The organism is Enterobacter cloacae complex sp. 394F7 (assembly GCF_057320385.1).
Window position 1 is genome coordinate 1 of sequence record NZ_JBXWCS010000012.1, and the last position, 57671, is coordinate 57671.

A 57671-nucleotide genomic window follows, 5' to 3' on the forward strand; every position below is an offset into this window, starting at 1 on the left:
GGCTTGTGAAAGTTCCATTTAAAAAAGGGTCCATGATGAACATGAACCCTTTTTACACCAGCCACCGGATCGGTCAACCGATCCTTAAACGATCGGCATTAGGATATTTCCCGGCTTTTTTTTACTCTTCAGTTTTCGCTTCTGACGCAGTACCGCTTGGCTTACGGCGTTTACCAATATTCTTGGTATCGCGATGACGCTGCTTCACGCGCGGCTTCTCTTTTTCTTTCTCTTTTCTCTCCGCACGTTTCGCCAGTGCTTTTTTAGACGGTTTGCCCGTCATTTTTTCACTCGGTGCACGCGTGGTTGGGCGCAGGCCATCGACAACGCGGGACTTGAGCGGCTCGTCGATATAGCGACCAATTTTCTGCAGCAGCAGATGGTCGTGCGCTTCAACCAGGGAGATCGCGGTACCTTTGCGCCCGGCGCGGCCGGTACGGCCGATGCGGTGCAGATAGGTATCACCGCTGCGCGGCATATCGAAGTTGATCACGTGGCTGACGTCCGGAATGTCAATCCCGCGTGCAGCAACATCTGTTGCCACCAGCACGTTAACGCGGCCATCGGTCAGACGCTTAATGCCTTCGGTACGTTTGATCTGTGCCATCTCGCCTTCGAGGTAGCAGTTGTTAATCCCGGCATTACGCAGCATTTCAGCCAGCTCATGCACACGCTCGCGCTTACGCACAAAGACGATAGTGCGGGTGGCCTCTTCCTGCTTCAGCAGGTGCTTGAGCAATTCAACCTTGTGCTCAAGGTTGTCCGCGCGATAGTACCACTGATGGATCTTCTTGCGTTCACGGGTAGAAGGCGTTGCCGACACTTCCACCGGATCTTCCAGCAGGCGCTCTGCGAAGTCTTTGATCGCGTCCCCTTCGAGGGTGGCAGAGAAGAGCATTGTCTGGTTGCGCCAGCGCGTTTCACCGGCGATGTGTTCGATATCCTGCGCGAAGCCCATGTCCAGCATACGGTCGGCTTCGTCCAGAATCAGGGTTTCTACCGCGCGGCAGTCAAAGTTCTCTTCTTTAATGTATTGCAGCAGACGGCCTGTCGTCGCAACGACGATATCCTGGTTTTCGCTGAACACTTCGGCGTGGTTCATATACGCAACGCCGCCGGTGATTGTTGCGATATCCAGATGGGTATTCGCTGCCAGCTCGCGTGCGTGATCGGCAACCTGCATAGCCAGTTCACGGGTAGGCGTCAGGATCAAAATACGCGGCGGGCCTGATTTTTTACGAGGAAAATCGAGCAGGTGCTGCAACACAGGCAGCAAGTAGGCTGCTGTTTTCCCCGTGCCGGTTGGCGCAGAACCGAGCACATCGCGGCCCTCAAGCGCAGGCGGAATGGCCGCTGCCTGAATGGCGGTCGGGCGTGTAAAGCCTTTGCTCTCAAGTGCATTGAGCAGGCTTTCATCGAGTTCAAGTTCGGAAAAAGTCGTTACAGTCATGTTCTACCTCTGTGTGGGGCGCTGATTATAGACGTTACGGCTGTAATCTTCATCTGTTTGTATGGATATCGCTTTTCGGCCACTTCGCTTTCCCCTATGCTACTCCAGTTTCACTTAGAAGGTTGCTCTGACATGTCTCAACTCAAAGCGCAATTGCGCCGCGATGGTTTTACGTTTAAACAATTTTTTGTTGCTCACGATCGCTGTGCCATGAAAGTCGGTACAGACGGTATTCTACTGGGAGCGTGGGCGCCTGTCGCAGGGGTTAAGCGCATTCTGGATATTGGCACCGGCAGTGGTCTGCTGGCATTAATGCTGGCTCAGCGCACGGATGAACATGTCACCATTGATGCGGTTGAACTGGATGCACAGGCAGCAGGGCAGGCGAGTGAAAATGCGCTCGAATCCCCCTGGGCAACCCGAATAAAAGTTGAATGCGCGGACGTACTGGCCTGGGCACCAGAGCAAACGGCGCGTTATGATTTGATTGTCAGTAACCCTCCCTACTACGCGCCCGGCGTGGAGTGCGGTACGCCTGAGCGCGAACAGGCTCGCTATACCGGTTCGCTCGATCATAAAGCCCTGTTAACCAGCGCAGCGAATTTAATTTCCGAAGAAGGGTTCTTCTGCGTGGTACTTCCCGAAAGCACCGGTAATACCTTTATTGAGATCGCACGTGAGATGGGCTGGAACTTACGGCTGCGAACCGATATCTCGGATACGGAAGGGCGGTTACCACACCGGGTCTTGCTGGCGCTTTCGCCAAAAGAGGGTGAATGTTTTAACGACAGGATGGTTATCCGTGGGCCAGACCAGCGTTACTCCGAAGATTACACTGCGCTGACCCAGGCATTTTATCTGTTTATGTGACGCTGCGGGGAGAGAACCGACGGGCCGGATTCAGGCAGCGTGTCGGGATAATCCAGGGTGTAGTGTAAACCCCGACTCTCTTTACGCATCATCGCGCAGCGAACAATCAACTCGGCAACCTGCACCAGGTTACGCAGCTCCAGCAGATTGTTGGAAACGCGGAAATTGGCATAATACTCATCAATTTCCTGCTGTAGCATGGTGATACGGCGTAAGGCTCGCTCAAGACGCTTCGTCGTGCGTACAATGCCAACGTAGTCCCACATAAATAGCCGAAGCTCATGCCAGTTATGCTGGATCACAACCAGCTCATCCGGGTTTTCCACGCGGCTCTCATCCCAGGCTGGTAAGTGCTCAGCGTGGCGGGCATACGGCATGCGTTTGGTTATATCCACCGCTGCGGACCAGCCGTAAACCAGACACTCCAGCAACGAGTTGGATGCCATGCGGTTCGCGCCATGCAGCCCGGTATAGCTCACCTCGCCGATGGCATACAGACCATCCACGTCCGTACGGCCATGATCGTCAACCATGACGCCACCACAGGTATAGTGAGCGGCTGGCACAATCGGTACCGGGTCGCGCGTCAGATCAATCCCAAGGCTGAGCAGCTTTTCATAAATCATCGGGAAATGCTGACGGACAAACTCAGCCGGTTTGTGGCTGATATCCAGATACATGCAATCCACGCCAAGACGTTTCATCTCGTGATCGATAGCGCGGGCGACGATATCACGCGGCGCGAGCTCGCCTCGCGGGTCAAAGTCCGGCATAAAACGTGAGCCGTCCGGGCGCTTCAGATACGCGCCTTCACCGCGCAGGGCTTCCGTCAGCAGGAAATTGCGCGCCTGCGGATGAAACAGCGCGGTCGGGTGAAACTGGTTGAACTCAAGATTGGCAACACGACACCCGGCGCGCCAGGCCATGGCGATACCATCACCAGAGGCAATGTCCGGGTTGGTGGTGTATTGATATACTTTGGAGGCGCCACCTGTTGCCAGCACCACGGCTTTCGCCTGACAGGTTTCGACCTTTTCTTTGTTACGATTCCAGACCCAGGCTCCCACCACCCGGCGCGTGCCTGGCAGGCCGATTTTGTCAGAAATAATCAGGTCAACGGCATTACTGCGCTCAAGCACCCGAATGTTAGGATGGCTGAGCGCCTTGCTGACCAGGGTGGTTTCCACCGCTTTACCGGTGGCATCTGCAGCGTGCAGGATCCGGCGGTGGCTGTGTCCGCCTTCGCGGGTAAGGTGGTAACTCTCTTCGCCGTTTGGCTGAACCTGAGTATCAAACAGTACACCCTGGTCAATAAGCCACTGGACGCAGTGACGCGCATTGCTGGCGACAAATTCCGCAGCATGTTCATCGACGATCCCGGCTCCGGCAATCAACGTATCTTCGACGTGTGACGCAATGCTGTCTGTTTCATCAAACACGGCGGCAATTCCGCCCTGGGCATAAAATGTGGAGCCTTCGCTCATCGGTCCTTTACTCAGAACAATTACGCTCTGATGCTCAGCCAGACGCAGCGCCAGCGAGAGTCCTGCCGCACCGCTACCGATGATCAGTACATCACAATGTAGTTCAGGTGTTGTGTTCATGATTTTTGTTTAATTTACTAAACAGTGTTTGGGCAGAATAGCACTCCGGTGCGAGATATCGCACGTTTTTTTTATTCTCAGTTGCAGTGACTAAACGCGCATGCGCGGATTTCCGGCATGTAAAAGAAGGAAAATATTTTGCGAAGCAGGTCGTTAGCGTCAGATTTTGTGGTGAAATAAAGCCTGGGTTGCGTTACTCTTCTGACCGGATAAGAGATGTTTGAAGTCAGAAAGTGGGTATGTATCGTGAACAGACTTATAATGAGAGAAAATAAACAGTCTGTGACGCGATGAACAAAAACAAAGGCGTTACGGAACTTATTGAAGAATAGACACTCCAACTCGGTGCTTGCTCAAAAGTGCGGGATTTGTAGAGTGGCGTTTCGATAACGCGTGGAATTTTGGTTTGGGGAGACATTACCTCGGATGAGCGAGCAGTTAACGGACCAGGTCCTGGTTGAACGGGTCCAGAAGGGAGATCAGAAAGCCTTTAACCTACTGGTGGTGCGCTACCAGCATAAGGTGGCGAGTCTGGTTTCCCGCTATGTACCGTCAGGTGATGTGCCTGATGTTGTACAAGAGTCTTTTATTAAGGCCTATCGCGCGCTGGACTCGTTCCGGGGAGATAGTGCTTTTTATACCTGGCTGTACCGTATTGCGGTCAATACGGCAAAGAATTATCTGGTCGCTCAGGGCCGTCGTCCGCCTTCAAGTGATGTGGACGCAATCGACGCCGAAAACTTCGAAAGTGGCGGTGCGCTGAAAGAAATTTCGAACCCTGAGAACTTAATGTTGTCAGAAGAACTGAGACAAATTGTTTTTCGCACGATCGAGTCGCTCCCGGAAGATTTACGCATGGCAATTACGTTACGGGAGCTTGATGGTCTGAGCTATGAAGAGATAGCCGCTATCATGGATTGTCCGGTCGGCACGGTACGTTCACGAATTTTCCGTGCGCGAGAAGCTATTGATAATAAAGTTCAACCGCTTATCAGGCGTTGACGATAGCGGGATACTGGAAAAGGTATTAGGCATGCAGAAAGAAAAACTTTCCGCTTTAATGGATGGTGAAACGCTGGATAGTGAGCTGCTCAACGAGTTGTCTCATTCTCCCGAAATGCAAGAGACCTGGGAGAGTTACCATCTCATCCGTGACACCCTTCGTGGTGACACCAGCGAGGTTATCCATTTCGATATCTCAGCCCGCGTGATGGCGGCTATTGAGAATGAGCCTGTTCATCAGACCACTCCGCTGATTCCTGAAGCTCAACCTGCACCACACCAGTGGCAGAAAATGCCATTCTGGCAGAAGGTGCGTCCGTGGGCCAGTCAACTTACCCAAATGGGTGTGGCGGCATGCGTATCGCTTGCAGTTATCGTTGGCGTCCAGCACTATAATACTCAGTCTGAAACTAATCAGCAGCCAGAAGCGCCAGTGTTCAATACACTGCCGATGATGGGCAAAGCCAGCCCGGTAAGTTTGGGTGTACCGGCTGATGCCTCCGCCAGTGGCGGTCAGCAACAGCAGGTTCAGGAGCAGCGCCGTCGCATTAATGCGATGTTGCAGGATTATGAGTTGCAGCGTCGTCTGCACTCAGAACAGCTTCAGTTTGAGCAGGCACAAACCCAGCAGGCTGCTGTGCAGGTGCCAGGAAACCAAACTTTAGGAACGCAATCGCAGTAATGAAGCAACTTTGGTTCGCCATGTCTCTGATGGCGGGTAGCCTGTTCTTCTCTGCCAACGCCTCGGCTGATGTTTCATCCGGGGCGTTGTTGCAGCAAATGAATCTGGCCAGCCAGTCACTCAATTACGAGTTGGCATTTATCAGCATCAATAAGCAGGGCGTCGAGTCGTTACGCTATCGCCATGCCCGTCTTGATAATCAGCCGCTCGCGCAACTTTTACAGATGGATGGCCCGCGTCGGGAAGTGGTTCAGCGTGGTAACGAAATCAGCTATTTCGAGCCAGGCCTGGAGCCTTTTACCCTCAATGGCGACTATATCGTTGATTCTCTGCCATCGCTCATCTACACCGACTTCAAGCGCCTTGCCCCTTACTACGATTTTATTTCGGTAGGGCGTACGCGCATCGCTGACAGATTGTGTGAAGTGATCCGCGTTGTCGCCCGCGACGGGACGCGTTACAGCTACATTGTCTGGATTGATGCCGAAACCAAGCTCCCTATGCGTGTAGACCTGCTTGATCGCGATGGCGAAACGCTGGAACAGTTCCGCGTTATCTCCTTTAGCGTCAATAATCAGGTGGGTAATAGCATGCAGAATCTGGCGAAAGCCAGCCTGCCGCCGCTGCTTTCCGTTCCGGCGGGAGATTCCGTGAATTTCAACTGGGTTCCTTCCTGGATCCCGCAAGGCTTTACGGAAGTATCAAGCAGCCGCCGACAACTGCCTACCATTGAAACGCCGGTTGAATCGCGCCTTTACTCCGATGGCTTGTTCAGCTTCTCGGTGAACATCAATCGCGCGACGGCAAACAGTGCCGAACAAATGCTGCGTACCGGACGTCGAACAGTCAGTACCACGGTACGCGACAACGCGGAGATCACCATCGTCGGCGAATTACCCCCTCAAACGGCGAAGCGTATTTCTGACAGCATCAAATTCAGGGCTGCACAATGATTAAAGAGTGGGCTACGGTTGTATCATGGCAGGACGGTGTTGCGCTGGTAAGCTGTGATGTAAAGGCCTCCTGTAACAGTTGTGCATCCCGGGCGGGTTGCGGCAGCCGCGTGCTAAATAAGCTCGGGCCGCAAACCTCGCACACGCTTTCCGTGCCAAGTGAGCAACCGCTGGTGGCAGGACAGAAGGTGGAACTGGGCATTGCCGAAGGCAGCCTGCTGGGTTCCGCAATGCTGGTTTATCTCTCCCCGCTGGTGGGGCTCTTTGTGATGGGCGGCGTGTTTCAGATGCTGTTTGGTACCGATGCGGCGGCCATGTGCGGCGCAGCATTGGGAGGTGTGGGTGGTTTCTGGCTTGCCAAAGGTTTCTCCCCAAGGCTCGCAGCCCGCGAAGCGTGGCAGCCTGTTATTCTCAGCGTAGGGCTGGCACCAGACCAACTTCGTGTTGAGACGCTCTCCTCTGAGGCCCGGTGATCCATCGGGCTTTATCATCATTTACATCTTAAAAAAGAAAACACCATTTCTTCACGCTATACCTGGCGCTAAGTGCATTTCCAGGTAACGGAGATGTAGTGTAGAATGCTGCGTTTTCGCACTGAAAAACGTCAGGCTAAGAACAGCGGCCTCCAGGAATTCGTAAGGCATAATTATTTAACTATATGAAGAACATACGTAACTTTTCGATCATTGCTCACATTGACCACGGTAAGTCGACGCTGTCTGACCGTATTATCCAGATTTGCGGTGGCCTGTCTGATCGTGAAATGGAAGCCCAGGTTCTGGACTCCATGGACCTGGAACGCGAACGTGGTATCACCATTAAAGCGCAGAGCGTCACGCTCGATTACAAGGCGGCTGATGGTGAAACCTACCAACTGAACTTTATCGACACCCCAGGCCACGTTGACTTCTCCTATGAAGTTTCTCGCTCGCTGGCAGCCTGTGAAGGCGCGCTGCTGGTGGTGGATGCGGGGCAGGGCGTAGAAGCCCAGACCCTGGCAAACTGCTACACGGCGATGGAAATGGATCTCGAGGTGGTGCCGGTTCTGAACAAGATCGACCTGCCAGCCGCTGACCCTGAGCGCGTAGCGGAAGAGATTGAAGATATCGTCGGAATTGACGCGACCGATGCCGTGCGTTGCTCGGCCAAAACCGGCGTGGGCGTTACCGATGTGCTGGAACGTCTGGTGCGTGATATTCCGCCACCAGAAGGTGACCCGGATGCCCCACTGCAGGCGCTGATTATCGACTCATGGTTCGATAACTATCTGGGCGTTGTCTCGCTGGTGCGTATTAAAAATGGCACCATGCGTAAAGGCGACAAAATTAAGGTGATGAGTACCGGCCAGGTCTATAACGCAGACCGTCTCGGGATCTTCACACCAAAACAGGTTGACCGTACCGAGCTGAAATGCGGCGAGGTGGGTTGGCTGGTTTGTGCCATTAAAGACATTCTCGGTGCGCCAGTGGGCGATACCCTGACCGGCGCGCGTAACCCGGCAGAAAAAGCGCTGCCAGGCTTTAAAAAGGTGAAACCACAGGTTTATGCCGGCCTGTTCCCGGTCAGCTCTGACGACTACGAGAACTTCCGTGATGCGCTCGGCAAGCTGAGCCTGAACGATGCCTCGCTGTTCTACGAGCCAGAAAGCTCCACGGCGCTCGGCTTCGGCTTCCGCTGCGGCTTCCTTGGTCTGCTGCACATGGAGATCATTCAGGAACGTCTGGAGCGTGAATACGATCTGGATCTGATCACCACCGCGCCGACCGTAGTGTACGAAGTGCAGACCACCAACAAAGAGATCGTCTACGTCGACAGCCCGTCCAAGCTGCCGCCGCTGAACAACATTGATGAGTTGCGTGAGCCTATCGCAGAGTGTCATATGCTGCTGCCGCAGGAATATCTGGGTAACGTTATCACGCTGTGCGTGGAGAAACGTGGCGTTCAGACCAACATGGTTTACCACGGTAACCAGGTTGCGCTCACCTACGAAATCCCAATGGCGGAAGTGGTTCTCGACTTCTTCGACCGTCTGAAGTCTACGTCTCGTGGCTATGCGTCACTGGATTACAACTTCAAACGCTTCCAGGCTTCGAACATGGTACGTGTGGACGTGCTGATCAACGGCGAACGTGTTGATGCGCTGGCCCTGATCACCCACAACGACAATGCCCCGTACCGTGGCCGTGAGCTGGTTGAGAAGATGAAAGATCTGATCCCGCGTCAGCAGTTTGATATCGCGATTCAGGCGGCCATCGGCAACCACATTATTGCCCGCTCTACCGTGAAACAACTGCGTAAAAACGTTCTGGCGAAATGCTATGGCGGTGACGTCAGCCGTAAGAAAAAACTGCTCCAGAAGCAGAAAGAAGGTAAGAAGCGTATGAAGCAGGTCGGTAACGTCGAACTGCCGCAGGAAGCATTCCTTGCCATTCTGCATGTTGGTAAAGACGGCAAATAACCCTAAGGAGTTGGCATGGCGAACATGTTTGCCCTGATCCTGGTCATCGCTACCCTGGTGACAGGTCTGTTGTGGTGTCTGGATAAGTTTATTTTCGCCCCAAAACGCCGTGAACGTCAGGCTGCCGCGCAGGCAGCCACAGGTGATGGGCTTGATGCGAAAACCCTGAAGAAAGTTGGCCCGAAACCGGGCTGGCTGGAGACCGGGGCATCGGTATTCCCGGTGCTGGCGATTGTGCTGGTGGTGCGTTCGTTTATTTACGAGCCGTTCCAGATCCCGTCAGGCTCCATGATGCCAACGCTGCTGATTGGTGATTTTATTCTGGTCGAGAAGTTTGCCTATGGCATTAAAGATCCGATCTACCAGAAAACGCTGATCGAAACGGGCCATCCGAAACGTGGCGACATTGTGGTGTTTAAATACCCGGACGATCCACGCCTTGACTACATCAAGCGCGCGGTGGGTCTGCCGGGTGATAAAGTCACCTACGATCCGGTTGCCAAAGAAGTGACCGTTCAGCCTGGCTGCAGCTCCGGTACCGCGTGTGAAAACGCGCTGCCAATCACCTACTCAAACGTTGAGCCAAGTGATTTTGTGCAGACCTTTGCCCGTCGTAACGGCGGCGAAGCGACCAACGGTTTCTTCCAGGTGCCGAAAGATGAAACCAAAGAGAACGGTATTCGTCTGGTTGAACGTAAAGAGACGCTGGGTGATGTGACGCACCGGATCCTGACCGTGCCAATTGCGCAGGATCAGGTCGGAATGTATTACAAACAGCCAGGTCAGCAGCTGGCCACCTGGATCGTACCGCCGGGACAGTACTTCATGATGGGCGATAACCGCGATAACTCCGCGGACAGCCGTTACTGGGGCTTTGTGCCGGAAGCGAATCTGGTGGGTAAAGCAACCGCAATCTGGATGAGTTTTGAGAAACAGGAAGGCGAATGGCCGACCGGGGTACGCCTGAATCGTATTGGCGGGATCCATTAATTCTCAATAATTGAACACGTAGTCGCTTTAATTAGCGGCTACGTGAATTATTTCAGCGATAAATCTCTTCGAACTAACGACATCCCCTGTCGTTGTGTATAGAATATTCCCCCGAAGTTTAAGGTTGGCCCTGCAAGGGTGCCACGGCACACGAAACCGCGTTGGTTTTCTCAGGTCGGTTTCGTGTGCTGCATTTTTGACGCATTCATTTATTGGTATCGCATGAACCCCATCGTAATTAATCGGCTTCAACGGAAGCTGGGCTACACTTTTCATCATCAGGAGCTGTTGCAACAGGCATTAACCCATCGCAGTGCCAGCAGCAAACACAATGAGCGCCTCGAATTTTTAGGTGACTCTATTTTGAGTTTCGTGATTGCTAATGCGCTTTATCATCGTTTCCCGCGTGTGGATGAAGGTGATATGAGCCGCATGCGCGCCACGCTGGTAAGGGGTAACACCCTTGCGGAAATCGCACGCGAATTTGAACTGGGCGAATGTCTGCGTCTTGGGCCGGGTGAACTGAAAAGCGGCGGCTTCCGTCGTGAATCTATTCTTGCCGATACGGTTGAAGCATTAATCGGTGGCGTGTTCCTGGACAGCGATATCCAGACCGTAGAAAAACTGATCCTGAACTGGTATCAGACCCGTCTGGATGAAATCAGTCCGGGCGATAAACAAAAAGATCCGAAAACGCGTTTGCAGGAATATTTGCAGGGTCGTCACCTCCCGCTGCCATCTTATCTGGTGGTGCAGGTGCGTGGTGAAGCGCACGATCAGGAATTTACCATCCATTGCCAGGTCAGTGGCCTGAGTGAACCGGTGGTGGGCACAGGTTCAAGCCGTCGTAAGGCTGAACAGGCTGCCGCCGAACAGGCGTTAAAAATGCTGGAGCTGGAATGAGCGAAGAAAAAACCTATTGCGGATTTATTGCCATCGTCGGACGTCCGAACGTGGGTAAATCCACCCTGCTGAATAATCTGCTTGGGCAGAAGATTTCGATCACCTCGCGTAAGGCACAGACCACGCGTCACCGCATTGTCGGTATCCATACTGAAGGCGCGTATCAGGCGATCTACGTCGATACCCCAGGCCTGCACATGGAAGAGAAGCGTGCCATTAACCGCCTGATGAACAAAGCGGCGAGCAGCTCGATTGGTGACGTGGAGCTGGTTATTTTCGTTGTGGAAGGCACCCGCTGGACGCCGGACGACGAAATGGTCCTGAACAAGCTGCGTGACGGTAAAACGCCGGTGATCCTCGCGGTCAACAAAGTGGATAACGTACAGGAAAAAGCCGATCTGCTGCCACACCTGCAGTGGCTGGGTAGCCAGATGAACTTCCTCGACATCGTTCCGCTGTCTGCAGAGACCGGTCTGAACGTGGATACCATCGCCGGTATCGTGCGTAAGCATCTGCCGGAAGCGACTCATCACTTCCCGGAAGATTACATCACCGATCGTTCTCAGCGTTTTATGGCTTCTGAAATCATCCGCGAAAAGCTGATGCGTTTCCTTGGCGCAGAACTGCCGTACTCCGTGACGGTAGAGATCGAGCGTTTTCAGAGTAACGAGCGTGGCGGTTACGACATCAATGGCCTGATCCTCGTTGAGCGTGAAGGGCAGAAGAAGATGGTCATTGGCAACAAAGGCGCCAAGATCAAAACCATCGGTATCGAAGCCCGTAAAGACATGCAGGAGATGTTTGAAGCACCGGTTCACCTGGAGCTGTGGGTGAAAGTGAAATCTGGCTGGGCCGATGATGAGCGTGCTCTGCGCAGCCTCGGTTACGGCGAAGATCAGTAAACCAAGACGACGCACGAATGGAAGGCTGGCAGCGCGCTTTTGTTCTGCATAGTCGTCCCTGGAGCGAAACCAGCCTGATGCTGGACGTCTTCACGGAAGAGTCGGGTCGCGTGCGCCTTGTTGCAAAAGGCGCACGTTCCAAACGTTCCAACCTCAAAGGCGCCTTACAGCCCTTTACGCCGCTGCTGGTCCGCTTTGGCGGGCGAGGGGAAGTCAAAACCCTGCGCAGCGCTGAAGCCGTCTCTCTGGCGCTTCCCCTTTCTGGCATCACGCTTTACAGCGGTCTGTACGTCAATGAACTCATTTCACGCGTTCTTGAACATGAGACTCGCTTCTCTGAACTTTTCTTCGATTATCTGCACTGTATCCAGGCCCTTGCTGGCGCAACCGGTTCGCCTGAACCCGCCCTGCGCCGTTTTGAGCTGGCGCTGCTGGGTCACCTGGGATATGGCGTCGATTTTCTGCATTGTGCGGGGAGTGGAGACGAGGTCGAAGACGGGATGACCTACCGGTATCGGGAAGAAAAAGGGTTTATCGCCAGCGTCGTGATTGATAACAACACCTTTACCGGACGCCAGCTCCGGGCGCTGTATGAGCGCGAATTTCCGGACCAGGATACCCTTCGTGCAGCAAAACGCTTTACCCGGATTGCGCTCAAGCCGTATCTTGGGGGCAAACCCCTGAAGAGCCGCGAATTGTTCAGGCAGTTTATGCCGAAACGTTAACGTTTTATCCCTCACCCCAGCCCTCTTCCGGAGGGAGAGAGGGAAGGAAAATGAATCAAAATACCGAGGATTGTCATGGCTGAATTACTGTTAGGCGTCAACATCGATCACATCGCCACGCTGCGTAATGCTCGCGGTACGGCTTATCCCGATCCGGTTCAGGCGGCGTTTATTGCTGAGCAGGCTGGCGCCGATGGCATTACCGTTCATCTGCGCGAAGACCGCCGCCACATCACTGACCGTGACGTGCGTATTCTTCGTCAGACGCTGGATACCCGAATGAACCTGGAGATGGCGGTCACGGAAGAGATGCTGACGATTGCCTGTGACACCAAACCGCATTTCTGCTGCCTGGTACCGGAGAAGCGTCAGGAAGTGACCACCGAAGGCGGTCTGGACGTGGCGGGGCAGCGTGACAAAATGCGCGATGCCTGCAAACGCCTGGCGGACGCGGGTATCCTGGTTTCTCTGTTCATTGACGCTGATGCGGAGCAGATAAAAGCGGCGGCTGACGTGGGTGCACCGTATATTGAAATTCACACCGGCTGCTACGCCGATGCCAAAAACGATGCCGAGCAGGCTAAAGAGCTGGAGCGTATCGCGAAAGCGGCTACTTACGCCGCGAGCCTGGGTCTGAAGGTTAACGCAGGGCATGGGCTGACCTACCACAACGTTAAAGCCATCGCCGCCCTGCCGGAAATGCATGAGCTGAACATCGGCCACGCCATTATTGGCCGTGCGGTGATGAGTGGCCTGAAAGAGGCGGTTTCAGAAATGAAACGCCTGATGCTGGAAGCGCGTCAGTAATGGCTATTTTGGGCTTAGGTACCGACATCGTCGAGATAGCCCGCATTGAAGCGGTGATCGCCCGTAGTGGCGATCGTCTGGCAAGGCGCGTGCTGAGCGATAACGAATGGGCCATCTGGGAAGCGCATCAGCAGCCGGTACGTTTCCTGGCCAAGCGCTTTGCCGTTAAAGAGGCAGCGGCCAAAGCCTTTGGCACCGGTATTCGTAACGGTCTGGCGTTTAACCAGTTTGAAGTGTTTAACGATGAACTGGGTAAGCCGCGCCTGCGTTTATGGGGCGAGGCCTTGAAGCTGGCAGAGAAACTCGGCGTGGCGCACATGCACGTGACAATCGCGGATGAACGGCACTATGCCAGCGCAACGGTGATTATCGAGAGTTAAAGTTTGTCCGCGTGATGCATCAGGACAAACTTATCCCACAGCTGCTCTTCGCTTTCGACGTGTGCCGGATCCTTCAGGATGGTATTGGGGATCGGGCACACCTTCTGGCAGGTCGGCGTCTCATAGTGGCCAATGCACTCGGTGCAACGGTCAGTGTTAATCTCATAAATGCTGTCGCCCATCGAAATGGCCTGGTTAGGGCATTCCGGTTCGCACATATCGCAGTTGATGCATTTTTTGGTGATTAACAGCGCCATCAGGAAATTCTCAGAAACAACACAAACAGGGCGGGCATTATACGCTCATTCGTTGTTCAAACCAGTTTTTTTACCAGCTCTTCGCTGTGACGAATCCGCTCAGGCGCATGCTCCAGATCCTGCTGCACCAGCGCCATAAACAGCAGATCCGTCAGCATCATTTGCGCGCTGGTGGACGAAATAGCCGCGCTGCGCGTGGCCTGCTCCTCGGCAATGGTATACAAGCAGCGCGTTGCCCGCTGCTGCAGTGCATTGGGCGTAAAACCGGTAATAGCCAGAATTTTACCACCCACACGCAGGGCCTCGTCGGTGGCCATGTTGATTTCGCGGCGTTCCCCGGTATAGGAGATCGCCAGCAGCAGATCGTCAGGATCCATGGCCTGCACTGTCGCCAGCAGGGCATGCATATCCTGTTCGACGATGGCGTTATACCCGATTTTCGTCAGCTTCCAGCCAAAATTACGCGCCACCAGCCCGGACGCGCCGATACCGGTCAAAATGATCCGTCGTGCCGCACGCAGCATTGCCACGCTTTCCAGTAATTTTTCTTCAGTGTTGACATCAAGAGTGGCGTGCATGGCCGCGACGTTCTCTTTGATTAACTTCTCGCCCACCAGACGCATGGGATCATCGCCACGGATCTGATTATGCACCGGCATGGATTGCGGATTGGGGTTACTCACCAGGGCTTCGCTGATTGCCAGTTTCAGGGCCGGGAAGCCCTTAAAGCCAATCTTCTGGGCAAATTTTACCACGCTGGACTGGCTCACACCCGCTTCACTTGCCAGCTGCTGAGAGCTGAGATGGCGGGCATGGTCGGGCTGAGAAAGCAAAAAATCCGCCAGCTTTTTGTCGCTTTGAGCAAAGCCTGCATAACGCTGGCGAATGCGAATTAAACAGTTCATACGTTCTCCTGGCGAAAATGTGATTGTCTGCGCAAATACGAATTTTGCTCGCCTGAATGAATTTTATATTCCATTATAGTGCGATTATTATGAATTAAAAATTCCAGAGGTAAAAAAGATGAATCTTGGCTCACTTGTATCAGAAACGCGTAACCCGCAAACCATGGATCTGGATGCTCTCTCCACCCTGGAGCTGGTTAACCGTTTTAATCAACAGGATACGCTGGTCGCACTGGCAGTGAAAGAGACATTACCAGAGGTGGCGAAGGCCGTCGATGCTGCGGCACAGGCGCTCATGGCGGGGGGCCGCATTATTTATATGGGCGCCGGAACCAGCGGACGACTCGGCGTGCTGGATGCCTCTGAATGTCCGCCTACGTTCGGCGTTCCGCACGGGCTGGTGGTCGGTCTCATTGCCGGTGGGCCTGGCGCGCTGCTGAAGGCGGTAGAAGGGGCGGAAGACAACAAACAGCTCGGTGAAGATGACCTGAAAGGGCTTAACCTCAACGCAAACGACCTGGTGGTCGGACTGGCCGCTTCCGGGCGCACACCTTACGTCATTGGTGGCCTGGAATATGCCAATCAGACGGGCTGCACTACCGTGGCTATCTCCTGTAATCCAGGCTCGCCCATTGCGCAGGTGGCCCACATCGCTATTTCGCCGGTTGTCGGGCCCGAAGCGCTCACCGGCTCCACGCGCCTTAAATCCGGGACCGCGCAAAAACTGGTGCTCAATATGATCTCCACCGGCGCGATGGTGAAGTTCGGCAAGGTGTACCAGAACCTGATGGTGGATATGCAGGCCACCAACGTCAAGCTGGTGGATCGGGCCTGTCGCATGGTAATGGAAGCGACCGGTGCGAGCCGCGAAGAGGCGGAAGCCGTACTCCAACAAACCGATCACGATGTGAAACCGGCCATTCTGATGATCCTGAGCGGGCTGGATGCCGCCGCCGCGCGAGCCAGGCTTGCCGAGCATAATGGATTCTTACGGGCGGCATTAGAAAACTAACACAGAGGCGTGTATGGAAAAAACAGCAGCGCTCGCCAGCCATATTTTGCAGGGGATCGGCGGAGAGAAGAACATTCAGCGTCTGGAAAACTGCATGACGCGTGTGCGCGTCGAGGTGCATGACGACGACCAGCTTGATATCGCGCATCTTAAGCAGCTTCCTGGCGTCAGCGGATACGTTAAGCAGGGGCAGCAGCATCAGCTGATCGTCGGGCCGGGAAAAGCGGCGCAGGTCGTTGATGCCATGCGCGCATTGATGGGCGGAGGGGCGGCCGCGCCGGTTGACGATGCCGAGCGCACCAAAGCGCAGGCGAAGGCCAAATACAAAGCCCCCATGAGCGATGCGCTGCGACAGCTGGCAAACGTCTTTATTCCACTTATTCCGGCGTTTATTGCCTCCGGGTTGATCACCGGGATCATCAATATCCTCAAGCGGCCGGATATTGTCGGCGATTTTGCCACGCACTATCCGAACCTGCTCGGTATTCTGGGGATCTTTGGTAGCGCTGTCTTCGCCATCATGAACATTCTGGTTGGGGTTAACACCGCCAAAGTGTTTGGCGGCTCAATGGCGATGGGCGGGGTGATGGCCGGTATTCTCTCCAGCCCGCAGCTTGCGCAGATAACCCTGTTTGGCGAGGCTCTCCAGCCCGGGCGCGGCGGGGTGATTGCGGTGCTGCTGGTGGTCATCCTGATGTGCTGGATTGAGAAAAAGCTGCGCGCCGCTCTGCCCGGTTCCATTGAGCTGATCCTCAATCCGCTGCTGACCACGCTTATCACCGGCTGTGTGGCGATTGTGGCCCTGCAGCCGCTGGGCGGCTGGATCTCTGAGGTGATTGCCCACGGCGCTTCTCTGGCTATCGATCGCGGCGGGTTATTAGTGGGCGCTGTGCTGTCAGGGACCTTCCTGCCGCTGGTGCTGACCGGCCTGCATCAGGGGCTGGTGCCGATCCACGTGGAGCTGGTGCAGGCTCATGGTTATAACGCGCTGCTGCCCATTCTGTCGATGGCGGGGGTAGGTCAGGTTGGTGCGGCGATTGCCGTGCTGATGAAAACCCGTAACGCGCGCCTGAAAAAAGTGATTAAAGGGGCGCTACCGGTTGGATTGCTGGGCATTGGCGAGCCGCTGATTTTTGGTGTCACGCTGCCGCTCGGTAAGCCTTTTCTCGCGGCCTGTCTGGGCGGGGCGGTGGGCGGGGCGCTAATCAGCTACTGGAAAGTTGCCACTGTTATCACCTTTGGACTCTCAGGTTTACCGCTGGCGCTCACCATCGTGACCGGAAAAGTCATGCTCTATCTGTTAGGCTATCTGGTAGCGGTGATCGCCGGGTTCCTGTTTACCTGGCTGGCAGGATTCAACGACCCAGAGGAGTAAGGTTTGGCTAATCACGAGCGTCGTGTTGTCTTTTTCGACCTGGATGGAACGCTACATCAGCAGGATATGTTCGGTACGTTTATGCGCTACCTGCTGCGGCGTCAGCCCCTGAACGCACTGCTCGTCTTACCTTTGTTACCCCTGATTGGCCTTGCGCTGCTGGTGAAAGGCCGGGCAGCGCGCTGGCCAATGAGCCTGCTGCTCTGGGGCTGTACCTTCGGCCACAGTGAAGCCCGGCTCAAACAGCTTGAGCAAGACTTTGCGCACTGGTTTCGCGATCATGTGACGGCGTTTCCGGTTGTGCAGGCACGGCTGACCAGCTACCTCGATGCGAACGACGCCGATATCTGGTTGATTACCGGCTCGCCGCAGTCGCTGGTAGAGCAGGTCTATTTTGATACGCCGTGGTTGCCGAGAGTGAACCTGATCGCCACGCAGATCTCTCGTGGTTACGGCGGGTGGGTATTGAGCATGCGCTGTCTGGGGCATGAAAAGGTGGCCCAGCTGGAGATGCGCATTGGCACGCCGCTGCGCCTGTATAGCGGTTACAGTGACAGTAAGCAGGACAACCCGCTGCTCTATTTTTGCCAGCACCGCTGGCGCGTCACGCCTGCGGGTGAACTTCAGCAACTCGAATAGTTTTATCCATAGCGGGTGTGTATAATGCCGCCCGCTTTTCGACTGGAGTATCAACCGTTGTCCAACCCTGAATTCTCACACGAATACTGGATGCGCCATGCGCTCACCCTTGCCCGGCGCGCCTGGGACGAGGGAGAAGTGCCCGTGGGTGCGGTGCTTGTCCATAACAACCAGGTGATTGGAGAAGGGTGGAACCGCCCGATTGGTCGCCACGATCCTACCGCTCACGCAGAAATCATGGCGCTTCGTCAGGGTGGGCTGGTACTGCAAAACTACCGTCTGCTCGACACCACGCTGTATGTCACGCTTGAGCCATGCGTCATGTGTTCCGGCGCGATGGTGCACAGTCGTATCGGTACGCTGGTCTTTGGCGCGCGGGATGAAAAAACCGGTGCTGCGGGCTCGCTGATGGACGTGCTTGGACACCCGGGAATGAACCATCAGGTGAAGACTATCGGTGGGGTGCTTGCACCAGAGTGTTCGGGGCTATTAAGTGATTTCTTTCGAATGCGCCGTCAGCAGAAAAAGCAACAAAAGGCAGAATTGAAGTCGTCGGGCGATTAATTTCGTCCGGTGCCACAACCGGATAGCTTTGCGCCAGCTGTTTCGCCTCTGTCGCCTCTTTTTCCTTCTCCAGCAGATATCCCACCAGGCTAATCTGATATTTACGAATATTTTCCACGTAGGCATAAGCCTCATGTCCGCGCGCATAGCCGTAGGTGAGCTTGTTGTACCACGGCTTCTGGCTCAGGAGCGGGAGACGCTGTTTTACGTCAGACCAGCTGTCGGGGTTGCCTTTTGTTTTTGCCGTCAGAGCCCGGGCGTCGAGCATGTGGGCATAGCCCATGTTGTAGGCGGCCAGCGCGAACCAGATACGCTCCTCTTCCGGCACTGTCTCGGGCACTTTGGCCATCATATCCTGCAGGTAGCGCGCGCCGCCGCTGATGCTCTGTTCCGCATCGGTACGGTCGGTCAGCCCGAGGCTCTGCGCGGTATTTTTAGTCAGCATCATCAGGCCGCGCACGCCGGTGGGGGAGGTGGCCTGGGTGTCCCAGTGGGACTCCTGATACGAGATAGCCGCCAGCAGTTTCCAGTCAATCTCCTGCGCATATTTTTCGAACAGAGGCTGCAGGTCAGGCAGGACGCTGTCTACCGCGCGCAGGAAGCTGCGGGTGTCAACGTAGTCAAAGTCATCACCATGGCCGAGGTACTTCTCTTCCAGGCGTGCCAGGGTACCGTCTTCATTAATGGTGTTATAAAAATCGAGCATGGCCGCAGAGAGGGTCTGATCGTCATCAAGATGAGTAAACCAGGTCACGGGCTGTTCGTCCGTCACGTCCAGCGCCACGGCGATTTCAGGATGCACGCGCTGGAACAGACTGATCGCCACGGAGTCGGCGATGGTGTAAGGCAATTTCTGATCTTTGACCTGGCCCAGCAGCTCCGTTGTGCCGAGTTTAGGGTCAACGGTCCAGCTCAGGTCAGGGTATTTCTTCTCCTTCAGCTCACGCAGATCGTCAATCACCACATGGCCCGGGGCAATCGTCAGCTGTTGAGCGTTGATCGAGGCCAGCGTACGCGGGCGCAGGCTACCGACGCGATAGACCAGCTGCTGTGAAACGGAGTAATAGGTCGGGCCCGGCTGGTAATTCTTGCTGCGCTCGCTGTTGTACACCAGCCCGGCGGCGAGGATATCGGCATCGTTGTTATCCAGGTCATCAAACAGCTGGCTGATGTTCTGGCGCACGGTGATTTTGAGCTTCACGCCGAGGTAATCGGCAAACTGCTGAGCCAGCTCATAATCCAGACCGATGGTTTTGCCGTTGATGTCGCTGTAAATCAGCGGAGAGTTAAGCGTGCTGACACGCAACTCCCCCCGCTCCTGAATGGCGGCGATACGGTTTTCGGCTTTGCCGAACCAGGGGATGGAAGGCCAGAGGGCCACTGCCAACAGCAACGTTACAATGCCGATGAGCAGATAATTAATCTTTAATTTTTTCAATTAGTTAATTCTCTGCGACGCCGGTTGCCTTAGTATGCTGTAGCCATGTTAAAAATAAGGTTTGCCATTGATTGAGCGGCATTTTGCGTAAAGTTACGCCACTTGGCAACAAATTAGAGAGAGAGGTCACATCTATTGTTAAACGACGCCGTCGATTTTATTTCGACGCAAACGGTTTCGTCGACGCTCAGGATTCTCTATAATGACGCCCGTTTTCCCCCCTTGCGCACACTGTAAGCGCCCCGGCGCTTCGAAGACGAGAGACTTATGATGGAAATTCTGCGTGGTTCGCCTGCACTGTCTGCCTTCCGTATTAACAAACTGCTGGCACGTTTTCAGGCAGCCGACCTTCCGGTAAGCAATATTTACGCTGAGTATGTCCATTTTGCTGACCTGAATGCCCCCCTGAATGCAGAGGAGCGCGTACAGCTGGAACGCCTGCTCAAGTATGGCCCAAGTCTGAGCAGCCATACCCCAACCGGTAAACTGATCCTTGCGACGCCTCGTCCAGGCACCATCTCCCCCTGGTCTTCCAAAGCGACTGACATCGCTCACAACTGTGGTCTGAACCAGATTAACCGTCTGGAACGCGGCGTGGCGTATTACGTTGAAGCCTCCACCCTGAGCGACGCCCAGTGGCAGGCGGTGGCCGCAGAGCTGCATGACCGCATGATGGAGAGCGTATTTGCTTCTCTGGATGATGCGCAGAAACTTTTCTCCCACCATCAGCCTGCGCCAGTACAGAGCGTGGATTTGCTGGGGCAGGGCCGTCAGGCGCTGATTGACGCTAACCTGCGTCTCGGCCTGGCACTGGCAGAAGATGAGATTGACTACCTGCAGGATGCGTTCGTTAAGCTGAACCGCAACCCGAACGACATCGAACTCTATATGTTCGCGCAGGCTAACTCTGAGCACTGCCGCCACAAGATTTTCAACGCCGACTGGATTATTGACGGCGAACAGCAGCCGAAGTCGCTGTTCAAAATGATCAAAAACACCATGGAGAAAACCCCTGACCACGTGCTGTCTGCCTATAAAGACAACGCCGCGGTGATGGAAGGTTCCGAGGTGGGCCGCTTCTTCGCCGATCGCGAAGCGGGGCGCTATGACTTCCATCAGGAGCCGGCGCATATCCTGATGAAAGTGGAAACTCACAACCACCCAACGGCGATCTCTCCGTGGCCGGGTGCGGCAACCGGTTCCGGCGGTGAAATCCGTGACGAAGGGGCGACGGGCCGTGGTGCGAAACCAAAAGCGGGCCTGGTCGGTTTCTCTGTTTCCAACCTGCGTATCCCGGGCTTTGAACAGCCGTGGGAAGAAGATTTCGGCAAGCCAGAGCGCATCGTGACCGCGCTGGACATCATGACCGAAGGTCCACTGGGCGGCGCGGCATTCAACAACGAATTTGGTCGTCCGGCACTGAACGGTTACTTCCGTACCTATGAAGAGAAAGTGGACAGCCACAACGGCGAAGAGCTGCGCGGCTACCACAAACCGATCATGCTGGCGGGCGGGATCGGCAACATTCGCGCCGATCACGTGCAGAAAGGTGAGATCGTCGTCGGTGCGAAGCTGATCGTCCTCGGTGGACCGGCGATGAACATCGGTCTGGGCGGTGGTGCGGCCTCTTCAATGACATCCGGTCAGTCTGACGCCGATCTCGACTTTGCCTCCGTTCAGCGTGACAACCCGGAAATGGAACGTCGTTGCCAGGAAGTGATCGACCGCTGCTGGCAGCTGGGTGATGCAAACCCAATCCTCTTTATTCACGACGTTGGCGCGGGCGGCCTGTCCAACGCCATGCCGGAGCTGGTGAGTGACGGTGGTCGCGGTGGCCGTTTCAACCTGCGCGACATTCTGAGCGATGAGCCGGGCATGAGCCCGCTGGAGATCTGGTGTAACGAATCTCAGGAGCGTTATGTGCTGGCCGTCGCAGCCGATCAGCTGCCGCTGTTTGACGAGCTGTGCCGCCGCGAGCGCGCGCCGTACGCGGTAATCGGTGAAGCGACCGAAGAGAAACACCTGACCCTGAGCGATACCCATTTCGACAACCAGCCAATCGATCTGCCGCTGGACGTGCTGCTCGGCAAAACGCCGAAGATGACCCGCGACGTGCAGACCCGCAAAGCGGCGGGCAACGCGCTGGATCGTCAGGGTATTACCGTAGCAGACGCGGTGAATCGCGTGTTGCACCTGCCTGCGGTGGCGGAGAAAACCTTCCTGGTCACCATCGGCGACCGTACCGTGACCGGTATGGTCTCGCGCGATCAGATGGTGGGGCCATGGCAGATCCCGGTGGCGAACTGCGCCGTGACCACCGCGAGTCTCGACAGCTACTACGGTGAAGCGATGGCGCTGGGCGAACGTACCCCGGTAGCGCTGCTGGACTTCGCGGCCTCTGCTCGTCTGGCCGTCGGTGAAGCACTGACCAACATCGCCGCGACCCAGATTGGCGATATCAAACGTATCAAATTGTCCGCGAACTGGATGGCCGCTGCCGGTCACCCGGGCGAAGACGCGGGCCTGTATGAAGCTGTGAAAGCGGTGGGTGAAGAGCTCTGTCCTGCGCTCGGCCTGACCATTCCAGTGGGTAAAGACTCCATGTCGATGAAAACCCGCTGGCAGGAAGGCAACGAGCAGCGCGAAATGACTTCACCGCTGTCGCTGATCATCTCCGCGTTTGCCCGTGTGGAAGACGTGCGCCATACCGTGACCCCACAGCTGTCGACCGAAGACAACGCCCTGCTGCTGATTGACCTGGGTAAAGGTCACAACGCGCTGGGTGCCACCGCGCTGGCACAGGTTTACCGTCAGCTGGGTGATAAACCGGCGGACGTGCGTGATGTGGCACAGTTAAAAGGCTTCTACGATGCCATTCAGGCGCTGGTGGCGCAGCGTAAACTGCTGGCCTACCACGACCGTTCCGACGGCGGCCTGCTGGTGACCCTGGCGGAGATGGCCTTCACCGGACATTGCGGTGTTGAAGCGAACATCGGAACGCTTGGCGAAGATCGTCTGGCGGCACTGTTTAACGAAGAACTCGGCGCGGTGATTCAGGTGCGCGCGGCCGATCGTGACGCGGTTGAAGCCCTGCTGGCTCAGCACGGCCTGGCAGACTGCGTACACTACCTGGGTAAAGCCGTCCAGGGTGACCGTTTCGTCATTGAAGCGGATGGCCATGCGGTGTTCAGCGAAAGCCGCACCACGCTGCGTATGTGGTGGGCGGAAACCACCTGGCAGATGCAGCGCCTGCGTGATAACCCGGACTGTGCCGATCAGGAACACAACGCCAAGGCCAACGACAACGATCCTGGCCTGAACGTGAAGCTCTCCTTCGACATCAACGAAGACATCGCTGCACCGTACATTGCGACCGGCGCGCGTCCGAAAGTCGCCGTGCTGCGTGAGCAGGGCGTCAACTCCCACGTTGAGATGGCTGCGGCCTTCCACCGTGCGGGCTTTGATGCCATCGACGTTCATATGAGTGACCTGCTGGCAGGTCGCACCGGTCTGGAAGATTTCCATGCGCTGGTGGCGTGCGGCGGTTTCTCCTACGGTGACGTGCTGGGTGCCGGTGAAGGCTGGGCGAAGTCCATTCTCTTCAACAACCGCGTGCGCGATGAGTTCGAAAGCTTCTTCCATCGTCCGCAAACCCTGGCGCTTGGCGTGTGTAACGGCTGCCAGATGATGTCTAACCTGCGCGAGCTGATCCCGGGCAGTGAAGCGTGGCCACGCTTTGTGCGTAACCAGTCCGACCGCTTTGAAGCACGTTTCAGCCTGGTAGAAGTGACTCAGAGTCCGTCTCTGCTGCTGCAGGGAATGGTAGGGTCGCAGATGCCAATCGCCGTTTCTCACGGTGAAGGTCAGGTAGAAATGCGTGATGCCGCCCATCTGGCTCAGCTTGAGAGCAAAGGCCTGGTGGCGCTGCGCTTTGTTGATAACTTCGGCAAGGTGACGGAAACCTATCCGGCTAACCCGAACGGCTCGGTGAACGGGATCACGGCGGTCACCAGCGAAAGCGGCCGTGCGACCATCATGATGCCACACCCTGAGCGTGTGTTCCGCACCGTGAGCAACTCCTGGCACCCGGAAAACTGGGGCGAGGACAGCCCGTGGATGCGTATCTTCCGCAACGCACGTAAACAGTTGGGTTAATCGATATTGCCCTTTAAAGCCCGGTACGCGAAAGCGCTACCGGGCTTTTTTATGTGTGTCGCAATTTCGCGACAGACCCGTAATGCCGCTGTCTCCAAATGGAGACATTTAACTCTTTGATTTATATATGGCAGGTGTGGTTCCCGTTAAGGTGTTGCTGATTAGCGACACTTAGCCTGGAAATCATTCAGCGAGCAATTAACGGTGGAAACCCATAAATTATATAAATATCAATGCGATAATATATTTATTTGCATTCTGGCACATCTATTGCATAATATTAATCAGTGGCTCATTCACCTTCTTATGTCAGCCCCTTCGGGACGTGCTACATAAACTTCGAATGACGCACAAAAAGGTGCCTGCCGTCCAACTACTGATCATAGCGTTGCTTTATCAGGACAGGGCGAAACGTCGAGTTAGGCACCGCCTCATTCCATGACAAAGCCGGGTTTTTACCCGGCTTTGTTGTATCTGAAGGGCAGACTCAGTTACGCTCTCCTCAAACCCATTCAAAGAGAGTAATGCGTTGAAACGCTGGCCCGTTTTCCCCCGTTCCCTGCGTCAACTCGTAATGATGGCCTTTTTGCTGATCCTGCTGCCTTTACTGATCCTGGCCTGGCAGGCGTGGCAAAGCCTGAACGCGCTCAGTGCCCAGGCGGCACTGACTAACCGCACGACGCTCATTGACGCCAGACGCAGTGAAGCGATGACCAACGCCGCGCTGGAGATGGAGCGTAGCTATCGTCAGTATTGCGTGCTTGACGATCGCACGCTGGAAAAGGTCTACCAGAATCAGCGTAAACGCTATAGCGAGATGCTGGATGCGCATGCCGGCGTGTTGCCGGACGATAAGCTCTACCAGGCATTACGTCAGGATTTGAACGACCTGGCCCTGCTGCAGTGTAAGAACAGTGGCCCTGATGCCGCCGCAGCCGCTCGCCTTGAAGCCTTTGCCAATGCCAATGCTGAGATGGTGCAGTCTACCCGTGCGGTGATTTTCTCTCGCGGTCAGCAACTGCAGCAGGAGATTGCCGAACGCGGTCAGTTCTTTGGCTGGCAGGCGCTGGTGCTGTTCCTGGTCAGCCTCGCGCTGGTGTTACTTTTTACCCGAATGATCATCGGCCCGGTGAAGGGCATCCAGCGGATGATCAATCGTCTGGGGGAGGGGAAATCACTGGGCGATACGGTGGCCTTTAAAGGCCCGCGCGAGTTGCGTTCCGTGGGGCAGCGGATTATCTGGCTTTCGGAGCGCCTGTCGTGGCTGGAATCCCAGCGTCATCAGTTTTTACGTCATATTTCCCACGAGCTTAAAACGCCGCTGGCCAGCATGCGCGAAGGCACGGAATTGCTGGCAGACGAAGTGGCGGGGCCGCTGACGGTGGAGCAGAAAGAGATTGTTGAGATCCTCGACGCCAGCAGCCGCAATCTGCAGAAATTAATTGAGCAACTGCTCGATTACAACCGCAAGCTGGCGGATGGAGCGGTCGTCCTTGAAAATGTCGAGATTGAGCCGCTGGTGGATATGGTGATCTCTGCCCACAGCTTGCCTGCAAGAGCTAAAATGATGCATACCGGGGTGACGCTTAATGAGCCAACCTGCCTGGCTGAACCGATGTTATTGATGAGCGTTCTGGATAATCTTTATTCCAATGCGGTGCACTATGGTACTGAATCCGGTAACATTTATATCCGAAGCTATACGAATGGTTCACGGGTCTTTATTGATGTCGCCAACACCGGCACCCCGATCCCCGATGACGAAAGAGAGATGATATTTGAACCCTTCTTCCAGGGAAGTCATCAGCGAAAAGGTGCGGTTAAAGGAAGCGGTCTGGGGTTAAGTATCGCCCGGGACTGTATACGACGCATGCAGGGGGAGCTAAACATTGTCACGGATGAACGTTCCGATGTTTGCTTCCGTATCGAACTGCCCCTGAGCCGGAAAAACCAATAAAATGAAGCTATGTCTGGTGAGTATGTCACACGTCTTTTTCCGCGCCATACGCGCGGTGTTTTCCCGTAAAACGTTGCGCCTGAGCCTGCCTTGTTTATTGCTGGCGGGGTGTGTTTCCCATGTGCCAAAAAGTGCCATTAGCGATAAACAGGAAGATAAATGGCCAGAGAATCAGCTGGCAGATTTTCTCTCAACCCGCTGCGACGACATCTGGAACCTGTCGGGGCATGACGTCGAAACCAATCCTCTGTTCTGGCTACGTGGAATAGACTGCGCGCAGCGTCTGGCTCCGGTTGAAGCCCGCTCAAAAGCGGCGATGCTGGACGACGATACCTGGCAGGACGCCTTCAAGCGCGGAATATTGCTTGGGGATGCCAAAATTACCCCTGTCGAACGACGCACGAACGTCACGCGGCTCGACACCTTTGTGGCATATCTTCCCGCTCAGGTACGCCCTGTTTATCAGCTCTGGCGCGATGGGCAGACATTACAACTTCAGCTGTCTGAAGAGCGCTCCCGTTACAGCAAGCTGCAACAGTCAACCGACAGCGAGCTGGATACCCTGCGTCAGCAGCAACAACATTTGCGTACGCAACTGGATACCACGACGCGTAAGCTGGAGAACCTGACCGATATCGAAAGACAGCTCTCGTCGCGTAAATATCAGCCAGCGAGTTCATCTGCTGCACCGGACAGCGATACACCGAAACAAGAGGATGTGAAGCATGACGAGCCGTAAACCTGCCCATCTCCTGCTGGTGGATGACGATCCCGGTTTGCTCAAGCTGTTGGGAATGCGTCTGGTCAGTGAAGGCTACAGCGTCGTGACGGCTGAAAGCGGGCTGGAGGGGCTCAAAATTCTCGCCCGGGAGAAAATTGACCTGGTGATAAGCGACCTGCGGATGGATGAAATGGATGGCCTGCAGTTGTTCGCAGAGATCCAGAAGCAGCAGCCGGGCATGCCGGTGATTATCCTGACGGCGCACGGCTCGATCCCGGATGCCGTCGCGGCGACACAGCAGGGGGTCTTCAGCTTCCTGACCAAGCCGGTGGACAAAGACGCGCTGTATAAGGCCATCGACAGTGCGCTGGAACATGCAGCCCCGTCGAGCGATGAGGCGTGGCGGGAGCCGATTGTCACGCGTAGCCCCATCATGCTGCGTCTGCTGGAACAGGCCCGGATGGTGGCGCAGTCTGACGTCAGCGTCCTGATTAACGGGCAGAGTGGCACCGGGAAAGAGATCCTGGCACAGGCCATCCATAATGCCAGCCCACGCAGCAAAAACGCCTTTATTGCCATTAACTGCGGCGCACTGCCTGAACAACTGCTCGAATCTGAACTCTTCGGCCACGCCCGCGGTGCGTTCACCGGTGCAGTCAGCAGCCGGGAAGGCTTATTCCAGGCGGCAGAAGGCGGTACGCTTTTCCTGGACGAGATTGGCGACATGCCTGCGCCGCTGCAGGTCAAATTACTGCGCGTGCTGCAGGAGCGAAAAGTGCGCCCGTTGGGCAGCAACCGCGATATCGACATTAACGTGCGCATCATCTCCGCCACGCACCGTGATTTACCAAAGGTAATGGCGCGCAATGAGTTTCGTGAAGATCTTTACTACCGCCTGAACGTCGTGAACCTGAAAATTCCGGCGCTGGCTGAACGTGCGGAAGATATCCCTTTGCTGGCGAATCACCTGCTGCGCCAGTCTGCGGATCGCCACAAACCGTTTGTGCGGGCGTTTTCCACCGATGCGATGAAGCGGCTGATGGCCGCAAGCTGGCCGGGAAACGTGCGTCAGCTGGTCAACGTGATAGAGCAGTGCGTGGCGCTGACGTCGTCACCTGTCATCAGTGACGCGCTGGTGGAGCAGGCGCTGGAAGGCGAGAACACGGCACTGCCGACGTTTGCCGAAGCGCGTAACCAGTTCGAGCTAAACTATCTGCGTAAGCTGTTGCAGATCACCAAAGGTAACGTGACCCACGCGGCACGCATGGCCGGACGCAACCGCACCGAGTTCTATAAGCTGCTGTCACGCCATGAACTGGAAGCCAACGATTTTAAAGAGTAGTACCGCAAACTTCGAATGAATATGATACTGTGAGCAATCGATTACGACGCAGCTTACAGGCAAGAGTTTAAGGACCCACCATGAAAAAGATTGATGCGATTATTAAACCTTTCAAACTGGATGATGTACGTGAAGCACTGGCGGAAGTGGGCATCACCGGTATGACCGTGACCGAAGTGAAAGGTTTTGGTCGTCAGAAGGGCCACACCGAGCTTTACCGTGGTGCAGAGTACATGGTGGACTTTCTGCCGAAAGTGAAAATTGAAATCGTGGTAAGCGACGATATTGTCGATACCTGTGTGGATACCATTATTCGTACGGCGCAAACGGGTAAAATTGGCGACGGTAAAATCTTCGTCTTTGACGTGGCGCGCGTCATCCGTATCCGTACCGGCGAAGAAGACGACGCTGCGATTTAACATTGCCAGCGGTTTTGCAGACCGGGTCAGGCGCAGCCGCCATCCGGCAAAAAAGCCCCTCGTTCGAGGGGCTTTTTGTATTACAGCACTTTATGTGGACCAAAACATTCGTAATGGATGTTGTCTTTATTGACGCCCAGCTCAACCAGCTGTTTCGCGGCATACTGCATAAACGCCACCGGACCGCAGACGTAGAATTGCATCTCCGGCGCGCTGAACGCACCTTCATGCTGGCGTAAATCCATCAACCCTTCGCTGTCAAAGCGGGCCGCTGTACGATCGGCAGCCGTTGGCAGACGATACCAGGTGTGCGCGGTGAAACGCGGCAGGGTAGCACCCAGCGTTTTCACCTCATCAGCAAAGGCGTGCACATCCCCGTTTTCAGCGGCGTGGAACCAGTTAACCTGCGCGCTGTGGCTGGATTTCGCCAGCGTGTCCAGCATCGCCAGCATTGGCGTTTGACCCACACCCGCAGAGATCAGCGTCACCGGGGTATTTGCCTCAACGGCCATAAAGAAATCGCCCGCCGGCGCAGCCAGATGAACCACGTCGCCCACGCTGGCTTCGTTATGCAGCCAGCTGGAAACCTGACCGCCGTCCTCGCGTTTCACCGCAATACGGTAGCCTTTGCCGTTTGGCTTACGGGTGAGGGAGTACTGGCGGATCTCCTGATGCGGGAAACTTTCAGGCTTCAGCCAGACGCCGAGATACTGCCCCGGCTGATAATCGGCAACGGGTTGACCATCCACCGGCTCGAACTCAAAACTGGTAATCAGCGCGCTACGCGGCGTTTTCTCAACAATGCGGAAGGCGCGGGTCCCTTCCCAGCCACCGTTCTTGCTGGCGTTTTCGCTGTAGATCTGCGCTTCACGGTTGATAAAGACGTTTGCCAGCACGCCGTAAGCTTTGCCCCATGCGTCCAGTACCTCCTGGCCCGGGCTGAACATCTCGTCCAGCGTCGCCAGCAGGTGACCGCCCACAATGTTGTACTGCTCGGGTTTGATCTGGAAGCTGGTATGCTTCTGCGCGATTTTCTCCACCGCAGGCAGCAGGGCTGGCAGATTTTCAATGTTGCTGGCGTAGGCCGCGATGGCATTGAAAAGCGCTTCCCGCTGATCGCCGTTACGCTGGTTACTCATGTTGAAAATCTCTTTCAACTCCGGGTTGTGCGCGAACATGCGGTCATAGAAATGCGCGGTGAGCTTAGGGCCGGTCTCCACCAGCAGGGGAATGGTGGCTTTAACGGTAGCGATGGTTTGAGCGTCGAGCATGAGCGCGTCCTTCTGATGTGAACTTAATGATGTATTTTAAATGCATCTTATAAAAATAACCCTGCGATGTAAATGGTTCTTTGCAAGATGAAATATATGCATCACAAACCTGAAAAGAAATCCGTTGAAAATGACGAGGGCTTTATTCCTCAAACCCTTGCGTGGCGTGAAGGAAAACGTTTGCGTAAAATCGTTTGTCAAGACCTGTTATCACAGAACTATTCAGTTATACTGTTGCCCGTCGTCCAACAGGACTGCCTTTTCAGGCCAAATTTTACTTGTTAGCTGAGTCAGGAGATGCGGATGTTAAAGCGTGAAATGAACATTGCCGATTATGATGCCGAACTGTGGCAGGCTATGGAGCAGGAAAAAGTACGTCAGGAAGAGCACATCGAACTGATCGCCTCCGAGAACTACACCAGCCCGCGCGTCATGCAGGCGCAGGGTTCTCAGCTGACCAACAAATATGCTGAAGGTTATCCGGGCAAGCGCTACTACGGCGGTTGCGAGTACGTTGATATCGTTGAGCAACTGGCGATTGACCGTGCGAAAGAACTCTTTGGCGCTGACTACGCTAACGTCCAGCCGCACTCCGGCTCTCAGGCAAACTTCGCGGTCTACACCGCGCTGCTGCAGCCGGGCGATACCGTTCTGGGTATGAACCTGGCGCAGGGCGGTCACCTGACTCACGGCTCCCCGGTAAACTTCTCTGGCAAACTGTACAACATCATCCCTTACGGTATTGATGAGTCAGGCAAAATTGACTACGAAGACATGGCGAAGCAGGCTAAAGAGCATAAGCCGAAGATGATCATCGGTGGTTTCTCTGCTTACTCCGGTATCGTTGACTGGGCAAAAATGCGTGAAATCGCAGACAGCATCGGTGCTTACCTGTTCGTTGATATGGCGCACGTTGCCGGTCTTATCGCCGCAGGCGTTTACCCGAACCCGGTTCCTCATGCTCACGTTGTGACCACCACCACGCACAAAACCCTGGCGGGTCCACGCGGTGGCCTGATCCTGGCGAAAGGCGGCGATGAAGAGCTGTACAAAAAACTGAACTCCGCTGTGTTCCCAAGCGCACAGGGCGGCCCGCTGATGCACGTGATCGCGGCAAAAGCTGTCGCGCTGAAAGAAGCGATGGAGCCAGAGTTCAAAGTCTACCAGCAGCAGGTTGCCAAAAACGCCAAAGCGATGGTGGAAGTGTTCCTGAACCGTGGTTACAAAGTGGTGTCCGGCGGTACTGAAAACCACCTGTTCCTGCTGGATCTGGTTGATAAGAACCTGACCGGTAAAGAAGCTGACGCCGCCCTGGGCCGCGCCAACATCACCGTGAACAAAAACAGCGTACCAAACGATCCGAAGAGTCCGTTCGTGACCTCCGGTATCCGTATCGGTTCTCCGGCTGTTACTCGCCGCGGTTTCAAAGAAGCGGAAGTGAAAGAGCTGGCTGGCTGGATGTGTGACGTTCTGGACAACATCAATGACGAAGCGGTTATTGAGCGCGTAAAAGCGAAAGTTCTGGATATCTGCGCACGCTTCCCGGTATACGCATAACTCTTCTGCTTAGCAGAAATAAAAAGGCCGCGTTTGCGGCCTTTTTTTATGTCTTAACGTCGGTCGAGGGATATTGCTCCCGGTCCCACAATCGCCAGCAGGATAAATGCGCCCGCAATACTGACGTTCTTGTAGAAATTAATCATATTCGGCACAACCGCATCCCCGGTCATGTCCCAGTAATGGTGACCAATAACTGCCGTGCCCAGCGTGTAGAACACAAACAGTACGGCGAGAGGGCGGGTGAAAAAGCCCAGCACGATCAGGATGGTGGCAGGGACTTCCATCACCACGGCGATAATGGCCGCCAGCATGGGCATTGGCGCGCCAAGCGACGTCATATATTGCACGGTGCCGTTAAACCCCGTCAGTTTTGGATAGCCGAAGATAATAAAGAGTACGACAAGCGCGATACGGGCAATCAACAACAACAGGTGGCGTGACTGACCGAAATCGAAATAGCGAAGTGAGTTCATGGCAGAAAACCTCTGCAAGTGGAGTAATTTAAACGTAATACACATTTTCGTTCCCTGCCATAAGCCAGACGACTGCATGGAATGTTAATTTTTCGTTAATTTATAGCAAGCTATCTACTTGCTTAATTTTTATATTCTCGCCAGACTATGGCCTCCATTTCGGGAGGGATTCATGGTCTTGCATTCCACGCGCTGGCTGGCGCTCAGCTATTTCACCTATTTCTTTAGTTACGGTATTTTTCTGCCTTTCTGGAGCGTCTGGCTCAAGGGAATTGGCCTTACTCCGGAAACCATCGGTGTCCTGCTGGGGGCGGGGCTGGTGGCGCGTTTCCTTGGCAGCCTGCTGATTGCACCGCGCGTCAGCGATCCCTCCTTACTCATCAAAGCGGTGCGTATTCTTGCCCTGTTAACGCTGGTCTTTGTGGCCTGCTTCTGGGTTAGCCATCAGTTTGCCTGGCTGATGGTGGTGATGGTCGGCTTTAACCTGTTCTTCTCCCCGCTGGTTCCCCTGACGGACGCCCTGGCAAACACCTGGCAAAAGCAGATCACCATGGACTACGGTCGCGTGCGCCTGTGGGGCTCCATTGCGTTTGTGATTGGCTCTGCGCTGGTGGGGAAACTGGTCAGCCTTTACGATTACCGCGCCATTCTTGCCCTGCTAAGCATCGGTATCGCCTCGATGTTGCTGGGCATGCTGCTGCGACCGTCAGTCATGCCGCAAGGCGAAAGCCGCCATCAGGAAAGCGCAGGCTGGCCCGCCTGGCGAAGCCTGGTGGCGCAAAGCTGGCGTTTTCTGGCCTGCGTCTGCCTGCTTCAGGGGGCGCACGCGGCGTATTACGGCTTCAGCGCCATTTACTGGCAGGGCGCCGGTTACTCTGCCTCTGCCGTGGGCTACCTGTGGTCGCTTGGCGTGGTGGCCGAAGTGATTATCTTTGCGCTCAGCAAGAAACTGTTCCGCCGCTTCGGCGCGCGCGACCTGCTGCTGCTCTCCGCCGTGTGTGGCGTGGCGCGGTGGGGCATTATGGGCTGGACGACCGAACTGCCCTGGCTGATCGTGGCGCAAATTCTGCACTGCGGCACCTTTACCGTCTGCCATCTGGCGGCCATGCGCTATATCGCCGCGCGTGAAGGCGGGGATGTGATTCGCTTGCAGGCGGTCTATTCTGCGGTGGCGATGGGTGGCAGCATTGCCGTGATGACGGTCTTTGCGGGCTTCCTGTATCAACATCTGGGACACGGCGTGTTCTGGGTAATGGCACTGGTCGCGCTACCGGCGATGTTTATTCGCCCGAAAGTGGCCGCGCGCGCCTGACTACGATTCCAGCATGGCGCGAATATGTTCTTGCTGCTGTGCGTTCAGCGATTCCACGGCGTGGATCAGCGGCGGCGAGAACAGGGGCAGGGCGGTGGGGTAAGGAGTAATAACCAGCGCCGCTTCGCGCGGAGCTCCCTCTTTCTGAAAAGCCTGCAGCGTCAGATAACGAATATTGAGCGGCAGCAGCGTTAGTTCGCGTAGCTGCTGTTCAATCACTTCTTCACAGGATTTATCCTCTCCGGTTAATAACACCACCTGTTTTTCGTGCAGATCGGTCTCCTGCATCAGCCAGGCGCCAAAAATCACCGCCACCAGACTCATCTCTTCATCAGAAAAACGCAGGCCAAACTCCGCTTCCAGTTCAAACAACGCCTCCTTGGTGGTGCGTAACAGACGGGGGTAAAGGCGATGGATCTCTTCTGGCAGGCTGTTGTCGATGCCGATCTCAAACAGCGACCGGTCCAGCGCCTGTGCCAGATGAACGTAGAGCTGATCGGTCAGCCCTTGTTCATCGCTGAAGTTCATTCCTGTCTGGGCGCGAAAACGGGCAATCATCCGCACGATGGCCCGGCGCAGACGCTGATCCTGCTGATGTTTATCGAGCACTGGATCGGGCGTGCGCAGCATCATAAACAGCAGCGCGAGGAACAGTTGTTCGTCGCTGTGGGTGCCCTGCGGCACGCGGCGTTTCCAGTGACGCACAATTTCCTGCGCCGTAAAGTATTCCCCTCGCGACTGTGTCCAGTTGCGCTGAACGGGGGAAAACTGCGGCGTATTGCCCCGGTGATGCTGGATCAGACAATACTGCAAGAAGAGCTGTAAAAATTGCACGTCACGGCAGTCAAAGGGGCGCTGTAGCTTTCGCGAACAGAAGCTGATCAACGCCCGCAGATTCGTATCGTCATAAAGCGGACGCGCGATGCCCTGCTGTTTAAGCGCGGTTTTAAGCGCCGGGGTAAACTGTTGCGAAACAAAATGTGGGCACAGGCGGAGCGCCCTGCGCAGCCAGTGCAGCAGACATAAACGCTGATTCAGGACCGAGCCTTCAATCCGGTAGCTGCCGTCATGGTGCGTGACAATGTCCAGCCGGTGATAGCGCTGGATTTCATCGCGCGTCTCGGCTATATCTTGCCGTGCCATGGCGTCGTCCACGCCGTTGGTTGCGATTATGCTCTGTGCGGTGACGGCAGCATCGGGCAGGTAAAGCATCAAAAGCACCTGGCAGCGGCGCTGCGAACTGGAAAGCACAGATGGAATTTCAAGCGTTGTCATCATCTGTTGGGTATCCAGTGTGAATGTCTGGTAAGAATAGCTAAAGGATTGACGCTGAAAAGCGTACCGGCAGCCCTTTCACTCAGGATTGCTGGCGAACATCACAGAATTTTTGACGTGAGGAATTGATGCAAACAGTTAAACACAGCGCGATGGCGTTATTTTTGGCGGTTATCACTTTCACCGCCGGCGCGCATCCTCACAGTTTTATCAGTCTCAAAACCGAGCTGGTGACTGACGGAACCCAGTTGAGCGGCCTGAAAATGCGCTGGACGATGGATGAAATCACCTCGGCCGATCTCCTGTATGACGCGGGAAATGCAAAGCCAGGCGATGAGATCTGGAAAAAGCTGGCGGCGGAGGTCATGGCCAACGTGCTGGGACAGCACTACTTCACCGAGTTCTGGCATAACGGACAAAAGGTGAAGTTTATGAATCGCCCGACGGAGTACGGCATGTCGCGCGACGGTCATCAGGCGGTGCTGACGTTTGTTCTCCCGCTGGCGCATCCTCAGCCGCTGGCAGGACAGACGTATACCTTTTCCACCTTCGACCCCACCTATTACGTCGATATGAGCTATGCGAAGGAGAGTGACGTGACGCTACCGACTACCCTGCAAAAATCCTGCAAACTCGCTGTGCATACGCCAAAACCCAGCGAAGAGACGCTCAACTTCGCCGTCTCTCTGGATAAAGAGGATGCCCCTCCTGAAGATATGGAACTGGGTAAACAGTTTGCACAGCAGGTGACGTTACAATGTCAGTGATCGCCTCTTCCGCCCGCAAACCACGTCGCTGGCTTCATCTCTGGCCGCTGGCGCTCTTTTTATTGTTGGCCGTGTGTGGCGCGCTGTGGTTATGGCAGGCCTGGCCGCAGGTTATGATGAAAAGCATTCTCTGGCAGCGTGACGTTAACCAGCAGATGAGTGGGCTACTCAAGGCGGTGGCGGATAACCCAACAAAAGCAGGTGGTTCCCTGCTGGCATTCAGTTTTGTCTACGGGGTGCTGCATGCGCTGGGGCCGGGGCATGGCAAGATTGTGATCGCTACCTGGCTTGCCACGCATCCCTCGAAGCTGAAATCGAGCATCGGTCTGACACTGGCCTCTTCGCTGCTGCAGGGCGGCGTCGCTATCGGGCTGGTAGTGGTCGTCCTCTCGCTGTTACAGCTTCCCGCTCGTCAGCTGCACCTGAGCAGTTTCTGGCTGGAGAAGGGAAGTTATGCGCTGGTGGGCGTGCTGGGGGTGATCCTCTGCTGGCGGGCGCTGAAAAAACTGCGCGTACTGCTGCAAAAGCCAACCTTCAAATCCTTTACGCCACATCATGTCCATGATGCCCACTGCGGCTGCGGACATCAGCATCTGCCTACGCAGGCGCAGTTGCAGAGCGGCGACGACTGGCGTGCGCGGGTGATGATTGTTCTTTCAATGGGGATGCGACCATGTTCAGGCGCGATCATGGTGCTGCTGTTCAGCAAAGTGATTGGCGTATTCGGCTGGGGCATGCTCTCTGCGCTGGCTATGGCGGCAGGAACGTCCCTGACCATTTCGTCACTGGCATTACTGGTTCACAGCTTCCGTCAACTGGCGGTAAAACTCAGCGGCAATAAAACGCCGGTGCTGTGGCGACAGGTAGGCTGGACGACGCTCGCGCTGGCGGGCGGGGTGATTCTGCTGGTAGCAGCGGTGACGATGTGGATGAGTGCGGTGCCGGTGGGAAGGGGATTGCGGCCGTTTTAGCGACGTACGGTCTGATCCCCCTCAACCACGGGTGCTGTCGCTTATTGTTAATCCCAGTTACCGTAGGGGTAGGTTTTGCCTTTGATGAAATCCTGAGTTGACTGGATGAGGTTAAACGTGCCGCCGGGAACGATGTAGTCTTTGCACAGGGTTAGAGCGTTGCCGGAGCGGGTCCACATCTTCAAGGGTTTGACGGGCAGGCTGGGGCGTCCGGCGAAATCTGAAAACCAGATTTTGACTTTGCCTCCGGGGGAGAGGCCAAACACCATTCTGTTGTACCAGACTGGAGCGCCAGATGGGCGGGTATGTTCGGCGGGTGTTTTCATTCGCAGCCAGGTTTCCGGTCCGAACACGGCACTGGTTTCGTAAGTTTGCTGGTCAATATAGGATTCCCAGCAGAAGACAATATACTGCGGGGGGGCTTTGACTTTGTTAAATTGACCGCCAAAGCCATGTGCATTCTCAGGCCATCTATCAACAGAGCCAGGATCTCTGGACGTCGGATCAAGAGTATTGAACGTATACAGATAACCATCCGTGTCGATGACTCTGGCGTGATTTACCATAGACGGTAATTCTCTGGGGGTTATAAATAAAAAAAACCACTTGTCATAGGGAAGCGTCCAGTCCCCTCTGGCGGCCTGTTTTGACTGTAAAGGATGAAATTTTTGTGGGCTGCAGCCTGCAGCCGTAAGCAGCAGGGCAAGCGCCAGCACGTTGCGTTTTTTCATCGTTTGTTTCCATCCATGTTGTAAATCGTTCTGATCCAGTTCTCGTCCGGCCTGTTAACAAAACCGATGGTTTCGGACGCAGAGGCTCCACCCTGTAATTCACCGGACTGTTTAAGCTCCACGGCGTTCCAGTGAGCTGAGCAGTGGATGTATCTTCTGGCAATCACGTCCACGTCTTCAGGCGTAAAACTGGTTACACATCGGTGCTGACGGGCCGCTTTACCCATCTGCCGGGCGCGTTCGCTCAACGGCTTCAGTTCATCTGGTAAGGCGTGTGTTTTGATATTGTCTACGTCAGCAAATAACGCCCCGGCCTCAATCGCTGCATCAACCATGACCCGTAGCACCACCTTTGACCAGTCAAAAAAGACCGTGCGATGACGCAGCGTCAGGGCGGAAAAGGTCCGTTTTTGCGGCTGGCTGTAGCGATCTGGCGGGGCGAAATCATCTTCCCAGACGTCCGGAGTGATGGCATTGGTTCGAATGACGGGCATGATGGCCGGTGAATGCTCAAGCACGCGTAGCTGCGCCATCGTCTGCTTGTAAACATGCGATTGCGGACCGGGCTGCTTGTGAGGCAGGGTTTCCACCAGCGGGCGGGTGAGAACGAGGTCTTCCCGCAACTGGGGCAGATAGCCGCCGCCGATATCAGAATGAGCGCCGGGAAGCGTGAGCTCCGGCCAGGCAGGGGCGACGCTGTTGAGGGCAAAGTTATAGCGGCATTCGTGCTGGGCGGTGATGTGGAATACTTTTTCAGCCACGCCGGGACGCAGGCGTATGTCGACGCTACCGGTATTCGCACTGTGTGGATTTAGGCCATTCATTACCGTACCGACGGCTGCCACGGTGTCCATAATGCCAAGGAAGCGGGTTTTACCTGCGGGAGCTCCACGGTATATATATTCGTCCATCCCAGTCTGAATTGCCTTGATAATGGTACGGTCTTCTGACTGGACGCGGTTGGCGAAGTGACGAGCCGCCGCCGCACCACGGCTGAAGCCGAAAATATCAAACAGCAGGGTATCGACGACAAACTTCCCTTTCAGTAAACCAAGCGCTGCATCTATGGCTGTCGCCAGCTGCGCTACCGCATCATCAGTTTTGGCGATAATCCCAGTCTCTGCCGTACCCAATCCAAGCCCTATCGGATTATCGGGTTCTCCAGCTCGAGTTCCAATGCCTTCGACATAAACAGTATTTTGAATGTAACTACTCTCTGGGGGAAAAGTTATTTCATACAGTTCATTCAACCAGTGAATATTCGTGTAATACCCCAGATAGCTGCCCGCCCCGATCCCACTAATCCCCATTTTCTCCGATGCATTTCTGGCGAGAATGGTTGCCGCATCCGGGCTGTTAATATCAAAGTGCTGTGCCGTCAGAGCCTCAAGCATGTTCCGGGTGTTCACCGCATTATTGCCGGTGCCATCGAAAAATATCCCCAGCACCAGCGTTACTCTCCGTTCAGGCTGCTCTTCGGGGAGGAGAGTCTTCTGCACCACCGGAAAAAGACGGCTGTAATTTTCCGGCGTCAGCAGATAATCAAATTCGGTACCGGTGATAAGATGGCGACTCAGAATATAATCATAGTTAATCGAAATATATTCATAGTCCATATCATTCATCTTTGAATGAAGCTGAATGGACCGTATTGATGCACCACGTAATTCGATAAGATAATACTTTTCCATATGACCGTATCGATTAGTGCGGTAAATATCAAAGGTAAGCTTAAGACGTTCATTATTATTGATGGCGTTACTGAATAACGGAGAGCTTTTATCCAGGAGCTTACAGAATTGCAGTCCGCGATGGTGAAGCCGACCACCGGTACCGCTCGCTTCCTGCATCAGGCTGAAAACAAAGATTTCATCTTCATGCCCCAGCTGGTAGCGGTTGCCGACTGAAGCCTGAGAGCCACAGCCAGCAGAAATCCGTCCCTGAATATCGCCCTCAAGCGTTAAATAAATAAGGTTGCTCATTTATTTTTCCTGAGTGAGGCGTTTAGTCAGGAAGTATCGTAATGATAAAATTGAAAAGGCAATCTGCTATAAATCAAATCACAGAGTAAATAGTGATGATTATTTAGGCGTAAAAGGAACGACTAATAAAAAATCCCCGATGATGAATATCGGGGATTTATATACAGACAGCATTGGGGAAATAACCGCTGGGTGCAGTTACCGCGATTAACGCTTCAGCGCATCGCTCAGTTCATCACGCATGTTTGCCAGCATGGCTTTAACAACGCGTGGGTTACCTGCAACGATGTTGCCGGTAGACATATAGTTATGGCCGCCGGTGAAATCGCATACCAGTGCGCCTGCTTCACGCGCGATCAGCTCGCCCGCAGCAAAGTCCCACGGCTTCAGCGCCAGTTCGAAGTAACCGTCAACGCGGCCGGTCGCCACGTAGGCCAGATCCAGCGCGGCAGAGCCGGTGCGACGGAAGTCCGCGCATTCGGTGAACAGTTTGCCGAGGATATTCATGTAGGTGGTTGCGTGCTGTTTCGCCTTGAACGGGAAACCGGTCGCCAGAATGGTGCCGTCCAGATCGCGTGCATTGCTGCAGCGCAGACGGTAACCGTTCAGCTGCGCGCCCTGACCGCGGGTAGCGGTGAACAGTTCGTTACGCATTGGATCATAAACAACGGCGACTTCAGTACGGCCTTTAATGCGTACTGCGATAGACACAGAGAAGTGTGGCAGGCGTTTAACGAAGTTGGTGGTGCCATCCAGTGGATCGATAACCCATTGAACATCCTGATCGGTACCTTCATGTTCACCGCTTTCTTCGGTGATGATGGTGTGCTGTGGGTAAGATTTGCGGATCGTTTCGATAATAATCGCTTCTGCGGCTTTATCGACGTTAGTCACGAAATCATTGCTGCCTTTCTGGCTGGTTTCTACGGAGTCTGGCGTTTCGTAGTGTTTGGCAATTACATTACCCGCCTTGCGCGCTGCGCGCACGGCGATGGTCAGCATCGGATGCATCGGTCTCTCTCACTGGATGTTAAAGAACAGGAAAATCGGCGCAGAGTATAGCAGCAGGATCGGAATATGTCTCTCGTTTATGATAATATGCCCGAATATTCTTTAGACACTGAATTCAGACATCCAAAACTATGCTGCAAAACATTCGAATCGTGCTGGTCGAAACATCGCATACCGGCAATATGGGCTCCGTTGCCCGCGCTATGAAAACCATGGGCTTAACGAATCTGTGGCTGGTTAATCCGCTGGTGAAACCGGACTCTCAGGCCATCGCACTGGCCGCCGGTGCCAGCGACGTGATTGGCAACGCGCAAATTGTTGATACCCTGGACGAAGCGCTGGCGGGTTGCAGTCTGGTCGTCGGTACCAGCGCGCGTTCCCGTACGCTGCCGTGGCCAATGCTGGACCCGCGCGAATGCGGCCTGAAAAGTGTCTCAGAAGCGGAACAGGCACCTGTGGCGCTGGTGTTTGGGCGTGAGCGCGTCGGCCTGACCAATGACGAACTGCAGAAGTGCCATTACCACGTCGCGATTGCGGCGAACCCGGAATACAGCTCGCTGAACCTGGCGATGGCGGTACAGGTCATTGCCTACGAAGTGCGGATGGCCTGGCTGGCGACCCAGGAGAAAGTGGCAGAGCCGAAAGAAGAGACCGCCTATCCGCTGGTGGACGATCTGGAGCGCTTCTATGGTCACCTGGAGCAGACGCTGCTCTCTACCGGTTTTATCCGCGAAGGCCATCCGGGGCAGGTGATGAATAAGCTGCGTCGTCTGTTCACCCGTGCGCGTCCGGAAAGCCAGGAACTGAACATCCTGCGTGGGATTCTGGCGTCGATTGAGCAGAAGAATAAAGAATAACGGTGCGCGTTGTTGCCCGGCGGCGCTGCGCTTGCGCGGGCCTACGGTTTTGTAGGTCGGGTAAGCGTAGCGCCACCCGACAAAAACAATGAGAGCACGGAAGGTTAAATACCTGACTAAAACAGTCAAGTAAATAGTTGACCAATTTAGTCAGGAATGTCAGACTTGGCCCTGCTATGCAATACCCCATTTTACTATAAAAAACCCCGGGCAGGGGCGAGTTTGAGGTTAAGTAAGACATGAGACTGACATCTAAAGGGCGTTATGCCGTAACCGCGATGCTGGACGTTGCGCTCAACTCCGAAGCGGGCCCGGTTCCGTTGGCTGATATTTCTGAACGACAAGGGATCTCCCTCTCTTATCTGGAACAGCTGTTCTCCAGACTGCGTAAAAATGGACTGGTTTCCAGCGTTCGTGGCCCAGGCGGCGGTTATCTGCTGGGTAAAGACGCGGGCAGTATTGCGGTTGGCGAAGTCATTAGTGCGGTTGACGAATCCGTTGACGCGACCCGTTGCCAGGGTAAAGGTGGCTGCCAGGGCGGCGATAAGTGCCTGACCCACGCGCTGTGGCGCGATCTGAGCGACCGCCTGACCGGCTTCCTGAACAACATCACCCTCGGTGAACTGGTGAATAACCAGGAAGTTCTGGATGTATCGGGCCGTCAGCACAGCCAGGAATCTCAACGCAGCACCCGCGCGCAGGACGCTATCGACGTTAAATTACGCGCGTAATAAAAAGATAAGTATTTCAGAATCAGGCCGGGGCGAAGTTGCCCCGTGTACTCGGTCGTACATCCAGCCGGTTGCCTGATTCCTTGCATTGAAGCGATGTACGGAGTTTATAGAGCAATGAAATTACCGATTTATCTCGACTACTCCGCAACCACGCCGGTGGACCCGCGTGTTGCCGAGAAAATGATGCAGTGTCTGACCCTGGACGGAAACTTTGGTAACCCAGCTTCTCGTTCACACCGTTTTGGCTGGCATGCTGAAGAGGCGGTGGATATCGCCCGTAATCAGATTGCTGACCTGGTGGGTGCCGACCCGCGTGAGATTGTGTTCACCTCCGGTGCGACCGAATCCGACAACCTGGCGATCAAAGGTGCAGCCAACTTTTATCAGAAAAAAGGCAAGCACATCATCACCAGCAAAACCGAACATAAAGCCGTGCTGGACACCTGCCGTCAGCTCGAGCGTGAAGGCTTTGAAGTCACTTACCTGGCGCCACAGAGCAACGGTATTATTGACCTGAAAGAGCTCGAAGCGGCGATGCGTGATGACACCATCCTGGTTTCCATCATGCATGTAAACAACGAAATCGGCGTGGTGCAGGATATTGCGACCATCGGCGAAATGTGCCGTGCGCGCGGCATCATCTATCACGTTGATGCGACTCAGAGCGTGGGCAAACTGCCTATCGACCTGAGCCAGCTGAAAGTCGACCTGATGTCCTTCTCCGGCCACAAAATCTATGGCCCGAAAGGCATTGGCGCGCTGTACGTTCGTCGTAAGCCACGTATCCGCATTGAAGCGCAGATGCACGGTGGCGGTCATGAGCGCGGCATGCGTTCCGGTACGCTGCCTGTTCACCAGATCGTGGGCATGGGCGAAGCTTACCGCATTGCGAAAGAAGAGATGGAAACCGAGATGGCGCGCCTGCGCACGCTCCGTAACCGTTTGTGGGACGGCGTGAAAGATATGGAAGAAGTGTATCTGAACGGCGATCTCGAGCAGGGCGCACCCAACATCCTCAACGTGAGCTTCAACTATGTTGAAGGCGAATCGCTGATCATGGCGCTAAAAGACCTGGCGGTCTCTTCCGGTTCTGCCTGTACGTCTGCAAGCCTGGAGCCATCCTACGTGCTGCGCGCGTTGGGTATGACTGACGAGCTGGCACACAGCTCTATCCGTTTCTCTTTAGGTCGTTTCACTACCGAAGAAGAGATTGACTACACCATCAAGCTGGTTCGCAACTCCATCGGCCGTCTGCGTGACCTTTCTCCACTGTGGGAAATGTTCAAGCAGGGCGTGGATCTGAACAGCATTGAATGGTCACATCACTAATCGGTACATAAGGAGAATTCAATCATGGCATACAGCGAAAAAGTTATCGATCATTACGAGAACCCGCGCAACGTTGGCTCTTTTGACAACAGCGACGAGAGCGTAGGAAGCGGTATGGTTGGCGCGCCAGCTTGTGGCGACGTGATGAAGTTGCAGATTAAAGTCAACAATGAAGGTATCATTGAAGACGCGCGCTTCAAGACCTACGGCTGCGGTTCTGCTATCGCGTCCAGCTCCCTGGTCACCGAGTGGGTGAAGGGCAAGTCTCTGGACGAAGCACAGGCAATCAAGAACACGGATATTGCTGAAGAACTCGAACTGCCACCGGTGAAAATTCACTGTTCTATCCTGGCAGAAGACGCGATCAAAGCCGCCATTGCGGATTACAAAAGCAAACGTGAAGCAAAATAATTGAGGTTTGAGTATGTCGATTACCCTTAGCGACAGCGCTGCCGCGCGAGTAAGCTCTTTTCTGGCGAACCGTGGTAAAGGCTTTGGCCTGCGACTGGGCGTACGTACCTCCGGCTGTTCTGGTATGGCTTACGTACTGGAGTTTGTTGACGAACCAGCGTCCGATGACACTGTGTTTGAAGACAAGGGCGTGAAGGTGGTGGTCGATGGCAAAAGCCTGCAATTCCTCAACGGCACTCAGCTGGACTTTGTAAAAGAAGGCCTGAACGAAGGGTTCAAATTCACGAACCCGAACGTCAAAGACGAGTGTGGTTGCGGCGAAAGCTTCCACGTTTAATCGCGCGTCATCCGAAACCCCACCGTGGCTTTATTTGCTACGCGTGGGGTTTGTTCTAACAGGCTACCCCTGAGATTGTTATGGATTACTTCACTCTCTTCGGTTTACCCGCTCAATACCCGATTGATCTCCAGGCGCTGACGATCCGTTTTCAGGACCTGCAGCGTCAGTATCATCCGGACAAATTCGCCAGCGGTACTCAGGCTGAACAACTGGCTGCGGTGTCGCAATCCGCAACCATCAACCAGGCCTGGCAGACGCTGCGCCATCCGCTGGCGCGTGCAGAATATCTGCTTTCGCTCCACGGCTTTGATCTGGCGAGCGAACAACACACCGTACGCGACACGGCGTTTCTGATGGAACAGCTTACGCTTCGCGAAGAGCTGGATGAGATTGAACAGGCCAAAGACGAAGCGCGTCTGGAAAGGTTCATCACGCGCGTGAAGGGCATGTTTGATACCCGCCATCAGCAGATGGTGGCGCAACTGAACAATGAGACCTGGGAAGTGGCGGCAGACACTGTGCGCAAACTCCGTTTTCTCGATAAACTGCGAAGCAGTGCTGAACAACTCGAAGAAAAGCTGCTCGATTTTTAATTTCGGAAGCAATTATGGCCTTATTACAAATTAGTGAGCCTGGCTTAAGTGCCGCACCGCACCAGCGTCGTCTGGCGGTGGGTATTGATCTCGGCACCACCAATTCCCTCGTGGCAACCGTGCGTAGCGGCCAGGCGGAGACGCTGGCTGACGAGCAGGGCCGCCATCTGCTGCCTTCCGTGGTCCACTACCAGCAGCAGGGCCACGCGGTGGGCTTTGATGCCCGCGCTAACGCCGCGCGCGATCCGGCGAATACCATCAGCTCCGTTAAGCGGATGATGGGCCGCTCGCTGGCCGATATTCAGACCCGTTACCCCCATCTGCCGTATCAGCTGCAGGCAAGTGTTAACGGCCTGCCGATGATTGCGACTGCGGCCGGGCTGCTGAACCCAATTCGCGTATCCGCTGACATCCTAAAAGCGTTGGCGGAGCGTGCGACGGCAACGCTCGGCGGCGATTTAGACGGTGTGGTGATTACCGTTCCGGCCTACTTTGATGACGCACAGCGTCAGGGCACCAAAGACGCCGCGCGTCTGGCGGGCCTGCACGTGCTGCGCCTGCTGAACGAACCGACAGCGGCAGCGATTGCCTACGGCCTCGACTCCGGTCAGGAAGGGGTGATTGCGGTTTACGATCTCGGCGGCGGTACCTTTGATATCTCGATCCTGCGCTTAAGCCGTGGGGTGTTTGAAGTGCTGGCGACCGGCGGGGACTCCGCGCTGGGCGGCGATGACTTTGACCATCTGCTGGCGGATTACATTCGCGAGCAGGCGGGCATCAGCGATCGCAGCGATGCGCGCGTACAGCGTGAACTGCTGGATGCGGCCATCGAGGCCAAAATTGCGCTAAGCGATGCTGAGTCAGTCAGTGTGAACGTGGCGGGCTGGCAGGGTGAGATCGCTCGTGAACAGTTTAACGATCTGATCGCCCCCCTGGTGAAACGCACGCTGTTAGCCTGCCGTCGTGCGCTGAAAGATGCCGGCGTTGAGGCGGATGAGGTGCTGGAAGTGGTCATGGTGGGTGGCTCCACCCGCGTACCGCTGGTGCGTGAGCGTGTAGGCGAATTCTTTGGCCGCACGCCGCTGACCTCCATTGATCCGGACAAAGTGGTTGCCGTGGGCGCGGCGATTCAGGCGGATATTCTGGTAGGCAACAAGCCGGACAGTGAAATGCTGCTGCTGGACGTTATCCCGCTGTCGCTGGGTTTAGAGACCATGGGCGGACTGGTGGAGAAAGTCATTCCGCGCAACACCACCATTCCGGTGGCACGTGCGCAGGAGTTCACTACCTTTAAAGACGGTCAGACGGCCATGTCCATTCACGTGATGCAGGGCGAACGCGAACTGGTGCAGGACTGCCGCTCGCTGGCGCGCTTTGCGCTGCGGGGCATTCCGGCGCTGCCTGCGGGCGGGGCGCATATTCGCGTCACCTTCCAGGTGGATGCGGACGGCCTGCTGAGCGTCACGGCGATGGAAAAATCGACCGGTGTCGAATCGTCCATTCAGGTGAAGCCGTCCTACGGCCTGACCGATGGCGAAATCGCCTCCATGATTCAGGACTCAATGAGCTACGCCGAGCAGGATGTGAAGGCGCGTATGCTGGCCGAACAAAAAGTGGAAGCCGCACGCGTGCTGGAAAGCCTGAACGGCGCGCTCGCTGCCGATGCCGCGCTGTTAAGCGCCGCTGAGCGTCAGGTGATTGACGAGGCTGCTGCGCACTTAAGCGTGGTCGCCCAGGGCAATGACGCTGATGCAATAGAAGAAGCCATTAAAAACGTTGATAAACAAACCCAGGACTTTGCTGCTCGCCGCATGGACAAATCTGTCCGCGTCGCGCTGAAAGGCCAGTCCGTGGACGAGGTTTAATATGCCAAAGATTGTTATTTTGCCTCATGCGGACCTCTGTCCGGATGGCGCTGTTCTGGAAGCGAAGACCGGTGAAACCATTCTCGATGTTGCCCTGCGTGCAGGTATCGAAGTGGAACACGCCTGTGAAAAATCCTGTGCCTGCACGACGTGCCACTGCATCGTGCGTGAAGGTTTCGACTCGCTCGCCGAGAGCACCGAAGACGAAGATGACATGCTGGATAAAGCATGGGGTCTGGAGCCCGACAGCCGCTTAAGCTGCCAGGCAGCGGTGACCGACGAAGATCTGGTCGTGGAGTTCCCACGCTACACCATCAACCACGCACGCGAGCATTAATATGGGACTGAAGTGGACAGACAGCCGTGAAATCGGCGAAGCGCTCTACGACGCTAACCCGGATCTCGATCCAAAAACCGTACGTTTCACCGATATGCATCAGTGGATCTGCGATTTAGAGGATTTTGACGACGATCCCAACGCATCCAATGAAAAAATTCTGGAGGCGATTCTGTTAGTCTGGTTAGATGAAGCAGAGTAAATCACGTAACGGGCTGCCTTCAGGCGGCCCGTTTGCTAATAAGGATAAATAAAATGACCGAAGCGATGAAGATTACGCTCTCTACGCAACCCGCCGATGCGCGTTGGGGCGAAAAAGCCACTTACAGTATCAACAACGACGGTATTACCCTGCACCTGACGGGCAACGACGATCTGGGCCTGATCCAGCGCGCCGCGCGTAAAATTGATGGGCTCGGCATTAAGCATGTCTCTCTGGCAGGCGAGGGCTGGGACACCGACCGCAGCTGGGCGTTCTGGGCCGGTTATAAAGGGCCAAAAGGCACCCGCAAAATTGAGTGGGCCAACCTTGACGAAGCCGGTCAAAAAGAGCTGGAAAGCCGCCTGACCATTATCGACTGGGTACGTGACACCATTAACGCACCGGCTGAAGATCTGGGGCCGGAACAGCTGGCACAGCGCGCCGTTGACCTGCTGTGCGGCGTGGCCGGCGATAACATGTCTTATCGCATCACTAAAGGTGAAGACCTGCGCGAGCAGAACTACATGGGTATTCACACCGTGGGTCGTGGCTCTGAGCGTCCACCGGTGCTGCTGGCGCTGGACTACAACCCAACCGGCGATAAAGACGCGCCAGTGTTTGCCTGCCTGGTCGGGAAAGGTATCACCTTCGACACCGGTGGCTACAGCCTGAAGCAGAGCGCGTTCATGGACTCCATGAAATCCGACATGGGCGGGGCGGCAACCATCACTGGTGCGCTGGCGTTTGCGATTACCCGTGGCCTGAAAAAACGCGTGAAGCTGTACCTGTGCTGCGCGGACAACATGGTAAGCGGTAACGCCTTCAAGCTGGGCGACATCATTCGCTACCGCAACGGCAAAAATGTTGAAGTGATGAACACCGATGCAGAAGGCCGTCTGGTGCTGGCCGATGGCCTGATCGACGCTTCTGCCCAGAAGCCAGAGTTGATTATCGATATGGCCACCCTGACCGGCGCGGCAAAAACGGCGCTGGGCAACGACTACCATGCGCTGTTCAGCTTTGATGACAAGCTGGCGGCCCGCCTGCTGGCAAGCGCCGCGGCAGAAAACGAACCGTTCTGGCGTCTGCCGCTGGCGGAGTTCCACCGCAGCCAGCTGCCGTCTAATTTTGCCGAACTGAACAACACCGCGAGCGCGGCATACCCGGCGGGTGCAAGCACCGCAGCTGGCTTCCTGTCCCACTTCGTTGAGAACTATCACGAAGGCTGGCTGCATATCGACTGCTCCGCAACCTACCGTAAAGCGGCGGTTGAGCAGTGGTCTGCGGGCGCGACCGGCCTGGGCGTGCGTACCGTGGCGAACCTGCTGACGGCTGAGTAATTATTGGCCCCTCACCCCGGCCCTCTCCCCAAAGGGGAGAGGGTGTTCAAATTCCCTCTCCCCTTTGGGGAGAGGGTTAGGGTGAGGGGAAAATTCGACATCTGGAATTGTTATGTCCGAAACCAAAAACGAATTAGAAACTCTGCTGGAGCAGGCGGCTACCGAGCCCGCCCACCGTCCGGCATTTTTCCGCACGCTGCTGGAATCCACCGTCTGGGTGCCAGGAACCGCGGCGGAAGGTGAGCAGGTTGTTGAAGACAGCGCGCTGGATCTGCTGCACTGGGAGAAAGACGACGGCACCTCGGTGATCCCGTTCTTTACCTCGCTGGAAGCGCTGCAGACCGCCGTTGAAGACGAACAGGCGTTCGTGGTGATGCCGGTGCGCACGCTGTTCGAAATGACGCTGGGCCAGACGCTGTTCCTTAATGCGAAACTGCCGACCGGGAAAGAGTTCACGCCGCGCGAAATCAGCCATCTGATTGGTGAAGAGGGTAACCCGCTCAGTACCCAGGAAGTGCTGGAAGGGGGCGAAACGCTGCTGCTCTCTGAAGTGGCCGAACCGCCAGCGCAGATGATCGATTCCCTGACCACGTTGTTCAAAACCCTGAAGCCGGTAAGACGCGCGTTCCTCTGTTCGATTAAAGAGCAAGCGGATGAACAGCCGGTACTGTTGATTGGTATTGAAGCTGACGGCGATATCGATGAAATCATCCAGGCGGCGGGCAGTGTGGCCACTGATACGTTGCCGGGCGATGAGCCAATTGATATCTGCCAGGTGACGAACGGTGAGAAGGGCATCAGTCACTTTATTACCGAGCACATCACACCGTTCTATGAGCGTCGCTGGGGCGGTTTCCTGCGCGATCTCAAAACCAACCGCATCATCTGATTACAGCGGGGTGACTGTCACCCCGTTGCTTCCAGCAGCAGTAAATCCATCAGCAGTACCAGATTCGACTCAAACGACGTCACCCCTGCGGCTTCCGCGGCGTAATGCACCGCCTCGTCATAGAGAGCGAAGTGCACGTCCGCCATGCCCGCCAGCGTATTGGCCGAGGCGCGGGTAAACGCGACAATCGTCATCCCGACGTTTTTGGCGATCCGCGCTTTATCCAGCACCTGCTCTGTTTCGCCGCTGCGCGAGACGGCAATAAATACCTGATAACGGGCGGCGTTGCTGAGGAAAATGTTCCGGCTGTCACCCGGCCCGGAGATAAACGCCGTTTTCCCCAGCACCTGCAGTTTTTTGGTCAGGTATTCGGCAAACAGATAGGAAAACCCGGCACCGTAGAGAAAGAAGCTCTCTTTGTGACGCAGCAGGTCGGCAAACTGCAGGCGCTTCTCATCGGTCACCCACTGGAACGTCTGCTGATAGTTGGCAATAAACTGGCTGAACAGCGCGGGCAACTGCGGAAGGGCGTTTCCTTGCGTCGTAATATGCGGCGTGTCGGTGAGGAGCTGTTTGCAGTGCCAGATAAACTCGCTAAACCCGCTGAACCCCAGCTTCTGACACAGCCGCATAATCGTCGCGGTAGAGACAAATGTCGCCTGCGCCAGTTCCCGCACCGTGATGTTACCCACCAGCAGCGGATGCTCCGTAAGATGTGCGAGTACGCGATATTCCGCGCGGGTCAGCGATTCCCCGCGCGTTAACAGCGTGGCCAGGCGGTTATCCATTATTTCGCGGGTTCAACCGGCAGATCGTCCCGCGCACCCCACTCACTCCAGGCGCCGTCGTACAGCGTGACGTCGTTTACACCGAGCGTGGCGAGCGCCAGGATCACCACGCAGGCCGTTACGCCGGAACCGCAGCTGGCAATAATCGGACGGTGTAAATCCACGCCATGACGATCAAAAATCGCGCGTAGCTCATCGGTGGTTTTCAGCTCGCCCTCAAACACCAGCTCGCCCCACGGCACGTTCAACGCCCCTGGAATGTGTCCGCGTTTCAGGCCAGGGCGAGGTTCGTCCGCTTCAGCGTTAAAACGTGCGGCAGGACGTGCATCGACGATTTGAGCAGTGTTTTCATGGCTGACGACCAGCACGTCGGTCAGGCGTTTCACCACATTTGCGTCAAACGTCGCGTCAAAATCCCCCTCCGGCAGCGTCACGTCCCCCTGCTGCAGCGGCAGTTCGTCGCGCTTCCAGCCAGCCAGACCCCCGGCCAGAATCGAGACTTTCTCGACGCCGAAGTTTTTCAGCATCCACCACGCGCGCGGGGCAGAGAAGAGGTTACCTTCATCATAAACAACGAGGTGTTTGTCTTTGCTGATGCCCAGCTCGCGCATCGCCACGGAGAAGGCTTCCGGGCGTGGCAGCATGTGCGGCAGAGGGGAGGTGTGATCGGAGAGGGCTTCGATATCAAAAAATACCGCGCCCGGCAGGTGCCCTGCGCGGTATTCACCGGGAACGTCACGATGCTCCTGGCCCGGAGGAGCCATACGCGCGTCAATAATCTGCACTTCAGGATCGTCGCCGTGCTCAATCAGCCAGTCGGCGGCGACAAAATATGAGGTGGACATGGGTTGCCTCCATTCTTTTCCGTAAAAAAGGATTGTCGGTGTTTTTTCTGACACCGACAAGCAAACCACGTTCAACTCGCGAGCAAGCCCCTATTTTTTCACCGCTTCGCCGTTCTGCCAGGCTTTTTGCAGCGCAGGCCAGTACTCGCGGTTAGCCTCGATCATCTCATCCAGAATCGCTTTCGCGTGCTCCATGGTCGGCACGGTACGGTTTAGGGTAAATGCCTGCAGCGCTTTCTCATAGCTCCCTTCAATGGTTGCTTCCACCAGCAGTTGTTCAGAGGCGAGCTGCTGTTGTAGCAGCGTCTGATGGAACAGCGGCACCTGGCCCACGCGGACAGGCTCTGGCCCCTCAGAGGTGATATAAGCGGGAACCTCGACGACCGCATCGTACGGCAGATTGGTAATTGCCCCGCGGTTTTCAACCATCACCAGATGACGGCTACGCAGGTTGAAGGCCAGCGAGCAGGCGACATCGACGATGAACTCGCCGTGAACGCCAACGTGGAAGGCATCCGGCAGGATCCCGGTACGCTTAAATTCTTCGGCTGCGGCAAACAGCTTTTTCTCGCGCCCGTTCATCACTTCGTTAGCGCGGGTGTAGTCCGGGTTCTGATGCTCAACAATCTGGTTCGGCATCAGGTAGTACTGCAGATACGGGTTCGGCAGATACTCCGGGAAGTTATCCATGATCGGCTTGATGTTGCGCCAGGTTTTCACCCACGACGGATCGGAGTGCTGCGGGTCGGTTTTGGCGGCATCTTCCGTCAGCAGACCAAACTTCGCGATATGTTTACGCAGCTCCGGCAGCTTGTCCTCGCCGTCCACCAACACACGGGTAAACCAGCCGAAGTGATTCAGCCCAAAGTAGTCCACCTCCAGCTTGCGGCGATCAACCCCCAGAATCGCCCCCATGTTACGCATTGCAGCAACCGGCATATCGCAAATATTCAGCACGCGGGCGTTCGGTCGCAGGCGACGCACCCCCTCTGCGACGATTGCCGCCGGGTTGGAGTAGTTTACGATCCATGCTTTTTCATGCGCGTAGCGATCCACCAGATCGATAAGCTCGACCATTGGCAGGATCGTACGCAGCCCGTAAGCCAGCCCGCCGGGGCCGCAGGTCTCCTGACCAACCACGCCGTGGCGCAGCGGGATCTTCTCATCCTGCTCGCGCATTTTATACTGGCCAACGCGCATCTGGGCGAAGACGAAGTGTGCGCCGCTGAAGGCCACTTCCGGGTCACTGGTGACGGTAAACCTGATGCTCTGGCTGTGGTCGCGGATCACTTTTTCCACCACCGGGGCAATCGTGTTCTGACGCGCCTCGTCGATGTCGTAGAGGCGGATTTCGGCCAGTGGGAAGTCCTGCAGACGCACCATCAGGCTTTTCACAATACCTGGCGTGTAGGTGCTACCGCCGCCAGCAATCGACAGAATGAATGGGGGTGTAAACATCTTTAGCTCCTTTCAGAGAAACGTCTCAACGGCTTCTCGCATTTTTTTGACATGCAGCCCGTAGACCACCTGAACGTTGTTACCTTGTTTGATAATCCCTTTCGCGCCGGTCGCTTTCAGCCGCGGCTCATCAATGATGGCGACATCCTTCACCGTCACACGTAAGCGGGTGTAGCAGTTATCCACCACTTCAATATTTTCCCGGCCGCCCAGACCGACGACGATGGATTCACCCAGCCCGTCGTTATTGCCCTTCGCCTGGTACTCCTGTTTGCTGTAAAGGCGCGTCTCCTGGTCCTCATCTTCACGCCCTGGCGTTTTCATGTTGAAACGCAGGATCAGGAAGCGGAACACCACGAAGTAGAGGGCGAACATGATCAGCCCGACCACGATGTACATCGGCCAGTTGGACTTCTCCGTGCCGAGCGGCAGGTTGTAGAGAATAAAATCGATAATCCCGTTAGCGCCGATGGCGTGAACACCCAGCAGGGAGAACAGCATCATCCCGATACCCGTCAGCACCGCGTGCACCACGAACAGCAGCGGGGCGACAAACAGGAAGGAGAACTCGATGGGCTCGGTGACGCCGACCAGCAGCGAAGTGAGCGCCGCCGGGATCAGAATCGCTTTTGCTGCCGCCTTACGCTCCGGCTTTGCGGTCATGTACATCGCCAGCGCCGCCGCCGGCAGGCCAAACATCTTGCTGATGCCGCGCGCATCCCATACCACCGTGCTGCTGAGCTGTTTCACCTCCGGACAGGCCATCTCCGCGAAGTAAATGTTGCGCGCGCCCTGATAAACCGTACCGCACACCTCTTGCGTGCCGCCCAGTTCGGTATACAGGAACGGGGTATAGACCAGATGATGCAGACCAGTGGGTACCAGAATGCGCTCAAGGAAGCCGTAGATCGCCACGCCGAACGGACCAGAACCTTTGATGGCAAGCGCCATTGCGCTAATGCCGTGCTGGGCAAACGGCCACAGCTCGCTCATCACTACGCCGAGCAGCATGGAAACGGGCAGCATCACAATGGCGACAAAACAGTGACCAGAGTAAATCGCCATCGCGCCGTTAAACTGTACGTCGGAGTATTTGTTGTACAGGTATCCGGAAAGCGCGCCGGTCAGGATCCCGGCGAACACACCCATCTCCAGCACCTGAACGCCCAGCACCATGGTCTGCCCGGCGGCTTTCATCTGTGCTGCGGGTGCCAGTTCGCCCTGAAGCTGTAGCGTGACGTTCATGGCGTTGATAAACACCACAAACGTCACCAGCCCAATCAGCGCCGCGTAGCCTTTGTCCCGTGTTGCCAGACCAATCGGGATGCCGACGGCAAACACCAGGGCCAGGTTAACCAGCACCGACACGGCAGATTTGGCGATCAGCTGGCCGATATTCTGGATCAGCGGATGGCCGAGAAACGGCAGATACTCGGCCAGGTTGCCATTGCCCAGCACATTGCCAAAGGCGATAAACAGACCAACGATCGGTAAAATAAGTACCGGTCCGTACAATGATTTTCCGAAATTTTGTAGGGCGTTCACGGCTCGTTTCATGGCTTTCTCTCTTATTGAACCGCGCACTCGGGGTGCGTCTTGAGCTTAAAACTAGCAGGCTTCCGGCGAGCTTATCCAGCTATCTTCTTGTTTTAAAAACAAATGACGTGAAAGGTAACATGTGACGTTTGACGTTGTGATCGGCGTAACATCACCACGTTGACGATGCGAGCCGCCTTCCAGATCCTAAAAATGGACTTTTTGTATTAACGAAACTTGCGGATAATACTTATCCGGAAGACGACCAACAGGCTCCATGGGCCAGGGACAAAGGATGAAACCGTTTCGCTTAGCCGCGCTCTCTCTTGCGCTACTCACCACGTTTACGCTTGTCGGCTGTGATAACAGCGACGATAAACCTCAGGCTGCGGCTCCCGCGGCATCTACAGCAACCACACCAAAAGCGGCCGAAAAGCCAGACGCTGACAAGCTGGCAAAACTGGCGGCACAAAGTCAGGGCAAAGCGCTCACTCTGCTTGATGCCTCTGAAGTGCAGCTGGACGGCGCCGCCACGCTGGTGCTGACATTCTCTGTTCCACTGAATCCGGATCAGGATTTCTCGAAAACCGTGCATGTTGTGGATAAGAAAAGCGGCAAGGTTGACGGGGCGTGGGAACTGGCGCCGAACCTGAAAGAGCTTCGTCTGCGCCATCTGGAGCCTAACCGCAATCTGGTCGTCACCGTGGAACGCGATCTGCAGGCGTTAAACAAAGCGACTTTTGGCATCGACTACGAAAAAGCCCTGACCACCCGGGATGTAGAGCCGACGGTCGGCTTCGCCAGCCGCGGGTCACTGCTGCCGGGTAAAGTGGTGGAAGGCTTGCCTGTCATGGCGCTCAACGTCAATAACGTGGACGTGAACTTTTATCGCGTGAAACCGGAGTCGCTGGCTTCATTCGTCAGCCAGTGGGAATACCGTAACTCGCTGACCAACTGGGAATCTGACAATCTGCTGAAGATGGCCGAGTTGGTTTATACCGGTCGTTTCGATCTTAACCCGGCACGCAACACGCGTGAAAAACTGCTGCTGCCGCTGAAAGATATCAAGCCGCTCCAGCAGTCGGGCGTCTATATCGCAGTGATGAATCAGGCAGGGCACTACAACTACAGCAATGCCGCCACGCTCTTCACCTTAAGCGATATTGGGCTGTCCGCTCACCGTTATCATAACCGTCTCGATATCTTCACCCAGAGCCTGGAAAACGGTGCGGCGCAATCCGGCGTAACCGTCACGCTGTTAAACGATAAAGGGCAGACCCTGGCTGAGGCGAACAGCGATGCCGACGGCCATGCAAAGCTCGAAACTGACAAAGAAGCCGCGCTGATCCTTGCCAGTAAAGATGGCCAGACTACGCTGCTTGACCTCAAGCTGCCGGCACTCGATCTGGCGGAGTTCGACATTGCCGGTAGCCCGGGTTACAGCAAGCAATTCTTTATGTTTGGCCCGCGTGACCTCTATCGCCCAGGCGAAACGGTGATCCTGAACGGCTTACTGCGCGACAGCGACGGTAAACCGCTGCCCGCGCAGCCGGTGAAGCTGGATGTGCTTCGCCCGGACGGGCAGGTAGCGCGTACCGTCGTCGTCCAGCCGGAGAATGGTCTCTATCGCTTTAACTATCCGCTGGACAGCGGGGCACAAACCGGCATGTGGCATATCCGCGCCAATACGGGCGATAACCAGCAGCGTCTGTGGGACTTCCATGTCGAAGATTTTATGCCAGAGCGTATGGCGCTGAATCTGAGCGGACAAAAAACGCCGGTTTCACCGCAGGATAACGTCGACTTTAACGTGGTGGGATATTACCTGTACGGCGCACCGGCCAACGGTAATGCCCTGCAGGGGCAGCTCTTTTTGCGTCCACTGCGTGAAGCGGTTCCGGCGCTGCCTGGCTTCCAGTTTGGCGATATCGCCGAAGACAACCTGAGTCGCAGCCTGGATGAAGTGCAGCTTACGCTTGATGAACAGGGGCGTGGGCAGGTCTCTACAGAAAGCCAGTGGAAAGAGGTGCACTCTCCGCTTCAGCTGATCCTGCAGGCCAGCCTGCTGGAATCAGGCGGTCGTCCGGTGACGCGTCGTGCTGAACAGGCTATCTGGCCAGCAGCCGAATTACCGGGTATTCGTCCTCAGTTCGCCAGCAAGGCGGTGTATGATTACCGCACCGATACCACCGTTAACCAGCCTATCGTCGATGAAAACGGCAACGCCAGTTTCGACATTGTCTATGCCGATGCCAGTGGGGCGAAAAAGGCTGTTTCCGGGTTACAGGTGCGCCTGATCCGCGAACGCCGCGACTACTACTGGAACTGGTCAGAAAGCGATGGCTGGCAGTCCCAGTTTGATCAAAAAGATCTCATTGAAGGCGAGCAGGAGCTGACCCTCAAGGCCGATGAAACGGGTAAAGTGACGTTCCCTGTAGAGTGGGGCTCCTATCGTCTGGAAGTGAAAGCGCCTGATGACATGGTCAGCAGCGTGCGTTTCTGGGCCGGGTACAGCTGGCAGGATAACAGTGACGGCACGGGAGCCGCGCGCCCCGACCGCGTGACCCTGAAACTGGATAAGCCTTCTTACCAGCCGGGTGACACCATCCAGTTGCATATCGCCGCACCTGCCGCAGGTAAAGGCTATGCGATGATTGAATCCAGCGAAGGGCCGCTGTGGTGGAAAGAGATCGACGTCCCGGCCAACGGACTGGATCTGTCTATTCCGGTAGACAAAGCCTGGAAACGCCACGACCTCTATCTCAGCACGCTTGTGGTTCGCCCTGGCGATAAATCCAAATCCGCCACGCCGAAGCGGGCGGTTGGCCTGCTGCATCTGCCGATGGGGGATGAAAATCGCCGTCTGAATATCGCGCTGGATAACCCGCAGAAAATGCGCCCTAACCAGACGCTTTCCGTGAAGGTAAAAGCCAGCGTGAAAGAGGGCCCGGTACCACAAAAAGTGAACGTGTTGGTCTCCGCGGTGGACAGCGGCGTGCTGAACATTACTGATTACGTCACGCCGGATCCGTGGCAGGCCTTCTTTGGTCAGAAGCGCTATGGCGCGGATATCTACGATATCTACGGCCAGGTGATTGAAGGCCAGGGACGTATGGCCGCGCTGCGTTTTGGTGGTGACGGCGATGAGCTTAAACGCGGCGGTAAGCCGCCGGTGAACCATGTCACCATTATTGCCCAGCAGGCACAGCCAGTGACGCTTGATGCGAATGGTGAAGGGTCCATCACCCTGCCAATTGGAGACTTCAACGGTGAGCTGCGTCTGATGGCGCAGGCCTGGACGGAAGAGGATTTCGGCAGCAGCGAAAGCAAAGTGATTGTGGCCGCGCCGGTCATTACCGAGCTTAATACGCCGCGCTTCCTGGCAAGCGGCGATACCTCACGGTTGACACTGGATCTCACTAACCTGACCGATCGGCCGCAAACGCTAAATGTGGCCTTAACCGCGACCGGCAAGCTGTCGCTGGAAGGGGCGCAGCCGCAGCCTGTCAAACTGCCACCGGGTGCGCGCAGCACGCTGTTTATTCCGGTGCGTGCACTGGAAGGTTACGGTGACGGCGAAGTGACGGCGCAGGTAACAGGACTTCAGCTGCCTGGCGAGGCCTTCGCTCCGCAGCAGAAGAGCTGGAAAATCGGCGTCCGTCCTGCGTTCCCGGCGCAGACGGTGAATACCGGGGCCATGCTCAACCCGGGTGAGTCCTGGACTGCGCCAGGGCAGCATATCAACGGCTTCTCTCCCGCTACATTGCAGGGACAACTGCTGCTTAGCGGCAAACCGCCGCTTAATCTGGCGCGCTATATCCGTGAGCTGCAGGCATATCCTTATGGCTGTCTTGAACAAACCACCAGTGGCCTGTTCCCGTCGCTCTATACCAACGCGTCACAGCTGAAGGCGCTTGGCATTAAAGGCGACACGGACGACAAGCGTCGTGCTGCCATTGATATTGGCATCTCCCGCCTGCTGCAGATGCAGCGTGACGACGGTGGTTTTGCGCTCTGGGATAAAAACGGTCCGGAAGAGTACTGGCTGACTGCCTATGTCACTGACTTCCTGGTGCGTGCCGGTGAGCAGGGCTACAGCGTGCCGACGGATGCGGTCAATAATGCCAATAGCCGACTGCTCCGCTACCTGCAGGATCCGGGCATGATGTCCATCCGCTACAGCGACGATACCCAGGCCAGCAAATTTGCCGTGCAGGCCTATGCCGCACTGGTACTGGCGCGCCAGCAAAAAGCCCCGCTGGGTGCGTTGCGTGAAATCTGGGA

General features: G+C 55.7%; 53 protein-coding genes (1 of these 53 running past the window's edge). 38 read left to right on the plus strand and 15 right to left on the minus strand.

Annotated elements, in window-relative coordinates:
- Positions 1-121: 121 nt before the first annotated feature.
- Positions 122-1450, minus strand: coding sequence for an ATP-dependent RNA helicase SrmB (srmB, locus tag AC2FAK_RS17270; RefSeq protein WP_013098326.1), 1329 nt, complete (start codon positions 1448-1450; stop codon positions 122-124).
- Between the two features lie 132 nt (positions 1451-1582).
- On the opposite strand from srmB, the gene trmN reads away from it, so the two are divergent.
- Positions 1583-2320: a tRNA(1)(Val) (adenine(37)-N(6))-methyltransferase TrmN gene (gene trmN, locus AC2FAK_RS17275; RefSeq protein ID WP_013098325.1), complete on the plus strand. Its 738-nt coding sequence runs from the start codon at positions 1583-1585 to the stop codon at positions 2318-2320.
- Here the strand turns inward: trmN and nadB are convergent.
- Positions 2305-3924 (minus strand): L-aspartate oxidase, encoded by a 1620-nt coding sequence (nadB, locus tag AC2FAK_RS17280; protein ID WP_013098324.1) that lies wholly within the window; start codon positions 3922-3924, stop codon positions 2305-2307. The two genes, trmN and nadB, sit on opposite strands and share 16 nt — an antisense overlap.
- Before the next feature lie 349 nt (positions 3925-4273).
- On the opposite strand from nadB, the gene rseD reads away from it, so the two are divergent.
- The 12 genes from rseD (at position 4274) to acpS (ending at position 13726) form a co-directional block, all read left to right on the plus strand.
- Positions 4274-4354, plus strand: coding sequence for a rpoE leader peptide RseD (gene rseD / locus AC2FAK_RS17285; RefSeq protein ID WP_225368419.1), 81 nt, complete (start codon positions 4274-4276; stop codon positions 4352-4354).
- Complete coding sequence (rpoE, locus tag AC2FAK_RS17290) at positions 4351-4926, plus strand: RNA polymerase sigma factor RpoE (protein WP_006176728.1); 576 nt, start codon at positions 4351-4353, stop codon at positions 4924-4926. The genes rseD and rpoE overlap by 4 nt, the downstream gene beginning before the upstream one ends.
- A gap of 31 nt (positions 4927-4957) precedes the next feature.
- On the plus strand, positions 4958-5608 hold the full coding sequence (gene rseA, locus AC2FAK_RS17295; protein WP_023620106.1) for an anti-sigma-E factor RseA: 651 nt from the start codon (positions 4958-4960) through the stop codon (positions 5606-5608).
- Positions 5608-6561 carry a sigma-E factor regulatory protein RseB gene (gene rseB / locus AC2FAK_RS17300; RefSeq protein ID WP_013098322.1) on the plus strand — a complete coding sequence of 318 codons (954 nt, stop codon included), beginning with the start codon at positions 5608-5610 and terminating at the stop codon, positions 6559-6561. Before rseA ends, rseB begins: the two co-directional genes overlap by 1 nt.
- Positions 6558-7034 carry a SoxR-reducing system protein RseC gene (gene rseC / locus AC2FAK_RS17305; protein WP_038420411.1) on the plus strand — a complete coding sequence of 159 codons (477 nt, stop codon included), beginning with the start codon at positions 6558-6560 and terminating at the stop codon, positions 7032-7034. The genes rseB and rseC overlap by 4 nt, the downstream gene beginning before the upstream one ends.
- Before the next feature lie 185 nt (positions 7035-7219).
- Positions 7220-9019, plus strand: coding sequence for a translation elongation factor 4 (gene lepA, locus AC2FAK_RS17310; protein ID WP_013098320.1), 1800 nt, complete (start codon positions 7220-7222; stop codon positions 9017-9019).
- A gap of 15 nt (positions 9020-9034) precedes the next feature.
- A complete protein-coding gene (gene lepB, locus AC2FAK_RS17315; protein ID WP_013098319.1) occupies positions 9035-10009 on the plus strand; it encodes a signal peptidase I in 975 nt (324 codons plus the stop codon).
- A gap of 222 nt (positions 10010-10231) precedes the next feature.
- On the plus strand, positions 10232-10912 hold the full coding sequence (gene rnc / locus AC2FAK_RS17320; protein ID WP_003860711.1) for a ribonuclease III: 681 nt from the start codon (positions 10232-10234) through the stop codon (positions 10910-10912).
- On the plus strand, positions 10909-11814 hold the full coding sequence (gene era, locus AC2FAK_RS17325; protein ID WP_013098317.1) for a GTPase Era: 906 nt from the start codon (positions 10909-10911) through the stop codon (positions 11812-11814). The genes rnc and era overlap by 4 nt, the downstream gene beginning before the upstream one ends.
- Before the next feature lie 17 nt (positions 11815-11831).
- Positions 11832-12539, plus strand: a complete 708-nt coding sequence (gene recO, locus AC2FAK_RS17330) for a DNA repair protein RecO (protein ID WP_013098316.1) — start codon at positions 11832-11834, stop codon at positions 12537-12539.
- 75 nt (positions 12540-12614) lie between these two features.
- Positions 12615-13346 (plus strand): pyridoxine 5'-phosphate synthase, encoded by a 732-nt coding sequence (gene pdxJ, locus AC2FAK_RS17335; protein WP_013098315.1) that lies wholly within the window; start codon positions 12615-12617, stop codon positions 13344-13346.
- Complete coding sequence (gene acpS / locus AC2FAK_RS17340; protein ID WP_013098314.1) at positions 13346-13726, plus strand: holo-ACP synthase; 381 nt, start codon at positions 13346-13348, stop codon at positions 13724-13726. The genes pdxJ and acpS overlap by 1 nt, the downstream gene beginning before the upstream one ends.
- Here the strand turns inward: acpS and AC2FAK_RS17345 are convergent.
- The gene (locus AC2FAK_RS17345; protein ID WP_020690052.1) at positions 13723-13983 is read right to left on the minus strand and encodes a YfhL family 4Fe-4S dicluster ferredoxin; all 261 of its coding nucleotides are present in this window, start codon (positions 13981-13983) and stop codon (positions 13723-13725) included. The two genes, acpS and AC2FAK_RS17345, sit on opposite strands and share 4 nt — an antisense overlap.
- Positions 13984-14039: 56 nt before the next feature.
- Positions 14040-14888 carry a MurR/RpiR family transcriptional regulator gene (locus tag AC2FAK_RS17350; RefSeq protein ID WP_013098313.1) on the minus strand — a complete coding sequence of 283 codons (849 nt, stop codon included), beginning with the start codon at positions 14886-14888 and terminating at the stop codon, positions 14040-14042.
- A gap of 118 nt (positions 14889-15006) precedes the next feature.
- On the opposite strand from AC2FAK_RS17350, the gene murQ reads away from it, so the two are divergent.
- From murQ to tadA, 4 genes are read left to right on the plus strand one after another with little or no spacing between them, the layout of a single operon-like run.
- Entirely contained in the window at positions 15007-15900 is an 894-nt protein-coding gene (gene murQ, locus AC2FAK_RS17355; RefSeq protein ID WP_057071611.1) for an N-acetylmuramic acid 6-phosphate etherase, read from the plus strand.
- Positions 15901-15913: 13 nt separating this feature from the next.
- Complete coding sequence (locus AC2FAK_RS17360; RefSeq protein WP_023620110.1) at positions 15914-17275, plus strand: PTS transporter subunit EIIC; 1362 nt, start codon at positions 15914-15916, stop codon at positions 17273-17275.
- A 3-nt stretch (positions 17276-17278) separates the two neighbouring features.
- A complete protein-coding gene (yfhb, locus tag AC2FAK_RS17365) occupies positions 17279-17914 on the plus strand; it encodes a phosphatidylglycerophosphatase C (protein WP_095455392.1) in 636 nt (211 codons plus the stop codon).
- Positions 17915-17938: 24 nt separating this feature from the next.
- Complete coding sequence (gene tadA, locus AC2FAK_RS17370; protein ID WP_038420406.1) at positions 17939-18478, plus strand: tRNA adenosine(34) deaminase TadA; 540 nt, start codon at positions 17939-17941, stop codon at positions 18476-18478.
- On the opposite strand, the gene mltF is transcribed toward tadA, so the two are convergent.
- The gene (gene mltF / locus AC2FAK_RS17375; RefSeq protein WP_095455393.1) at positions 18366-19916 is read right to left on the minus strand and encodes a membrane-bound lytic murein transglycosylase MltF; all 1551 of its coding nucleotides are present in this window, start codon (positions 19914-19916) and stop codon (positions 18366-18368) included. The two genes, tadA and mltF, sit on opposite strands and share 113 nt — an antisense overlap.
- A 267-nt stretch (positions 19917-20183) precedes the next feature.
- Here mltF and purL point away from each other — a divergent pair, with 267 nt between their 5' ends.
- The 5 genes from purL (at position 20184) to glnB (ending at position 28510) form a co-directional block, all read left to right on the plus strand.
- Positions 20184-24071, plus strand: a complete 3888-nt coding sequence (gene purL, locus AC2FAK_RS17380) for a phosphoribosylformylglycinamidine synthase (protein ID WP_095455394.1) — start codon at positions 20184-20186, stop codon at positions 24069-24071.
- A 529-nt stretch (positions 24072-24600) separates the two neighbouring features.
- Positions 24601-26028, plus strand: a complete 1428-nt coding sequence (gene qseE / locus AC2FAK_RS17385; protein ID WP_141236777.1) for a two component system sensor histidine kinase QseE/GlrK — start codon at positions 24601-24603, stop codon at positions 26026-26028.
- A 1-nt stretch (position 26029) separates the two neighbouring features.
- Positions 26030-26767 (plus strand): two-component system QseEF-associated lipoprotein QseG, encoded by a 738-nt coding sequence (gene qseG / locus AC2FAK_RS17390; RefSeq protein ID WP_045901177.1) that lies wholly within the window; start codon positions 26030-26032, stop codon positions 26765-26767.
- Positions 26754-28091 carry a two-component system response regulator GlrR gene (glrR, locus tag AC2FAK_RS17395; RefSeq protein ID WP_013098304.1) on the plus strand — a complete coding sequence of 446 codons (1338 nt, stop codon included), beginning with the start codon at positions 26754-26756 and terminating at the stop codon, positions 28089-28091. Before qseG ends, glrR begins: the two co-directional genes overlap by 14 nt.
- An 80-nt stretch (positions 28092-28171) precedes the next feature.
- Positions 28172-28510, plus strand: coding sequence for a nitrogen regulatory protein P-II (gene glnB, locus AC2FAK_RS17400; RefSeq protein WP_003860685.1), 339 nt, complete (start codon positions 28172-28174; stop codon positions 28508-28510).
- An 80-nt stretch (positions 28511-28590) separates the two neighbouring features.
- Here glnB and hmpA read toward each other — a convergent pair whose 3' ends face one another.
- Positions 28591-29781 (minus strand): NO-inducible flavohemoprotein, encoded by a 1191-nt coding sequence (gene hmpA / locus AC2FAK_RS17405; protein WP_095455396.1) that lies wholly within the window; start codon positions 29779-29781, stop codon positions 28591-28593.
- 303 nt (positions 29782-30084) lie between these two features.
- Between hmpA and glyA the strand changes: the two genes are divergently transcribed.
- Positions 30085-31338 (plus strand): serine hydroxymethyltransferase, encoded by a 1254-nt coding sequence (gene glyA / locus AC2FAK_RS17410; protein WP_013098302.1) that lies wholly within the window; start codon positions 30085-30087, stop codon positions 31336-31338.
- Positions 31339-31391: 53 nt separating this feature from the next.
- On the opposite strand, the gene AC2FAK_RS17415 is transcribed toward glyA, so the two are convergent.
- Positions 31392-31814 (minus strand): DoxX family protein, encoded by a 423-nt coding sequence (locus AC2FAK_RS17415; RefSeq protein WP_095455439.1) that lies wholly within the window; start codon positions 31812-31814, stop codon positions 31392-31394.
- 172 nt (positions 31815-31986) lie between these two features.
- On the opposite strand from AC2FAK_RS17415, the gene AC2FAK_RS17420 reads away from it, so the two are divergent.
- Positions 31987-33126 (plus strand): 3-phenylpropionate MFS transporter, encoded by a 1140-nt coding sequence (locus AC2FAK_RS17420; RefSeq protein WP_013098300.1) that lies wholly within the window; start codon positions 31987-31989, stop codon positions 33124-33126.
- Here AC2FAK_RS17420 and csiE read toward each other — a convergent pair whose 3' ends face one another.
- Entirely contained in the window at positions 33127-34404 is a 1278-nt protein-coding gene (gene csiE / locus AC2FAK_RS17425) for a stationary phase inducible protein CsiE (protein WP_095455397.1), read from the minus strand.
- A 125-nt stretch (positions 34405-34529) separates the two neighbouring features.
- Here csiE and AC2FAK_RS17430 point away from each other — a divergent pair, with 125 nt between their 5' ends.
- Both AC2FAK_RS17430 and AC2FAK_RS17435 read left to right on the plus strand, forming a co-directional pair.
- On the plus strand, positions 34530-35168 hold the full coding sequence (locus AC2FAK_RS17430; RefSeq protein WP_023620117.1) for a DUF1007 family protein: 639 nt from the start codon (positions 34530-34532) through the stop codon (positions 35166-35168).
- A complete protein-coding gene (locus AC2FAK_RS17435; protein ID WP_023620118.1) occupies positions 35159-36139 on the plus strand; it encodes a nickel/cobalt transporter in 981 nt (326 codons plus the stop codon). The genes AC2FAK_RS17430 and AC2FAK_RS17435 overlap by 10 nt, the downstream gene beginning before the upstream one ends.
- A 47-nt stretch (positions 36140-36186) precedes the next feature.
- Here AC2FAK_RS17435 and AC2FAK_RS17440 read toward each other — a convergent pair whose 3' ends face one another.
- The 3 genes from AC2FAK_RS17440 to suhB all read right to left on the minus strand — a co-directional run bounded on the left by AC2FAK_RS17440 (position 36187) and on the right by suhB (position 39863).
- Positions 36187-36870, minus strand: coding sequence for a DUF2931 family protein (locus tag AC2FAK_RS17440; protein WP_094916690.1), 684 nt, complete (start codon positions 36868-36870; stop codon positions 36187-36189).
- Positions 36867-38852 (minus strand): type VI secretion system tube protein TssD, encoded by a 1986-nt coding sequence (gene tssD, locus AC2FAK_RS17445; RefSeq protein ID WP_095455398.1) that lies wholly within the window; start codon positions 38850-38852, stop codon positions 36867-36869. Before tssD ends, AC2FAK_RS17440 begins: the two co-directional genes overlap by 4 nt.
- A gap of 207 nt (positions 38853-39059) precedes the next feature.
- Entirely contained in the window at positions 39060-39863 is an 804-nt protein-coding gene (gene suhB / locus AC2FAK_RS17450; protein ID WP_013098296.1) for an inositol-1-monophosphatase, read from the minus strand.
- 131 nt (positions 39864-39994) lie between these two features.
- Here suhB and trmJ point away from each other — a divergent pair, with 131 nt between their 5' ends.
- From trmJ to sseB, 11 genes are all read left to right on the plus strand, one after another.
- Positions 39995-40720, plus strand: a complete 726-nt coding sequence (gene trmJ / locus AC2FAK_RS17455; protein WP_013098295.1) for a tRNA (cytosine(32)/uridine(32)-2'-O)-methyltransferase TrmJ — start codon at positions 39995-39997, stop codon at positions 40718-40720.
- Positions 40721-40959: 239 nt separating this feature from the next.
- Positions 40960-41451 (plus strand): Fe-S cluster assembly transcriptional regulator IscR, encoded by a 492-nt coding sequence (gene iscR / locus AC2FAK_RS17460; protein WP_013098294.1) that lies wholly within the window; start codon positions 40960-40962, stop codon positions 41449-41451.
- Positions 41452-41568: 117 nt separating this feature from the next.
- Positions 41569-42783: a cysteine desulfurase gene (gene iscS / locus AC2FAK_RS17465; RefSeq protein WP_003860663.1), complete on the plus strand. Its 1215-nt coding sequence runs from the start codon at positions 41569-41571 to the stop codon at positions 42781-42783.
- A 24-nt stretch (positions 42784-42807) separates the two neighbouring features.
- The gene (gene iscU / locus AC2FAK_RS17470) at positions 42808-43194 is read left to right on the plus strand and encodes a Fe-S cluster assembly scaffold IscU (RefSeq protein WP_003860661.1); all 387 of its coding nucleotides are present in this window, start codon (positions 42808-42810) and stop codon (positions 43192-43194) included.
- Positions 43195-43207: 13 nt separating this feature from the next.
- On the plus strand, positions 43208-43531 hold the full coding sequence (iscA, locus tag AC2FAK_RS17475; RefSeq protein ID WP_003860659.1) for an iron-sulfur cluster assembly protein IscA: 324 nt from the start codon (positions 43208-43210) through the stop codon (positions 43529-43531).
- Between the two features lie 80 nt (positions 43532-43611).
- The gene (gene hscB, locus AC2FAK_RS17480; protein ID WP_095455399.1) at positions 43612-44127 is read left to right on the plus strand and encodes a co-chaperone HscB; all 516 of its coding nucleotides are present in this window, start codon (positions 43612-43614) and stop codon (positions 44125-44127) included.
- A gap of 14 nt (positions 44128-44141) precedes the next feature.
- Complete coding sequence (gene hscA / locus AC2FAK_RS17485; protein ID WP_095455400.1) at positions 44142-45992, plus strand: Fe-S protein assembly chaperone HscA; 1851 nt, start codon at positions 44142-44144, stop codon at positions 45990-45992.
- Position 45993: 1 nt separating this feature from the next.
- Positions 45994-46329: an ISC system 2Fe-2S type ferredoxin gene (gene fdx / locus AC2FAK_RS17490; protein WP_003860652.1), complete on the plus strand. Its 336-nt coding sequence runs from the start codon at positions 45994-45996 to the stop codon at positions 46327-46329.
- Between the two features lies 1 nt (position 46330).
- Positions 46331-46531, plus strand: a complete 201-nt coding sequence (gene iscX, locus AC2FAK_RS17495) for a Fe-S cluster assembly protein IscX (protein ID WP_003860650.1) — start codon at positions 46331-46333, stop codon at positions 46529-46531.
- 53 nt (positions 46532-46584) lie between these two features.
- Positions 46585-47871: an aminopeptidase PepB gene (gene pepB, locus AC2FAK_RS17500; RefSeq protein WP_047023267.1), complete on the plus strand. Its 1287-nt coding sequence runs from the start codon at positions 46585-46587 to the stop codon at positions 47869-47871.
- A gap of 112 nt (positions 47872-47983) precedes the next feature.
- Complete coding sequence (sseB, locus tag AC2FAK_RS17505; protein WP_095455401.1) at positions 47984-48760, plus strand: enhanced serine sensitivity protein SseB; 777 nt, start codon at positions 47984-47986, stop codon at positions 48758-48760.
- A gap of 17 nt (positions 48761-48777) precedes the next feature.
- Here the strand turns inward: sseB and AC2FAK_RS17510 are convergent, their stop codons facing one another.
- The 4 genes from AC2FAK_RS17510 to AC2FAK_RS17525 form a co-directional block, all read right to left on the minus strand.
- Positions 48778-49548, minus strand: a complete 771-nt coding sequence (locus AC2FAK_RS17510) for a MurR/RpiR family transcriptional regulator (RefSeq protein ID WP_013098289.1) — start codon at positions 49546-49548, stop codon at positions 48778-48780.
- Positions 49548-50393 (minus strand): 3-mercaptopyruvate sulfurtransferase, encoded by an 846-nt coding sequence (sseA, locus tag AC2FAK_RS17515; RefSeq protein WP_095455402.1) that lies wholly within the window; start codon positions 50391-50393, stop codon positions 49548-49550. Before sseA ends, AC2FAK_RS17510 begins: the two co-directional genes overlap by 1 nt.
- A gap of 90 nt (positions 50394-50483) precedes the next feature.
- Positions 50484-51851: a 6-phospho-alpha-glucosidase gene (locus AC2FAK_RS17520; RefSeq protein WP_095455403.1), complete on the minus strand. Its 1368-nt coding sequence runs from the start codon at positions 51849-51851 to the stop codon at positions 50484-50486.
- 12 nt (positions 51852-51863) lie between these two features.
- The gene (locus AC2FAK_RS17525; protein ID WP_095455404.1) at positions 51864-53408 is read right to left on the minus strand and encodes a PTS transporter subunit EIIC; all 1545 of its coding nucleotides are present in this window, start codon (positions 53406-53408) and stop codon (positions 51864-51866) included.
- 274 nt (positions 53409-53682) lie between these two features.
- On the opposite strand from AC2FAK_RS17525, the gene AC2FAK_RS17530 reads away from it, so the two are divergent.
- On the plus strand, positions 53683-57671 hold the 5' portion of the coding sequence (locus AC2FAK_RS17530; RefSeq protein ID WP_095455405.1) for an alpha-2-macroglobulin family protein. It continues 964 nt past the right edge of the window; 3989 of the gene's 4953 nt are visible here — the first part of the coding sequence; its start codon is at positions 53683-53685; its stop codon lies off the right edge, out of view.

What these genes read in the sequence shown, in the direction of transcription:
- srmB (WP_013098326.1), bottom strand. Translation starts at nt 1,450, where the DNA reads ATGACTGTAACGACTTTTTCCGAACTTGAACTCGATGAAAGCCTGCTC.
- trmN (WP_013098325.1), top strand. Translation starts at nt 1,583, where the DNA reads ATGTCTCAACTCAAAGCGCAATTGCGCCGCGATGGTTTTACGTTTAAA.
- nadB (WP_013098324.1), bottom strand. Translation starts at nt 3,924, where the DNA reads ATGAACACAACACCTGAACTACATTGTGATGTACTGATCATCGGTAGC.
- rpoE (WP_006176728.1), top strand. Translation starts at nt 4,351, where the DNA reads ATGAGCGAGCAGTTAACGGACCAGGTCCTGGTTGAACGGGTCCAGAAG.
- rseA (WP_023620106.1), top strand. Translation starts at nt 4,958, where the DNA reads ATGCAGAAAGAAAAACTTTCCGCTTTAATGGATGGTGAAACGCTGGAT.
- rseB (WP_013098322.1), top strand. Translation starts at nt 5,608, where the DNA reads ATGAAGCAACTTTGGTTCGCCATGTCTCTGATGGCGGGTAGCCTGTTC.
- rseC (WP_038420411.1), top strand. Translation starts at nt 6,558, where the DNA reads ATGATTAAAGAGTGGGCTACGGTTGTATCATGGCAGGACGGTGTTGCG.
- lepA (WP_013098320.1), top strand. Translation starts at nt 7,220, where the DNA reads ATGAAGAACATACGTAACTTTTCGATCATTGCTCACATTGACCACGGT.
- lepB (WP_013098319.1), top strand. Translation starts at nt 9,035, where the DNA reads ATGGCGAACATGTTTGCCCTGATCCTGGTCATCGCTACCCTGGTGACA.
- rnc (WP_003860711.1), top strand. Translation starts at nt 10,232, where the DNA reads ATGAACCCCATCGTAATTAATCGGCTTCAACGGAAGCTGGGCTACACT.
- era (WP_013098317.1), top strand. Translation starts at nt 10,909, where the DNA reads ATGAGCGAAGAAAAAACCTATTGCGGATTTATTGCCATCGTCGGACGT.
- recO (WP_013098316.1), top strand. Translation starts at nt 11,832, where the DNA reads ATGGAAGGCTGGCAGCGCGCTTTTGTTCTGCATAGTCGTCCCTGGAGC.
- pdxJ (WP_013098315.1), top strand. Translation starts at nt 12,615, where the DNA reads ATGGCTGAATTACTGTTAGGCGTCAACATCGATCACATCGCCACGCTG.
- acpS (WP_013098314.1), top strand. Translation starts at nt 13,346, where the DNA reads ATGGCTATTTTGGGCTTAGGTACCGACATCGTCGAGATAGCCCGCATT.
- AC2FAK_RS17345 (WP_020690052.1), bottom strand. Translation starts at nt 13,983, where the DNA reads ATGGCGCTGTTAATCACCAAAAAATGCATCAACTGCGATATGTGCGAA.
- AC2FAK_RS17350 (WP_013098313.1), bottom strand. Translation starts at nt 14,888, where the DNA reads ATGAACTGTTTAATTCGCATTCGCCAGCGTTATGCAGGCTTTGCTCAA.
- murQ (WP_057071611.1), top strand. Translation starts at nt 15,007, where the DNA reads ATGAATCTTGGCTCACTTGTATCAGAAACGCGTAACCCGCAAACCATG.
- AC2FAK_RS17360 (WP_023620110.1), top strand. Translation starts at nt 15,914, where the DNA reads ATGGAAAAAACAGCAGCGCTCGCCAGCCATATTTTGCAGGGGATCGGC.
- tadA (WP_038420406.1), top strand. Translation starts at nt 17,939, where the DNA reads ATGCCGCCCGCTTTTCGACTGGAGTATCAACCGTTGTCCAACCCTGAA.
- purL (WP_095455394.1), top strand. Translation starts at nt 20,184, where the DNA reads ATGATGGAAATTCTGCGTGGTTCGCCTGCACTGTCTGCCTTCCGTATT.
- qseG (WP_045901177.1), top strand. Translation starts at nt 26,030, where the DNA reads ATGAAGCTATGTCTGGTGAGTATGTCACACGTCTTTTTCCGCGCCATA.
- glrR (WP_013098304.1), top strand. Translation starts at nt 26,754, where the DNA reads ATGACGAGCCGTAAACCTGCCCATCTCCTGCTGGTGGATGACGATCCC.
- glnB (WP_003860685.1), top strand. Translation starts at nt 28,172, where the DNA reads ATGAAAAAGATTGATGCGATTATTAAACCTTTCAAACTGGATGATGTA.
- hmpA (WP_095455396.1), bottom strand. Translation starts at nt 29,781, where the DNA reads ATGCTCGACGCTCAAACCATCGCTACCGTTAAAGCCACCATTCCCCTG.
- glyA (WP_013098302.1), top strand. Translation starts at nt 30,085, where the DNA reads ATGTTAAAGCGTGAAATGAACATTGCCGATTATGATGCCGAACTGTGG.
- AC2FAK_RS17415 (WP_095455439.1), bottom strand. Translation starts at nt 31,814, where the DNA reads ATGAACTCACTTCGCTATTTCGATTTCGGTCAGTCACGCCACCTGTTG.
- AC2FAK_RS17420 (WP_013098300.1), top strand. Translation starts at nt 31,987, where the DNA reads ATGGTCTTGCATTCCACGCGCTGGCTGGCGCTCAGCTATTTCACCTAT.
- csiE (WP_095455397.1), bottom strand. Translation starts at nt 34,404, where the DNA reads ATGATGACAACGCTTGAAATTCCATCTGTGCTTTCCAGTTCGCAGCGC.
- AC2FAK_RS17430 (WP_023620117.1), top strand. Translation starts at nt 34,530, where the DNA reads ATGCAAACAGTTAAACACAGCGCGATGGCGTTATTTTTGGCGGTTATC.
- AC2FAK_RS17435 (WP_023620118.1), top strand. Translation starts at nt 35,159, where the DNA reads ATGTCAGTGATCGCCTCTTCCGCCCGCAAACCACGTCGCTGGCTTCAT.
- AC2FAK_RS17440 (WP_094916690.1), bottom strand. Translation starts at nt 36,870, where the DNA reads ATGAAAAAACGCAACGTGCTGGCGCTTGCCCTGCTGCTTACGGCTGCA.
- tssD (WP_095455398.1), bottom strand. Translation starts at nt 38,852, where the DNA reads ATGAGCAACCTTATTTATTTAACGCTTGAGGGCGATATTCAGGGACGG.
- suhB (WP_013098296.1), bottom strand. Translation starts at nt 39,863, where the DNA reads ATGCATCCGATGCTGACCATCGCCGTGCGCGCAGCGCGCAAGGCGGGT.
- trmJ (WP_013098295.1), top strand. Translation starts at nt 39,995, where the DNA reads ATGCTGCAAAACATTCGAATCGTGCTGGTCGAAACATCGCATACCGGC.
- iscR (WP_013098294.1), top strand. Translation starts at nt 40,960, where the DNA reads ATGAGACTGACATCTAAAGGGCGTTATGCCGTAACCGCGATGCTGGAC.
- iscS (WP_003860663.1), top strand. Translation starts at nt 41,569, where the DNA reads ATGAAATTACCGATTTATCTCGACTACTCCGCAACCACGCCGGTGGAC.
- iscU (WP_003860661.1), top strand. Translation starts at nt 42,808, where the DNA reads ATGGCATACAGCGAAAAAGTTATCGATCATTACGAGAACCCGCGCAAC.
- iscA (WP_003860659.1), top strand. Translation starts at nt 43,208, where the DNA reads ATGTCGATTACCCTTAGCGACAGCGCTGCCGCGCGAGTAAGCTCTTTT.
- hscB (WP_095455399.1), top strand. Translation starts at nt 43,612, where the DNA reads ATGGATTACTTCACTCTCTTCGGTTTACCCGCTCAATACCCGATTGAT.
- hscA (WP_095455400.1), top strand. Translation starts at nt 44,142, where the DNA reads ATGGCCTTATTACAAATTAGTGAGCCTGGCTTAAGTGCCGCACCGCAC.
- fdx (WP_003860652.1), top strand. Translation starts at nt 45,994, where the DNA reads ATGCCAAAGATTGTTATTTTGCCTCATGCGGACCTCTGTCCGGATGGC.
- iscX (WP_003860650.1), top strand. Translation starts at nt 46,331, where the DNA reads ATGGGACTGAAGTGGACAGACAGCCGTGAAATCGGCGAAGCGCTCTAC.
- pepB (WP_047023267.1), top strand. Translation starts at nt 46,585, where the DNA reads ATGACCGAAGCGATGAAGATTACGCTCTCTACGCAACCCGCCGATGCG.
- sseB (WP_095455401.1), top strand. Translation starts at nt 47,984, where the DNA reads ATGTCCGAAACCAAAAACGAATTAGAAACTCTGCTGGAGCAGGCGGCT.
- AC2FAK_RS17510 (WP_013098289.1), bottom strand. Translation starts at nt 49,548, where the DNA reads ATGGATAACCGCCTGGCCACGCTGTTAACGCGCGGGGAATCGCTGACC.
- sseA (WP_095455402.1), bottom strand. Translation starts at nt 50,393, where the DNA reads ATGTCCACCTCATATTTTGTCGCCGCCGACTGGCTGATTGAGCACGGC.
- AC2FAK_RS17520 (WP_095455403.1), bottom strand. Translation starts at nt 51,851, where the DNA reads ATGTTTACACCCCCATTCATTCTGTCGATTGCTGGCGGCGGTAGCACC.
- AC2FAK_RS17525 (WP_095455404.1), bottom strand. Translation starts at nt 53,408, where the DNA reads ATGAAACGAGCCGTGAACGCCCTACAAAATTTCGGAAAATCATTGTAC.